This is a genomic window from Bacillus sp. iso_77 (assembly GCF_056173625.1).
Genome location: NZ_CM149683.1, coordinates 1265606 through 1323276, shown reverse-complemented (window position 1 = coordinate 1323276; position 57671 = coordinate 1265606). Strand labels below are relative to the sequence as shown.

General features: G+C 40.5%; 55 protein-coding genes, 2 pseudogenes and 3 riboswitches (2 of these 60 running past the window's edge). Of the genes and pseudogenes, 13 read left to right on the top strand and 44 right to left on the bottom strand.

The genetic code is table 11. The features are described 5' to 3' along the window. A protein-coding gene (locus AC0VYC_RS06690; RefSeq protein WP_007498694.1) for an aminotransferase A crosses the window boundary here: on the top strand, window positions 1-329 show its 3' portion. It extends 844 nt beyond the left edge of the window; 329 of the gene's 1173 nt are visible here — the last part of the coding sequence; the start codon falls outside the window, past its left edge; the stop codon is at window positions 327-329. 25 nt (window positions 330-354) lie between these two features. On the opposite strand, the pseudogene AC0VYC_RS06685 reads toward AC0VYC_RS06690, so the two are convergent. Both AC0VYC_RS06685 and AC0VYC_RS06680 read right to left on the bottom strand, forming a co-directional pair. Then, window positions 355-2180, bottom strand: a pseudogene (locus AC0VYC_RS06685) (PAS domain-containing protein). 156 nt (window positions 2181-2336) lie between these two features. Further along, a complete protein-coding gene (locus AC0VYC_RS06680) occupies window positions 2337-4460 on the bottom strand; it encodes a peptidoglycan D,D-transpeptidase FtsI family protein (RefSeq protein ID WP_475389757.1) in 2124 nt (707 codons plus the stop codon). Between the two features lie 336 nt (window positions 4461-4796). Between AC0VYC_RS06680 and AC0VYC_RS06675 the strand changes: the two genes are divergently transcribed. Next, window positions 4797-5594: a CAP domain-containing protein gene (locus AC0VYC_RS06675; RefSeq protein WP_007498701.1), complete on the top strand. Its 798-nt coding sequence runs from the start codon at window positions 4797-4799 to the stop codon at window positions 5592-5594. Window positions 5595-5708: 114 nt separating this feature from the next. Here AC0VYC_RS06675 and AC0VYC_RS06670 read toward each other — a convergent pair whose 3' ends face one another. From AC0VYC_RS06670 to AC0VYC_RS06590, 17 genes and pseudogenes are all read right to left on the bottom strand, one after another. Continuing rightward, a complete protein-coding gene (locus tag AC0VYC_RS06670; RefSeq protein ID WP_047946011.1) occupies window positions 5709-6581 on the bottom strand; it encodes an NAD(P)-dependent oxidoreductase in 873 nt (290 codons plus the stop codon). 13 nt (window positions 6582-6594) lie between these two features. Further along, on the bottom strand, window positions 6595-7380 hold the full coding sequence (locus tag AC0VYC_RS06665) for an SDR family oxidoreductase (protein WP_017367137.1): 786 nt from the start codon (window positions 7378-7380) through the stop codon (window positions 6595-6597). 76 nt (window positions 7381-7456) lie between these two features. Next, window positions 7457-8404, bottom strand: a complete 948-nt coding sequence (locus AC0VYC_RS06660; protein ID WP_370529227.1) for a methyl-accepting chemotaxis protein — start codon at window positions 8402-8404, stop codon at window positions 7457-7459. Continuing rightward, window positions 8396-9418 (bottom strand): annotated as a pseudogene (locus tag AC0VYC_RS06655) (cache domain-containing protein); the annotation flags it as partial. The pseudogene AC0VYC_RS06655 and the gene AC0VYC_RS06660, both read right to left, overlap by 9 nt. A gap of 115 nt (window positions 9419-9533) precedes the next feature. Further along, window positions 9534-10562 carry a spore photoproduct lyase gene (gene splB / locus AC0VYC_RS06650; RefSeq protein ID WP_007498710.1) on the bottom strand — a complete coding sequence of 343 codons (1029 nt, stop codon included), beginning with the start codon at window positions 10560-10562 and terminating at the stop codon, window positions 9534-9536. Window positions 10563-10642: 80 nt separating this feature from the next. Next, complete coding sequence (locus AC0VYC_RS06645; RefSeq protein WP_034646394.1) at window positions 10643-10885, bottom strand: transcriptional regulator SplA domain-containing protein; 243 nt, start codon at window positions 10883-10885, stop codon at window positions 10643-10645. Window positions 10886-10983: 98 nt separating this feature from the next. Beyond that, a complete protein-coding gene (ptsP, locus tag AC0VYC_RS06640; RefSeq protein WP_008348058.1) occupies window positions 10984-12702 on the bottom strand; it encodes a phosphoenolpyruvate--protein phosphotransferase in 1719 nt (572 codons plus the stop codon). After that, window positions 12702-12968, bottom strand: coding sequence for a phosphocarrier protein HPr (locus tag AC0VYC_RS06635; protein ID WP_003211078.1), 267 nt, complete (start codon window positions 12966-12968; stop codon window positions 12702-12704). The genes ptsP and AC0VYC_RS06635 overlap by 1 nt, the downstream gene beginning before the upstream one ends. Before the next feature lie 93 nt (window positions 12969-13061). After that, window positions 13062-15161: a glucose-specific PTS transporter subunit IIBC gene (gene ptsG, locus AC0VYC_RS06630; RefSeq protein WP_475389754.1), complete on the bottom strand. Its 2100-nt coding sequence runs from the start codon at window positions 15159-15161 to the stop codon at window positions 13062-13064. A gap of 202 nt (window positions 15162-15363) precedes the next feature. After that, window positions 15364-16218 carry a glucose PTS transporter transcription antiterminator GlcT gene (gene glcT, locus AC0VYC_RS06625; protein WP_017359435.1) on the bottom strand — a complete coding sequence of 285 codons (855 nt, stop codon included), beginning with the start codon at window positions 16216-16218 and terminating at the stop codon, window positions 15364-15366. A gap of 55 nt (window positions 16219-16273) precedes the next feature. Continuing rightward, on the bottom strand, window positions 16274-17263 hold the full coding sequence (locus AC0VYC_RS06620; RefSeq protein WP_285527703.1) for a LacI family DNA-binding transcriptional regulator: 990 nt from the start codon (window positions 17261-17263) through the stop codon (window positions 16274-16276). A 292-nt stretch (window positions 17264-17555) separates the two neighbouring features. Then, a complete protein-coding gene (locus AC0VYC_RS06615; protein ID WP_135008964.1) occupies window positions 17556-18650 on the bottom strand; it encodes a M24 family metallopeptidase in 1095 nt (364 codons plus the stop codon). Window positions 18651-18754: 104 nt separating this feature from the next. Then, complete coding sequence (locus tag AC0VYC_RS06610; protein ID WP_475389751.1) at window positions 18755-20674, bottom strand: heavy metal translocating P-type ATPase; 1920 nt, start codon at window positions 20672-20674, stop codon at window positions 18755-18757. A 295-nt stretch (window positions 20675-20969) separates the two neighbouring features. After that, window positions 20970-21458: an endospore biogenesis thiol-disulfide oxidoreductase StoA gene (gene stoA / locus AC0VYC_RS06605; RefSeq protein ID WP_047946017.1), complete on the bottom strand. Its 489-nt coding sequence runs from the start codon at window positions 21456-21458 to the stop codon at window positions 20970-20972. Window positions 21459-21512: 54 nt separating this feature from the next. Next, a complete protein-coding gene (locus AC0VYC_RS06600; RefSeq protein WP_041507392.1) occupies window positions 21513-22829 on the bottom strand; it encodes a polysaccharide biosynthesis protein in 1317 nt (438 codons plus the stop codon). Between the two features lie 114 nt (window positions 22830-22943). Further along, window positions 22944-23597 (bottom strand): cell wall hydrolase, encoded by a 654-nt coding sequence (locus AC0VYC_RS06595; RefSeq protein ID WP_045035134.1) that lies wholly within the window; start codon window positions 23595-23597, stop codon window positions 22944-22946. Window positions 23598-23903: 306 nt separating this feature from the next. Continuing rightward, window positions 23904-24098 (bottom strand): hypothetical protein, encoded by a 195-nt coding sequence (locus AC0VYC_RS06590; protein WP_008348081.1) that lies wholly within the window; start codon window positions 24096-24098, stop codon window positions 23904-23906. Window positions 24099-24265: 167 nt separating this feature from the next. On the opposite strand from AC0VYC_RS06590, the gene AC0VYC_RS06585 reads away from it, so the two are divergent. Continuing rightward, window positions 24266-24454 carry a YkvS family protein gene (locus AC0VYC_RS06585; protein WP_003211747.1) on the top strand — a complete coding sequence of 63 codons (189 nt, stop codon included), beginning with the start codon at window positions 24266-24268 and terminating at the stop codon, window positions 24452-24454. A gap of 124 nt (window positions 24455-24578) precedes the next feature. Here the strand turns inward: AC0VYC_RS06585 and AC0VYC_RS06580 are convergent, their stop codons facing one another. The 6 genes from AC0VYC_RS06580 to AC0VYC_RS06555 all read right to left on the bottom strand — a co-directional run bounded on the left by AC0VYC_RS06580 (window position 24579) and on the right by AC0VYC_RS06555 (window position 28709). Further along, window positions 24579-24797: a hypothetical protein gene (locus AC0VYC_RS06580; RefSeq protein WP_017367128.1), complete on the bottom strand. Its 219-nt coding sequence runs from the start codon at window positions 24795-24797 to the stop codon at window positions 24579-24581. Window positions 24798-25055: 258 nt separating this feature from the next. Continuing rightward, window positions 25056-25553 (bottom strand): preQ(1) synthase, encoded by a 498-nt coding sequence (gene queF / locus AC0VYC_RS06575; RefSeq protein ID WP_003211403.1) that lies wholly within the window; start codon window positions 25551-25553, stop codon window positions 25056-25058. A 15-nt stretch (window positions 25554-25568) separates the two neighbouring features. Beyond that, on the bottom strand, window positions 25569-26300 hold the full coding sequence (gene queE / locus AC0VYC_RS06570; protein WP_047946004.1) for a 7-carboxy-7-deazaguanine synthase QueE: 732 nt from the start codon (window positions 26298-26300) through the stop codon (window positions 25569-25571). Then, window positions 26293-26733 (bottom strand): 6-carboxytetrahydropterin synthase QueD, encoded by a 441-nt coding sequence (gene queD / locus AC0VYC_RS06565; protein WP_039169139.1) that lies wholly within the window; start codon window positions 26731-26733, stop codon window positions 26293-26295. The genes queE and queD overlap by 8 nt, the downstream gene beginning before the upstream one ends. Then, window positions 26734-27390 (bottom strand): 7-cyano-7-deazaguanine synthase QueC, encoded by a 657-nt coding sequence (gene queC, locus AC0VYC_RS06560; RefSeq protein ID WP_008348090.1) that lies wholly within the window; start codon window positions 27388-27390, stop codon window positions 26734-26736. 159 nt (window positions 27391-27549) lie between these two features. After that, a riboswitch (PreQ1 riboswitch) is annotated at window positions 27550-27594 on the bottom strand. Between the two features lie 71 nt (window positions 27595-27665). Next, window positions 27666-28709, bottom strand: coding sequence for a YkvI family membrane protein (locus AC0VYC_RS06555; protein ID WP_268356697.1), 1044 nt, complete (start codon window positions 28707-28709; stop codon window positions 27666-27668). Window positions 28710-28954: 245 nt separating this feature from the next. Between AC0VYC_RS06555 and AC0VYC_RS06550 the strand changes: the two genes are divergently transcribed. From AC0VYC_RS06550 to motB, 3 genes are all read left to right on the top strand, one after another. After that, window positions 28955-31060: an ATP-dependent Clp protease ATP-binding subunit gene (locus AC0VYC_RS06550; protein ID WP_475389745.1), complete on the top strand. Its 2106-nt coding sequence runs from the start codon at window positions 28955-28957 to the stop codon at window positions 31058-31060. 561 nt (window positions 31061-31621) lie between these two features. Beyond that, window positions 31622-32416, top strand: coding sequence for a flagellar motor stator protein MotA (motA, locus tag AC0VYC_RS06545; protein ID WP_008346088.1), 795 nt, complete (start codon window positions 31622-31624; stop codon window positions 32414-32416). Beyond that, the gene (motB, locus tag AC0VYC_RS06540) at window positions 32409-33176 is read left to right on the top strand and encodes a flagellar motor protein MotB (RefSeq protein WP_024719648.1); all 768 of its coding nucleotides are present in this window, start codon (window positions 32409-32411) and stop codon (window positions 33174-33176) included. Before motA ends, motB begins: the two co-directional genes overlap by 8 nt. Window positions 33177-33362: 186 nt before the next feature. On the opposite strand, the gene mhqR is transcribed toward motB, so the two are convergent. Next, entirely contained in the window at window positions 33363-33818 is a 456-nt protein-coding gene (mhqR, locus tag AC0VYC_RS06535) for a MarR family transcriptional regulator MhqR (protein ID WP_003211701.1), read from the bottom strand. 204 nt (window positions 33819-34022) lie between these two features. Here mhqR and AC0VYC_RS06530 point away from each other — a divergent pair, with 204 nt between their 5' ends. Then, window positions 34023-35522: an ATP-binding protein gene (locus tag AC0VYC_RS06530; protein ID WP_007498739.1), complete on the top strand. Its 1500-nt coding sequence runs from the start codon at window positions 34023-34025 to the stop codon at window positions 35520-35522. Window positions 35523-35573: 51 nt separating this feature from the next. Here the strand turns inward: AC0VYC_RS06530 and AC0VYC_RS06525 are convergent, their stop codons facing one another. The 6 genes from AC0VYC_RS06525 to AC0VYC_RS06500 form a co-directional block, all read right to left on the bottom strand. Then, window positions 35574-35816 (bottom strand): aspartyl-phosphate phosphatase Spo0E family protein, encoded by a 243-nt coding sequence (locus AC0VYC_RS06525; protein ID WP_008346101.1) that lies wholly within the window; start codon window positions 35814-35816, stop codon window positions 35574-35576. A 301-nt stretch (window positions 35817-36117) separates the two neighbouring features. Then, the gene (locus AC0VYC_RS06520; protein ID WP_024719646.1) at window positions 36118-36648 is read right to left on the bottom strand and encodes a 1,2-dihydroxy-3-keto-5-methylthiopentene dioxygenase; all 531 of its coding nucleotides are present in this window, start codon (window positions 36646-36648) and stop codon (window positions 36118-36120) included. 16 nt (window positions 36649-36664) lie between these two features. Further along, window positions 36665-37297, bottom strand: coding sequence for a methylthioribulose 1-phosphate dehydratase (locus tag AC0VYC_RS06515; protein WP_160757956.1), 633 nt, complete (start codon window positions 37295-37297; stop codon window positions 36665-36667). After that, entirely contained in the window at window positions 37261-37956 is a 696-nt protein-coding gene (locus AC0VYC_RS06510) for a 2-hydroxy-3-keto-5-methylthiopentenyl-1-phosphate phosphatase (RefSeq protein WP_135008969.1), read from the bottom strand. The genes AC0VYC_RS06515 and AC0VYC_RS06510 overlap by 37 nt, the downstream gene beginning before the upstream one ends. Further along, window positions 37957-39174 (bottom strand): 2,3-diketo-5-methylthiopentyl-1-phosphate enolase, encoded by a 1218-nt coding sequence (mtnW, locus tag AC0VYC_RS06505; RefSeq protein ID WP_475389742.1) that lies wholly within the window; start codon window positions 39172-39174, stop codon window positions 37957-37959. 99 nt (window positions 39175-39273) lie between these two features. After that, window positions 39274-39375, bottom strand: a riboswitch (SAM riboswitch). A 44-nt stretch (window positions 39376-39419) separates the two neighbouring features. Beyond that, entirely contained in the window at window positions 39420-40610 is a 1191-nt protein-coding gene (locus AC0VYC_RS06500) for a pyridoxal phosphate-dependent aminotransferase (protein WP_203144282.1), read from the bottom strand. Between the two features lie 406 nt (window positions 40611-41016). On the opposite strand from AC0VYC_RS06500, the gene mtnK reads away from it, so the two are divergent. Together mtnK and mtnA are read left to right on the top strand one after the other, a co-directional pair. Then, entirely contained in the window at window positions 41017-42210 is a 1194-nt protein-coding gene (gene mtnK / locus AC0VYC_RS06495; protein ID WP_017359452.1) for an S-methyl-5-thioribose kinase, read from the top strand. A 6-nt stretch (window positions 42211-42216) separates the two neighbouring features. Then, window positions 42217-43278, top strand: a complete 1062-nt coding sequence (gene mtnA, locus AC0VYC_RS06490) for an S-methyl-5-thioribose-1-phosphate isomerase (protein ID WP_017367119.1) — start codon at window positions 42217-42219, stop codon at window positions 43276-43278. A gap of 24 nt (window positions 43279-43302) precedes the next feature. Here the strand turns inward: mtnA and AC0VYC_RS06485 are convergent, their stop codons facing one another. From AC0VYC_RS06485 to AC0VYC_RS06475, 3 genes are all read right to left on the bottom strand, one after another. Then, complete coding sequence (locus AC0VYC_RS06485; RefSeq protein WP_017359454.1) at window positions 43303-43437, bottom strand: hypothetical protein; 135 nt, start codon at window positions 43435-43437, stop codon at window positions 43303-43305. 89 nt (window positions 43438-43526) lie between these two features. Continuing rightward, window positions 43527-44018: a methylated-DNA--[protein]-cysteine S-methyltransferase gene (locus AC0VYC_RS06480; RefSeq protein ID WP_058337424.1), complete on the bottom strand. Its 492-nt coding sequence runs from the start codon at window positions 44016-44018 to the stop codon at window positions 43527-43529. 1 nt (window position 44019) lies between these two features. Then, window positions 44020-46215, bottom strand: a complete 2196-nt coding sequence (locus tag AC0VYC_RS06475; protein WP_475389738.1) for a PAS domain S-box protein — start codon at window positions 46213-46215, stop codon at window positions 44020-44022. 293 nt (window positions 46216-46508) lie between these two features. Here AC0VYC_RS06475 and AC0VYC_RS06470 point away from each other — a divergent pair, with 293 nt between their 5' ends. Then, window positions 46509-47528, top strand: a complete 1020-nt coding sequence (locus AC0VYC_RS06470) for an acyltransferase family protein (RefSeq protein WP_178897129.1) — start codon at window positions 46509-46511, stop codon at window positions 47526-47528. 29 nt (window positions 47529-47557) lie between these two features. On the opposite strand, the gene AC0VYC_RS06465 is transcribed toward AC0VYC_RS06470, so the two are convergent. The 5 genes from AC0VYC_RS06465 to htpX all read right to left on the bottom strand — a co-directional run bounded on the left by AC0VYC_RS06465 (window position 47558) and on the right by htpX (window position 50911). Continuing rightward, window positions 47558-47743: a hypothetical protein gene (locus tag AC0VYC_RS06465; RefSeq protein ID WP_039169158.1), complete on the bottom strand. Its 186-nt coding sequence runs from the start codon at window positions 47741-47743 to the stop codon at window positions 47558-47560. After that, a complete protein-coding gene (locus AC0VYC_RS06460; protein WP_178897130.1) occupies window positions 47736-47900 on the bottom strand; it encodes a hypothetical protein in 165 nt (54 codons plus the stop codon). Before AC0VYC_RS06460 ends, AC0VYC_RS06465 begins: the two co-directional genes overlap by 8 nt. After that, window positions 47897-48424, bottom strand: a complete 528-nt coding sequence (locus AC0VYC_RS06455; protein WP_178897131.1) for a DUF421 domain-containing protein — start codon at window positions 48422-48424, stop codon at window positions 47897-47899. Before AC0VYC_RS06455 ends, AC0VYC_RS06460 begins: the two co-directional genes overlap by 4 nt. A gap of 97 nt (window positions 48425-48521) precedes the next feature. After that, window positions 48522-49868, bottom strand: a complete 1347-nt coding sequence (locus AC0VYC_RS06450) for a TrkH family potassium uptake protein (RefSeq protein WP_007498761.1) — start codon at window positions 49866-49868, stop codon at window positions 48522-48524. A gap of 143 nt (window positions 49869-50011) precedes the next feature. Beyond that, window positions 50012-50911, bottom strand: a complete 900-nt coding sequence (htpX, locus tag AC0VYC_RS06445) for a protease HtpX (protein WP_475389734.1) — start codon at window positions 50909-50911, stop codon at window positions 50012-50014. A gap of 281 nt (window positions 50912-51192) precedes the next feature. On the opposite strand from htpX, the gene AC0VYC_RS06440 reads away from it, so the two are divergent. Both AC0VYC_RS06440 and AC0VYC_RS06435 read left to right on the top strand, forming a co-directional pair. Beyond that, the gene (locus AC0VYC_RS06440; protein WP_056407826.1) at window positions 51193-51909 is read left to right on the top strand and encodes a DUF1836 domain-containing protein; all 717 of its coding nucleotides are present in this window, start codon (window positions 51193-51195) and stop codon (window positions 51907-51909) included. Between the two features lie 124 nt (window positions 51910-52033). Continuing rightward, window positions 52034-52228, top strand: a complete 195-nt coding sequence (locus tag AC0VYC_RS06435; protein WP_008346135.1) for an alpha/beta-type small acid-soluble spore protein — start codon at window positions 52034-52036, stop codon at window positions 52226-52228. Window positions 52229-52267: 39 nt separating this feature from the next. Here AC0VYC_RS06435 and AC0VYC_RS06430 read toward each other — a convergent pair whose 3' ends face one another. From AC0VYC_RS06430 to AC0VYC_RS06415, 4 genes are all read right to left on the bottom strand, one after another. Next, a complete protein-coding gene (locus AC0VYC_RS06430) occupies window positions 52268-53461 on the bottom strand; it encodes an anti-sigma factor domain-containing protein (protein ID WP_475389731.1) in 1194 nt (397 codons plus the stop codon). Continuing rightward, window positions 53458-54213, bottom strand: a complete 756-nt coding sequence (sigI, locus tag AC0VYC_RS06425) for an RNA polymerase sigma factor SigI (RefSeq protein ID WP_008346139.1) — start codon at window positions 54211-54213, stop codon at window positions 53458-53460. The genes AC0VYC_RS06430 and sigI overlap by 4 nt, the downstream gene beginning before the upstream one ends. A 214-nt stretch (window positions 54214-54427) precedes the next feature. Continuing rightward, window positions 54428-55219 (bottom strand): TerC family protein, encoded by a 792-nt coding sequence (locus AC0VYC_RS06420; RefSeq protein ID WP_138278446.1) that lies wholly within the window; start codon window positions 55217-55219, stop codon window positions 54428-54430. Window positions 55220-55251: 32 nt separating this feature from the next. Continuing rightward, a riboswitch (yybP-ykoY riboswitch) is annotated at window positions 55252-55422 on the bottom strand. Window positions 55423-55500: 78 nt separating this feature from the next. Beyond that, entirely contained in the window at window positions 55501-56115 is a 615-nt protein-coding gene (locus AC0VYC_RS06415; protein WP_039169164.1) for a DedA family protein, read from the bottom strand. 248 nt (window positions 56116-56363) lie between these two features. Here AC0VYC_RS06415 and AC0VYC_RS06410 point away from each other — a divergent pair, with 248 nt between their 5' ends. Next, a protein-coding gene (locus AC0VYC_RS06410) for an EAL domain-containing protein (protein WP_475389728.1) crosses the window boundary here: on the top strand, window positions 56364-57671 show its 5' portion. The gene runs 1116 nt beyond the window's last position; the window shows 1308 of its 2424 coding nt (coding positions 1-1308); it begins with the start codon at window positions 56364-56366; the stop codon falls past the right edge of the window.

Below are 57671 nucleotides of genomic sequence, written 5' to 3'. Positions count from 1 at the left end.
ATGCACTGATCATGAGAGAGCAATATAAGAAAAGACTCGACTATGTATATGATCGACTCATTTCTATGGGGCTTCCGGTCATTAAGCCTTCCGGCGCTTTTTATATTTTCCCTTCCATTGAATCGTTTGGGATGAGTTCATTTGATTTTTGCATGGAGTTGTTAGAAAGTACAAGACTTGCGGTCGTACCTGGTTCTGCTTTCTCTTCACTCGGAGAAGGATATGTGCGCCTTTCCTATGCATATTCACTTGAAACGTTAAAAGAAGGACTTGACCGTCTCGAACAATTTGTTCTTGAAAAGCGTTCCATACAATCAATAGACGGATGAAACAACGGCTCTCTTGCCGTTGTTTTTATTTTGCGGGAAACATGATGTGAAACACAGTCCCTTTCTCTGGGTCGCTATCTACCCGGATGGTTCCGTTGTGATTTTCTAAAATATTAAATGTCACCATGAGCCCAAGTCCTGTTCCCTTTTCTTTTGTCGTTAAAAAAGGTTCGCCGATCCGCTTCATGACCGATTCAGGAATACCAATTCCTTCATCTCTAATCGTGACAAGTATCCCTTCTTTTTCGGATTTGGCGGTAATGTCTACCTTCCCTCCGTCCGGCATGGATTCGACGGCATTTTTGATTAAATTGATAAACACCTGCTTCAGCTGGTTTTGATCCCCATTCATCAGAGATCCTCCTCGATATCACTTGTGTTCATCAAAATTCCATTTAAGTTGGCCTGTGTCTCTAACAGAGCGGTGACTTCGCTAATGATTTTTTTCAAATCAAGCGTCTGCATGGATGCCGTTTGCTGCGGCTTCGCAAGCATTAGTAGCTCACTTAAGATGATTTCAATCCGGCTCAGCTCAGAGAAGACAATTTCAAAATATTGATCACGGTCTTTTGTTTTTGGTTTAATGAGCTGTAAAAAGCCCTTAATCGCCGTCAGTGGATTCCTTATTTCATGTGCAATGCCTGCTGCCAATTGACCTGCGATTGATAATTTTTCAGAGCGCAGCATGAGTTCCTCTGTCTGTTTTCGTTCAGATATATCTCTTAAAATAATTTGAACGGCTGTTTCACCAAAAAATGTGGTAGGGATACACACCATTTCTGTATAAATCAACCGGTGTTTAAACGTATGGCAGCTCATCGTCACAATCTCAGAATCTGATGCTCTTTCGATTATACGTGATAAGCTCTTTTTGACTTTTTGCTGATCACATGAATGGATTTGATGAAAGATATCTTTTCCGATTAATTTATCGTAATGTTCGGCTTCAAATAATTTAATACCTGATTCATTCATAAATACCCATTTATGATCGTGGATGACGGCGATGGTATCAATAGAATTTTGGATAAGCAGCTGATACCGCTCTCTGCTTTTCTGAAGAACGGTTTGAAATTTTTTACGGGAAGAGATATCCACTAATAGTAAAAGTTCTGCCCGTTGATTTTGATAAATTGCCGGAGATGACTTCACTTCAATATGAATCATGCTCCCGTCTTTCCTTTTCCATATTTGTTCAATCATTCCGACTGGAAGGCCTTGCTGTAGTCTTTTGATTCGGCTTCTCACAATGTCATGGTACTCCTCGGCAATAAAATCAAACGCAGACTTGCCGATCATTTCATCTTTTGTACATACACCCATTAATTGCAGCATCGCATCGTTGGCATACACTATTTTCCCAAGCGCCGTAATACATAACGGATTTGGCAGCATGGCAATCAGATTTTCAGCTTCACTGACATCTTGGAAAGCCGGTAGACTGCCTAACGACTGTTCTGACACTTCTGTTGGTTGAAATGCTGCTTTTTGAGGCTCTGTATTCATTACCCTCATTTTCAGGATCATTTCTCTACTTAATTCGTTGTCTAACCCATCACAAGCAACAAAATCAATGCTTGCTTCTACCCATACAGCTGTAAGATCACTTCTAAGCAGTCTAAAGTGGCAAATCTCTAGCATGTGCTGATTATAGAAATAACTTTCGACGAGAAATTGATCTTCGGTATGAACAAAGTCTTTCAAAAAACACCCTAGTAAATCCTTTTGTTCATAGAGCAAAAGCTGCTTACAATTGGAAGAAATGTAGAGAAAGCGGCCATTAGAAGAAAGAACGGCATGTAAATCAATATTCGAGTACAGCTGATTCGAATCTTTCATTTTTTGTTCCATCGTCGTCCGACCCTCCTTTAATTTTTTTAGGGTTGTCCTTAGTTTGATGTATAAAAAGGATTCGCTAGAAAAACCGTATTTTCCTCCCAATCTCGTGTGAAACGTCCATATTTTCAGCAAAAAGGGAGCACTTTCTCTTGCTGTGCTCCCTGCTGTTTATTGCTTTTCATATTTCTTTTGTAATTCAACGTACTTATCAACAATTTTACTTGGAATGGTTTTAATGACAGGATCTTTATCTGATACATACGGTGTGACGACACTAAATGCTACTTTCGGATTGGAAGAAGGATAATATCCTCCAAAGGTTAAATTGTACGTGGCATTCCCCCACCAGCTCCGGTTGGCACCATAGTAGAAGGTTTGGGCTGTACCCGTTTTCCCTGCGACATCATGCTGACCGAACCGGCCAGCGGCAGTCCCGCCTGTTGATGTGACCATTTTTAGTCCCATTTTGACGCGGTCGATATCTGCTTTCGAGTTGTTAATGGTGTTCAGCACCTTCGGCTCATATTTCTTCACAACAGGACCTACTTCTTCCTTATTCGTTGGAAAGTGAACACTTTTCACCACTCTTGGCTGAATACGGTTACCTCCATTTGCGATGGTCGACATGTATTGTGCGACTTGAAGTGGTGTATATGTGTCATACTGACCAATCGCTTCATCAAGCAAGAGTCCGCCGACTGTCTTAGGATGCGTCTGCATCCCGCTTGATTCCTGCGGCAAGTCGATCCCTGTTTTTACGCCAAGTCCGAATTGCGCATAATAGTTTCTCATTTTTTGTAAGTGTTCAGGTCTTGCCGGTAACGGGCCATTCTTTTGGTAGGTGATCCCTGCCATTCTCATCGCTACATGAAACATATAGACGTTTGAACTTTTTTGTAGCGCTCGAAGATCATTAACCCAGCCAAGATTGGTATATGATTTCTTCGGTTTTCCATTTCCCGCAAAATACAGCGGTGTATCCGTATAGGATTGGTTGTGTGACATGCCATCTTGATAACCAGAGAGGACAGTAGCTCCTTTGACAACAGAGCCCATTTCATACTGAGTCGTAAATGTTCCGATCGCATAATCTGTGACGTCTCTTCCGTCCATTTTCTTACCTGACATTGCGAGAACATCACCTGTGTTAGGGTCCATCATCACAACAAAGGCACGGTCCATCATATAGTTTCTTGCACTAGCGGATCTTAGCTCTGATTCAACGATTTTGTCGACTTCCTTTTGCAGCTCCATATCAAATGTGAGTGCAAGGTCAAGTCCTCTTCGTCCTTCTGTCCGCTTGATTTCATCAAGCAGTTTGCCGCCGACCTGTGTATATTGAACAGTTGCTTTTTCTGGATTGAGAAAATCTTCATATTGATATTCTAAATAACTTTTTCCTACTCGGTCATTTCTCGAGTAACCTCTTGCCATATAGTAATCTTCACGCTCTTTTATAATACCTTGCTCTGGGGTGGTGACACCGCCAAGGACATTATAGAGGGTTTTTTCATACGGATATTTCCTTGTCCAGTCATTGATGACATTTACACCAGGCAGTTCATCAAGATGCTCTGATACAATTGAGATCTCTTCGTATGTCAAACTTACGGATGATGTCTGTTTTGATTCTTTTGTTTCATCGAGTAAAGCAACTTTTTCGTCCCCTTTTTTCTCTTCGTTCGGGTCCATTGCTTTCACGATTTGAGGTTCAAAGGCATATCCGCCTGTAAACCTGCGATAGATCGCTGCAACTGCTTTTTCCTCTGCATCTTTTTCGATCGCCTTGACTTCTTTCTTAGGCACACGCTCTACTTGAAGAGGATAGACATCTTTTGCTTTAAGATTCTTTTGCTCTGCTTTTGAAATGAGCTTATCCGCTTCTTTCGGATGGCTGGCCAGCCAAAAATCTCGAATGTCACGCTCTCTCAAAAAATCTGTATCCATTTTTATATAAGTCGCAAGTTTTCTTGCTACTTTAATCTTATCCTCCGCTTTCACACCGCTTTCTGATGTATAAACGATGGCAGGTACACTTTCGTTATCAACAACGACTCTTCCTCTCGCGTCATACATTTTTCCTCTTGGAGACGGGTATGATGCTGTTTTGACCTCAGTTCGGTTGGCTTGCTTTTTATAATCCTCACCATTGACGATTTGCAGCACACCGAGCTTGATGACAAGTCCAGCAAATAAACTAAATACAGCGAAGAAAAAGAGATTAATTCTCCAGGCGTTCCGGCGCTTCATTTTTTTCTGCTCGGCAGCACCTTGATGCTGTTTCTCTCCCACTTATGTAGCTCCTCTCATCCTTTCAATCTTTTACAATTACCACTCATTATTGTAACACTTTTGTAATAGTTGTTACAGCGAAACAAGTGAAAAAAAGCTGTCAATCCCTATTCTGCAAAAAAATATACTAACACTTTAAAATATTGGTATGTTTATGTCGTTTTCTTTAAATAGAAAGATTCTCCATTCATTGATATGAGGAGATTCTTTCTATGACTTTAACAAAAATGACAAATAGGCGTTGTCAATGGAGGATGCTGGTACGTTTATAACAAAAAGTCCATGTTATGATTTTCTGTGAGAAAACAAAACAAAGATTTTAGGAGGAGTTACAAAATGAAAAAGAAATCATTCATTTTTTCAGCGCTAACAGCTGCTGCATTGATCACGTTCACTGGAGGGCATTCAGCTGATGCGAAAGAGCTTAACCTGAAACAAGTCATAAACGTACAGCATCAAGCCATTGATCTTCATACATTAGCTGCAAAATTACATATCTCTTCAGATGTAAACAAGCTAAGCACTTCAAATCAAAAAGAGATCGAAGCTCTATTAAACAAGCTGATCAAAAGTGGTCAACCTGTTACTGGAACAAAAGTGGTGAAAGAAGTAAACAAAGCAAAAAATGAACAAAAACAAGAATCAGTGAAAAAACCAGCTGCTTCTAAACCAAGCACACCAGCAAAAGAAAACACAACGAACAACAGTTCAAAATCTGATCAAAAAGACACAACTGCAACAAAAGCAGACAGCAGCTTAAATGCATTTGAACAAGAAGTGGTTGAGCTGACAAATAAAGAGCGTGCAAAACAAGGCTTAAAAGCTCTTTCTGTTGATTCTAAATTAAGCAAATCTGCTCGCGCTAAATCACAAGATATGAAAGATAAAAACTATTTCTCTCATACAAGCCCAACTTACGGATCTCCATTTGATCAAATGAAGCAATTTGGTATCACGTACAAAACAGCAGGTGAAAACATTGCTCAAGGTCAAAGATCACCTCAAGAAGTAGTAACAGCTTGGATGAACAGTGAAGGTCACAGAGCGAACATTTTAAACAAAAACTATACTCATATCGGTGTAGGTTATGTGAAATCTGGTAACTACTGGACGCAGCAATTCATCGGAAAATAAGATCAAAAAAACCTGTCTCTATTTGGGACAGGTTTTTAGTTTGTCTTCTTTTTTCAGCAATGTGAGGGCTTGTTTACACGCTACAAACTGTTCCACGTAGGCGGGGCAGTTTTTTTATTTCACCCATAATTTATAGATGCTTTGTGTTCCGCTGTTTTCTTCGCCCTGTTCGCTGAGCTTTTCATATAATGACTTCGCTAGTGACAGGCCTGGCATCTCTTCTCCCATCAGCTCTGCTTCTTCAAGTGCAATGCCCATATCCTTAATAAAATGCTTCACATAAAATCCTGGCTCGAAATCACCTTTCAGCATTCTTGGTGCAAGGTTTGACAAAGACCAGCTGCCGGCTGCTCCTGTTGTGATGCTTTTAAGTACCTGCTCTGGATCAAGTCCTGATTTTTCCGCATAAGCCATTGCCTCTGCCACACCTACCATCCCTGCTGCGATAGCAATTTGGTTACACATTTTTGTATGCTGACCACTTCCTGCAGGTCCTTGATATTGAATATTTTCTCCCATTTGCTGAAATAGCGGCAGGCACGCTTCATAGGCTGCTTTTTCTCCGCCAATCATAATGGCCAGCGTGCCGTTTTTGGCTCCTACGTCTCCGCCAGAGACCGGCGCATCTAATGCAAATAGTCCTTTTTCCTTCGCTTTCGCTTCAATTTCTTTTGCCAGCTGAGGTTTCGATGTGGTCATATCAATGAGGTATGTACCAGGCGCAGCATGTTCCAAGAGTCCATCTTCTCCTAAATAGACTTCTTCTACATCTGATGGATACCCGACCATTGTGATGACGGCATCTGCCTCCTTTGCGATCTCCTTTACGGTCGATTTCCATAGAGCACCTTTTTGAACCAATGTGTCTGCCTTTGCTTTTGTTCTTGTATAAACGAGAACTTCGTAGCCAGCATCCATTAAATGCCCTGCCATACTACGTCCCATTACACCGATTCCAATAAAACCAACTGTTTTGATTTGTGCCATCAAGAATTCCTCCTTATAGAGACTTTGTCAATCCACCATCAATGATGAGGGTTTGACCTGTCATATATGTATTGGCTTCAGATAAAAGAAAAGCCGCATATGCTGCAAATTCCTCTGGCTGTCCGTAACGGCCCAGCGGAATCATACGTTCAGCTTGTGCTTTGATCTCTTCAACCGATTGTTGCTCCTCTTGTGCACGGTGTTTGTCCAACTGTTTCACGCGCTCTGTTTCAATTTTCCCCGGGGCTAAGGTATTGATCAAAATGCCATCTTTGGCAAGCTCCTGGGCAGCTGTTTTTGTCCAGCCGGTAATGGCCGGTCTAAATGTATTCGACAGCATCAAGCCTGGGATCGGTTCTTTGACCGACATAGATGCAATATTTAACACTCGTGCACCTTGTTTTTTTAAATACGGCAAGGCTTCTTTTAATAACCGAATATAGCTGAGTAAATGAAGCTGAAAGGATTCCATCCAATCTTCATCTGTTAAGGTTTCAAGTGTTCCTGTTTGAGGACCGCCTGTATTGTTCACTAGTATATCAAGACGTTTTTCATCACCTGCTGCTGCGACGACAAGTGCTTTAATTTGCTCGGCATCAGATACATCACATACTTGATACGTCAGCTTCCCTTTTACAAGCGGGGATAATTCTTTGACCGCTTCTTGCAGCGTGTGCTCATGTCTTCCCGAGAGCATCACATCTGCTCCCTCTTTTGCAAGATGAAAGGCAATGGCTTTACCGATACCTTGACTGCTTGCTGCGACCAATGCTTTTTTTCCAGATAGATTAACATGCATGTTGGCACCCTCCTCTGTTCATATTTTATCATACAAAAAGAACCTTGCTCACATGGCAAGGTTCTTTTCTACAAGATTATAGTTTAAACCGATTGACTGCCTGACGCAGTGCCTGACTTGATTCGTTCAACATTTCTGTTGATGTTTTCGTTCTTTCTAAAGCTTGTACTTGTTCGTCTGTGGAAGCATGTACTTCCTCAGCTGAAGCGGCGGATTCTTGTGAAATGGCCGCAATACTTTGAATGGAATCATTCATTTTCTGCTGTTCTTCAGTCATTTCATTGATTTGTGTATGAATGCTGTCAATGGAGCCGACAAGTGCCTGCATTTCCATTGTGATACTGCTGAGTGCCTCACCTGTTGAATTGATGGCATCACCTTGTTCTTCATTCATTTTGCTTGCTGCTGTCATCGCTTCAGCTGCCTTTTTCGATTCATCTTGAATGAGTTTTACGGTTTCACTAATATGTTTCGTTGATTCTGCAGATTGTTCAGCCAGCTTTCTGACTTCTTCTGCAACAACAGCAAATCCTCTTCCGCTTTCTCCTGCTCTCGCTGCTTCAATACTTGCATTCAGTGCGAGTAAATTCGTTTGATCTGAGATTTCAGAGATCGCTGTTACGACGTTTTCAATATTTTTTGTTTTATGCTCAAGGTCAAGCAGCATTTGCTCTACCTTCTTCGATTCTTCATTCGCTTGTGTTGATTTTTGGACGAGCAGACCAAGAGCATCAAGTCCTCTATAGCTTGCATCTTCCGATGATTTTGAGTTGGTTTGCATTTGCGTGGCAAGCTCACCCATATGACGAACTTTTTCATACAAATGCTCTGATTTTTCATTAATGGTTTCCGCTTCTGATGCTTGTTTCGTCGCTCCTACAGCGACCTCTTGAATAGCCGTTGCAATCTGTTCACTAGACAGCAAGGTCTCGTTTGAAATTTGGGTCACTTCATCCGTTGATTTCACAACCTGATCTGAAGACTCTTTCACTTTTTCAATTAAATCCCTGATGCCTTCAGTCATTTGATTAAAGCTTTTCGTCAGGAACCCTATCTCATCCTGAGACTTCGACTCAAGCGAGCTGGTTAAATCGCCTTCAGACACTTTACGAACATGCTCGATGAGGCGTTTAATTGGTGTTGTAATGCTTCTAGCCAATAAGTAGCTTAGAATCATGGCAAGTATAATGGCAATGACAGAAATAATGATACTTGTCTGATTCATTTGTTCAGTGATCCAAAGAAGTTTCTTTTTCTCGAAGCTCACACCGATCGTCCAGTTTGCCTCTTTAATTTTTGAGATGACGGTCAGCTGTTTGTCATCATCAATACCCGAGTTGTCGATCGCTTTTTTCACAGAAGCGACTTTTGAGATATTTTTTCCTTGCTCTGTTGGATGTGCCAAAATGGTCCCTGTGCCGTCAACTAAGAAAGCCGTTCCCATATAAGGAATCTTTTGTTCTTTTATATAAGACTGAATGGAAGCCAGTTTCAAGTCAAGTCCAGCGACACCGACTACTTTCCCGTTTCGTACGATCGCCTTTGTGGCTGAAACGACCATTTCATTTGTTGCTTTATCAATGTACGGATCTGTCCATAGGACGTCGTCAGGCTTTTCAGCCGCTTGAATATACCAGTCTCGTTTAGACGGATCATACCCTTCACCAAAATCGGACTCCGGGAAAGCGAACATTTTACCATCACTTGTTCCTATATAGGCAAGCGAGATGAGTTCATCCTGCTCCTGCAATCCTTTTAATTCATCGTTTTCAAATGCCAATGTCTGCTTTGTTTGTTTCTGTGCAAAATCTTCAGTAAGTGTACTTGTTGCCAATTTGTTAATCGTATCACCGTAATTCTCAAGCTTTAGTGCTATGATGTCTCTCATGCTTTCTGCCGTTGCTGCTGTCGTTGTTTTCGCATCTCGTTCAATCAGTGGTCTTAATACTAAATTGGAACCCACTTGAACTGCGACAACGGTTAAAATTAAAATAACTGAGATGAAAACAGCTATTCTCACTTGAAGTTTCTTAAACATCTCATCACCCCTACATCCTACTTTCGCATCTTAATGTGTATATCGGCAAAATTGGTACCGCATTCAATAGTTGTAAGAAAATTTAAATAGAAAAAACAAGCCATAATGACTTGTTTTAAGTAAAATATTCAATTTTTGCAGACGGAAAGTACTGTTCGATATATGATTCTAATGTCTGTCTAAGTTCTTGTTCTTCATCTTTTTGATAGATATATTTTCCAATTCCGTATCTACCCCACTTATATCTTCTCTTTTCTTCATCTAGTTCTAGTTTTGTTTTTGGATAGTTTTTTTGGATGACACGCTTCGCCGGTTTTGTAAAACGGTGCTGAATCATTTCAAAGGTGATATCTTGTCTCACTTCTTCAGGAAGAGCTGCATCGAGTTTTTCAAATAGAACTTTATAGCCCTCTTGCCACCCTTCATGAATGTAAATAGGGGCAATAATAAAGCCCAGTGGATAGCCTGCTTTCGCTACCTTTACAGCCGCTTCAATCCGCTGATCGAGTGGTGATGTGCCAGGTTCGAAATATTTAATGACATAATCGGCATTGATACTAAAACGGAATCTTGTTCGTCCATTGTGTTTTGCATCTAACAAATGGTCTACATGATGAAATTTCGTAACAAAGCGTAGTTTGCCAAGATCGGTTTGACCAAAGTATTCAATCGCTCGTTTGAGTGTGTGAGTCAAATGGTCAATTCCGACGATATCAGATGTACACGAGGCTTCAAATCGCGTGATATCAGGCGCACGCTCGTTCATGTACTGTTCAGCCTGATCTAAGATCTCTTCTACATTGACATATGTGCGAATGTACGGCTTACTCCCCATAGTCGTTTGCAGGTAGCAATAATGGCAATGCCCCATGCATCCTGTCGCAAACGGAATGGCATACTCTGCAGATGGTTTAGATGTATCAAATTTTAAGGTTTTTCTCACGCCGATAACGAGCGTCGACTTTGCATTACGGTACTTTTGCAAATCATTTTTCCCCGGAATATTTCTCACTTGGTTGTGTGAGGTTGTTTCTCTAATTTCAATTCCCATGCCTTCAAACTTTTCTTTCAGCTCTTGTCCTAATGGGTACTCTAGCGCCCGAGGTTCAATATACACAAGCTGGGGAACGAACGGTTTGATCATAATTAGCACATCCTTACCTTATAGGTTCATATCGTTACTTTAACCTCTCAGGATGGCTTCTATCCTTTCTAAAATCTCCCTTATTCAAACAGATCTTGATAAAGGGCTTCTGCTTCTTCGTATGTTGGAAATACGGCATCATCAGGGGCTAATGGGTGATATGTTTCAAGTAGAAATAGCGCAAGCTCTTGCTCATTGTAAGGGTGTGAAACGATTTCCGCTTCTTTAATTTGTGCGACATTGGCTGCATGTGGATTTCGATAAATGACATATACTTGATCACCCGGCTTATAGTTAGAGAAAGACAAACTGGTCACCTCCATTTTTTATTTTAGGATGCCCTTCTCTGCAAGCGATATGACTGATTATGATAAAATTCGACAAAAAAACCAGACAGTTTGACCTGTCTGGTTTACATCACCTAGTTATGTTGAAACGTTTTTTTCACGAAATCAACCACTTCTTCAGTTGTACTCAGTGATAAGATATGCTCTTTAAATGATGCAGCTTCTTCCTTAGAAAGCTTGCTTAACTGCGTTCTTGCTGGAAGAATCGATGTTGCGCTCATTGAAAATTCATCTAATCCTAATCCAAGTAGGAGCGGGATTGCGATTTCATCTCCTGCCATCTCACCGCACATGCCAACCCATTTACCTTCTTTATGCGCTGCTTCAATCACAAGCGTTATGAGGCGTAAAATAGCTGGATTGTATGGCTGGTAAAGATAAGACACTCGTTCGTTCATTCGATCAGCAGCCATTGTGTATTGAATCAAATCATTTGTTCCAATACTGAAGAAATCTACTTCTTTTGCAAATTGATCTGCGATAACAGCTGTTGATGGAATTTCTACCATCATTCCGATTTCAATGGAATCAGATACTTCTGTACCAGCAGCAACCAATGCTTCTTTTTCTTCAAGTAAAATAGCTTTTGCTTCTCTAAATTCTGATAACGTCGCGATCATAGGGAACATGATTTTCAAGTTTCCATATGTACTTGCACGAAGTAACGCGCGTAGCTGTGTTCTGAAAATCTCCTGCTCTTCAAGGCAAAGGCGGATCGCTCTATAGCCAAGGAACGGGTTCATTTCTTTTGGAAGCTGCAAGTAAGGAAGTTCTTTATCGCCACCAATATCTAGTGTGCGGACAACCACAGCTTTGCCTTCCATCTTCTCTAAAACGGTTTTATACGCATCGAACTGCTCTTCTTCTGTTGGGAGCTGATCTCTGCCCATGTATAAAAATTCTGTACGGTACAATCCAACTGCTTCGCCGCCATTTTCAAGTACACCTTTTACATCTTCAGGTGTTCCAATATTCGCAGCTAACTCTACGTGAACGCCGTCTTTTGTGACCGTTGGCTGGTCAACAAGTTTCGCCCATTCCGCTTTTTGAGCTAAGTAGTCTTCATGCTTTTTTTGATACGCTTTCACTTCATCTTCAGAAGGCTGAATGATGACGTCTCCACTAATACCATCAACAATGATCAGATCATTGTTTTTCACCGTTTTTGTTGCTTCTTTTGTCCCAACAACTGCTGGAATTTCCATTGATCTAGCCATAATCGCTGAGTGAGAAGTACGACCACCGATATCTGTCGCAAAACCTTTGACGAATTGTCTGTTCAACTGAGCTGTATCAGAAGGTGTTAAATCTTCAGCAATGATAATGACTTCTTCAGAAATCATACTTGGGTTTGGAATGTCAACGCCTAGCAAATGTCCAGTGACACGTTTTGTTACGTCGCGAATATCCGCTGCACGTTCTTTCATGTATTCATTGTCCATTGCTTCAAACATTGTAACAAACATTGTTGCTGTTTCTTTTAAAGCAAATTCAGCATTTACTTTATCCGATGTGATTTTATCCTTCACTGGGTTGAGCAGCTCTGGATCACTTAACACAAGAAGGTGTGCAGAAAAAATATCCGCTTTATCTTGGCCAAGTTCTTTTAGCGCATGTTCTTTAATTGCTTCAAGTTCTTGCTTTGAAACATGAATTGCTTCTTCAAAGCGTTTCACTTCTGTCTCTGGATCATTGATGTCTTTTTGGTGAACTGTTAAATCTGGTTCTTCTAGACGATATGCTTTTGCAATCGCAACGCCTGCTGAAGCACCGATTCCTTTCAGTTGTTGCATTACTCGCCTAGGCCTTCACTTTTCATTGTGTCTTTTAGCGCAGCAAGTGCATCATTTTCATCAGAACCAGAAGCAGAGATAGTGATTGTAGCACCTTTCGCAATTCCTAGAGACATTACACCCATAATAGATTTCAGGTTCACTGTTTTACCATTATATTCTAAGTTGATATCAGCATCATATTTACTAGCAGTTTGTACAAGAACTGTTGCAGGACGTGCGTGAATTCCAGAATCTGCAGTTACTTTGAATGTTTGTTGAGCCATTTTTATCAATCTCCTTTTTATACATTTCATACATCCACAATATTATATCATACTGCCGAGCTTGTCATCTAACAAGAACGGCAGTTATGAAAATTATTTTGAAATTTTCATGATGTTTTCTTGGCCAGCTTTGATTTCACCGGATTCTTGAAGGTCAATAAATTGTCCTTCACTTAAGTTTGTAAATACAATTGGTGTCATTAAAGATGGTACTTCTGACTTAATTTTATCAATATCAACCTCTAAAAGTTTTTGACCGATTTCTACTTGGTCTCCCTCTTGTACAAATGCTTCAAATCCTTCTCCTTTGAGGCTGACTGTATCAATCCCGAAGTGAATCAAGATTTCAAGTCCACCATCAGACTGGAGGCCGATGGCGTGTTTTGTTGGGAACACATTTAAGATTTTTCCTCTTACTGGTGAAACCACTGTTCCCTCTTTTGGCAAGATAGCAAAACCGTCACCCATCATTTTCCCTGAGAATACTTGATCTGGCACATCTGTAATTGGATGCAGCTCCCCTGTAATTGGTGAAGCAAACGTTTCTTCCCCTTGTTCGTTTTGAAGCGGTTTTGCAATGACTTCTTCAACCTGCTGGCTGACTTCTTCTTTTGCAGAAGGGTCTTTCGCTGGTCGAGGTGTGCGCCCTGCAATAATGTCTTGCATTTGTGTTTTTAAATTATCAGAGCGTGGTCCAAAGATGGCCTGGATGTTATTCCCTACTTCAAGGACACCTGAAGCGCCAAGCTTTTTCAAGCGGTCTTTATCCACTTTTTTCTGATCATTTACAGTGACACGTAAACGCGTAATACAAGCATCTAGGTGTTTAATGTTTTCTTGGTCACCCATTGCTTCAAGAATTTCATAAGGTAAGTCATCGCCTTTTCCAGATTGAGCGCTGCTTGCACCGTCAGCTGCTTCATCTTCTCGTCCTGGCGTTTTCAGATTAAACTTGCGAATCGCAAATCTGAATCCGAAGTAGTAAATGACAGCCAGTACGAGACCGACTGGAATAACAAGCCACCAAGCGGTTCTATTCGGCAGGATACCAAATAGGAAGAAGTCGATTAACCCTCCTGAGAAGGTCATCCCGATTTTCACGTTTAGAATATCCATTATCATAAAGGATAATCCAGCGAATACACAGTGAATCGCAAATAATATCGGTGCAACAAACAAGAATGAGAATTCAAGCGGTTCAGTGATCCCTGTTAGGAAAGAAGTAAGGGCCGCTGATCCCATAATTCCTGCTACAAGTTTTTTATTCTTAGGTTTTGCTTCATGGTAAATCGCAAGTGCTGCTGCTGGAAGTCCAAACATCATGAACGGATATTTCCCTGACATGAATGTCCCAGCTGTCAGCTGAACACCATCTTTGATTTGCGCCATGAAAATACGCTGGTCACCACGGATAATATCTCCTGATAAGCTCTTATAGCTAAAAAATTCATACCAGAATGGTGCGTAGAATATGTGGTGCAGACCAAACGGAATTAATGAGCGTTCAATGACACCGAATACAAAGGCAGCTAGCGGCTCATTCGCTGCAAGCAGTCCAGTTGAAAATGAGTTCAATGCACCTTGGATTGGCGGCCAAATGACGAGCATCAAAAGCCCTAAAATAAGTGCTGAAATCGACGTAACGATTGGAACAAAACGCTTACCAGCAAAGAAGCCAAGATATTGCGGGAGCTCAATTTTGTAAAATTTATTAAACATATAAGCGGCTAATACCCCGACAATAATCCCGCCAAACACGCCGGTAGACAAGGTCGGTATGCCGAGCATATTCACATACGCTGGATGACTTTCCTTAAAGAACTTAGCCAATTTGATTGAATCGGATGGAATGGAACCGTTGGCCATTAATACGGCACTCATCGTTACGTTCATGACAAGGTAACCGATGATAGCGGCAATCCCTGCCACACCGTCTCCATTGGCAAGACCGATGGCAACCCCTACAGCAAATAGGAGTGGAAGATTCGAGAAGACAATATTCCCCGCATTCTCCATAACACTAGCAACAAGCTGAATTGTATCATTGCTTAAAAATTGAGCGACATCAATCAGCTGCGGATTTTGCATCGCATTTCCGAGTGCTAGTAAAATACCAGCAGCAGGAAGGATCGCAACTGGAAGCATAAGTGCTCGTCCAATTTTTTGCAACACACCAAAAAGTGATTTAAACACTGGTTGAACCTCCTTTTGTTTTCGCTTACAACATGCATTTCAATTACACACTGACGTACATTTCATAATTAACCGTTTACATTTCACTTTCAGAACACAAAAAAGGCATGGTGATATAAGGTTGCGCAAATAACAGGATCTTATCCTGTATTTACCTTAAGTCACTCATGCCTGATCGAATCAGTTACACGTTTCAAGGAAACTATGAAATTTTATTCGTCAATCTGTACAGGTGAAGTGTCAAATAGACAGCTTCGGCATCTTGTACAGGCTTTTTCAATGCATGTTGCAAAATTTTGATCATTTTCCAAGCAGTATTGTAGCATAAAGGATATTCATTTTTCAATAGATGAAGCAACTTTTCTGGCTCCTCTAATGATTCTTCCCGTTTAATACGCTCAATCGAAAACGTAATATGGCGCAGTAAGCGTAAATAATGAATACTTTCTCTATCTACTTTCATATGAAATGCATCTTCTATGACTTGGACCATTTGTGTCATGAGCTGCGAATGACGGTTGACCTCGGATAAAGGCCGGTTCGTTAAAGCAGAGTGAATGTGGAGCGCAATAAAGCCAATCTCTCCTTCGGGCAGCTTTGTTTCAACATCTGGCCGCGCATTTATCAGTTCCACGACTTCCTTTGCGACCTCGTATTCTTTCGGGTATAAGGATTTCGTTTCAAGCATAAAAGGATTGGTGATATCATAGCCTTGCTTAACTCGCTTAAAACTAAAGGCAATATGATCTGTCAGTGCAATATGAATATGCTCATTTAAACGATGCCCCATTTTTTCTCGTATATGATAAATGACGTCATTGGCAAGCTCAATCATGTCCTCATTAATGTGGTGCAGCAATTGTTTGTATTCTGTTTGCTCTTTTGTATTCTTTAACACAAACATTTTCTCAAATGCCGCTTGATCGAGAACGTCACCCGATTTTTTCCCAAAGCCGATCCCTTTATCAATCAGGACCACTTCGCCTAAAGAAGGGTGTTTTGCGATGATGACATTATTATTTAACGCTTTATCAACGGTGAAGGATTCCATGAACATCCCCACCTCCTTCTTATTCAATCCTTCTTATCGTACAAAACAGATGAAACGTGCGTCAACGATTGTTTTTCAAAATAGTCGTTGTGCGCTCAACGAGTCGATATGAAAGCACCCTTTTTTCTGGTGCCTCACCTTGTAACACTCGATTAAACAAGTCAAATGCTTCCTGTCCCATTTGTTTGAGGGGAATATCTATACTAGAAATCCCCAATGCTTCACTCAATTGATCGTTTTGAAAGCCAAGTATGGCTGGTGATTCTCCAACGTTTATTTGGTGACGCTGTGCTTCTAGTAAAAAACCTGCTGAGACATCATCGTTCGTAATCAGTAAGGCTGTCGGACGATTTTTCATCTCTTTCCATTCTGTAAATAATTGCTTGCCATCAAAAATGGTCAGTTTTCCTTCAATGACCCAGTCCTCATCAATGTCCTGCCCAAGCGACTGCATCATTTCTTGATAAGTCTGAATGCGAACTTGGCTATTCTCCCCTTCTGTTCTAGCAAGAACGATTGCGATTCGCTCATGACCGCATGCCGCTAAGTGTTCAAGCCCTTCCTTAAAAGCCTGATCATGCGCAATCGATACCGATGAACATGTATCATGCGGAGTAGGATGACAAAAGATAATAGGACCAGATTCCTGCCACTTTAAAATTTCTCGATCACTTAACGCATTTGAGCAAAAGATTAAACCATCCACACGCTGCTCTTTTAAGCTCATTAATGCTTCTTTTTCCTTTAATGGGTCATATCCTGTTTGAAACAAGGCAAAATGCATTCCGCACTCCTGTGCTTTCTCTGCAATCCCTGTGACAATTCCGCTGAAATAGGAGTGATCAATTGTCGGAAGTACAATTCCAAGCATATTGGAATAGCCCTTTGCTAAATGAACTGCCTGAATATTCCGTGTATATTTGAGCTCTTTCATCGCACTAAGTACGCGCTCTCGCTTTTCTTCTTTGACATAAGGATGATCATTCATCACTCGTGATACGGTGGTAACCGATACACCCGCTCTTTTCGCAATATCCCTTATGTTAGGCATTTTTTCTCCTACTTTCTCTTGATATGGTAAGCGTTTCATACTTTAAGATGTATGTGAGCTGAACAAATCACTGGGTGGAAAGGGGAATTCAAGATGGGTATTATCATATGGATCATATTATGTTTGACTATTTTGTTTTCTGCTCGATTCGCACTACATCCTTTAGGAAAAGAACATAAAATCAAGCCGTTTCAATCAATTGATGATTTTTTTGTTGATAAGGATCGCAAAGAGTGACAAAAAAATCACGATGACGCTCCCAATACTTGGACGTTCATCGTGATTTTTTTCATTACTTGATGATCGTCAACTCTTTTGGATAATTGGTTAAGGTGACTGGGCCATCTTTTGTAATGAGAACATCGTCTTCAATTCTAACCCCGCCGACTCCTGGTACATAAATACCCGGCTCGATCGTATAGACCATCCCTTCTTTTAGAAGGTCATCATTTGCTTGACTCATAGAAGGGAACTCATGAACAGAAACCCCGAGTCCATGCCCTAGACGGTGCGGGAAGTATTCGCCATATCCTGCTTCTGCGATCAGCCCTCTTGCTTTTAAGTCAAGGTCACCAATTCTCACACCCGGCTGGCTCATATCAAGTGCTGCCAATTCGGCTTTCAAGACGGTGTTGTAAATATCTTTTTGTTGTTCAGACGCTTCTTGATAGATGAAGGTTCTTGTAATATCTGAACAATAGCCATCCACAATCACGCCGAGGTCAAATAAAACAAAATCACCTTTTTTCAAGGCTGCCTGCCCCGGATTTCCATGAGGTTCTCCTGATTTTTCTCCGAATAGTACCATGGTTGAAAAGGACATGCCCTGAATGCCTTTTTTCTTCAGTTCATATTCGATGACAGCAAGAACTTCGGTTTCCGTCACCCCTTCTTTTAGGGCATGAACCCCAATTTTGACGCCTTCGTCTGCCAATTGAGCAGCTTTTTTCAATGTTTCAATTTCAGCTTCGTCTTTAATTAGTCTTAGCTGATTGAGCACATCTTCTGCCCGGACAAATGTTTCTGCCCCAGTGACAGCTTGAAGCTGCTCTGCTCTTTGCAAAGGAATGGATTCTTTTTCAATCGCTAGGCGAGTCGCTTTTACTCCTCGTTTTTCTAGTGCCTTTTGTATGAAATCAAAGGGGTTTTCATGGTCTTCATATCCAATGAGATCTCCAGTCCATCCCGCATTTTTTGCTTGCTCAACTTCCATCTTAGGCAAAATGAAAAATGGATCTGCTTCCTGAAAAACAAACAGCCCCATCACTCTTTCATGCGGCTCTGTGAAGTATCCAGATAGATAGAATACATTCTCCTTTGTATGTATAAATGCACCTTGAATGTCTTTTTTCTTAAGCCAAGAAGACAAGTTTTTCATTCGATTCATCGTGATCCTCCTCACACGTTTGACTACTGATCTATTGTATCAGTTTTCACTGTATTTCGCACAAAAGCGCACTGACCTAAAGCCAGTGCGCTTTTGTGATTTGCTTAAGAAGCACGAAGCAAACGAAGTCCGTTTAAAATAACCAAAATCGTACTGCCTTCATGCCCAATGACACCAAAAGGTAAATCAAGAACTTGTAAGAAATTCGCACAGATTAACAAACAAATAACTGTTAATGAAAAGATGATGTTTTGTTTAATGATTCGGTTCATCTTTCTTGAAAGACGGATCATCTTTGTTAGATTGTTTAAGTTATTTTTCATTAAAATGAGATCTGCTGTTTCTAAAGCAACATCTGTGCCTCCGCCCATTGCGACGCCAACATCTGCTGTGGCGAGTGCCGGTGCATCATTGATTCCATCTCCGACCATAATGATCGAATCACCTTGTTTTTTCAGTTGATTGACTTCATGTACCTTTTCATCTGGAAGACATTCAGCGACAACGGTTTGGATGCCTGCTTCCTCTGCAATCGCTTCAGCTGTTTTTTGCTGATCCCCTGTGAGCATGACGGTTTGGATGCCTAAATCATTCAGCTCCTGAATCATTTTTTTGGCCTCAGGTCTGATTTGATCCTTCAAACCGAGACAGCCGACGACTTCTTGATTTTTTTGAACATAGACAACTGTATATCCTTTGGATGAAAGAACATCACCATTCTCTTCAATGTCACGATCCATTGAAGCTTTTCCGGCAAAATCTTTCTTCCCAATCCGCCATGTGTCCTCATTTAATTGTGCTTCCACACCAAAACCTGATGTTTCTTCAATCGTTACGTGGGCTGCCCGCTCTGTATAATGCTCTTTTGCCATATCAGTAATGGCTTTAGCTAATGGATGGTTTGACTGACTTTCAATTTGATAGAGTGCATGATAAAAGGTCGATTCATCTTGCCCTTTTGCCAAGACCACTTTTTCAACAGCTGGTTTTCCACTTGTAATCGTACCCGTTTTATCAAATGCAATCATCGTACTTGTGCCCAGTTTTTCTAAAAAGACACTTCCTTTTACAAGCATACCGTTTCTTGCACCGTTTGAGATGAGTGAAAGAGCTGCTGGCATAATTGAGGCAACAAGTGCACAAGGCGAGGCAACTACCATAAACACCATCGCGCGGTAAAACGTTTCACTCATGCTCCAGCCAAGTACAAAATGAGGTAGGAACATTAAAATCGCTACAGTGATGAGCACACCTTTTACATAGGCACCTTCAAATTTTTCAATAAACGCTTGGCTTGGCGATACACTTTCTTGTGCAGATTCCACCAGCTTAATGATTTTATGAAAAAGTGTTTCTTCATTATGTTTTGTTACTTCTACTGTTAATGAACCATTTAAATTCACTGTTCCTGCAAACACATCTTCCCCTTGCCCTTTTTCCTGAGGCACCGATTCACCCGTTAAGGCAGATTCGTCTACACTTGTTCTTCCGCTCATGATCACACCATCTGCTGCAATTCGTTCGCCCGCTTTGATTAAAATACGGTCGCCTGGCGTAAGTGAAGAAGCAGCGATTTGGATGGTGGTGCCATCTTCTTCAATTAAAGTGGCTTCATCTGGAGCGATACTCATTAAGGCCGTTAAGTCTTTTTTACTTTTATTTGACGTATACGTTTCTAGCGCACCGCTAAGCGAAAAAATAAAAATTAAAATGGCGCCCTCTGCCCAGTAGCCAATGATCGCTGAGCCTATCGCAGCAAATATCATTAAAAGTTCTACATTTAATGTCTTGGATGAAATGGTTTCTTCAATTCCTTCCTTTGCCTTTGCAAAACCACCAATAACAAAAGCAAGAATGAAAAGAGGAATACTCCACATCGTTTCATCCTTTAGAAACCATCCAATCAAGATGAGAATCCCCGAAATGCCTGCTGCGATTAATTCTCCGTGCTGTGCCCATTTTTGAAAGAGCGAGTTGGATCCCTTTTGATCTGTCGTTTGATAAAGTGCTGTATTCTCATTCATGATTACTTTCTCCTCTCTAATTGATAATGATTTTCACATTATCAATCGTTGCCCGTTCCGTTTATCATCTATATTTTCTGCTATTTCAAGCTTTTTATAGGTCTGTAACTCATTATAACAGGTTCTGATCAATTTTCAATTAATAATTATTATAATTTCTTTTTGATAATAATTATCATTATTAGTGTCCGACATTTCTTCCTCTTTCTGAGCACATTTTATTCATGTGAAAGGTAATTGAACACAAAAAAGAACCAATGGATCGCCCATTGGTTCTTTACAGAAAGCTTGTGTTCTACGAATTTGTCCACTCTTTGATTTGTTTTTTCGTCAGCGGACCTACATGGTTTTTGACCACTTCACCCTTTTCATTGATGAAAAAGGTCGTCGGGATCGTAATGATTTGGTATTTCTTCATCATTTCGCCGTGCTCATCGAGAACGATCGGAAATGTAAACTTTCTGTCTTTCACAAATTGGGCAACTGCATGCTTGCTTTGCTCAGCACCAAGTAAATTCACAGTCAGTATGTCTACATCACTTTGATTTTCTTTCACGATCTGTTCAAAAGCTGGCAGCTCCATTTTGCAGGACGGGCACCACGTTGTCCAAAAATGCAGAATGGTCCGCTTCCCTTTCACCGGGATCACCTGTGTTTCACCTGTTAATGTAGGAGCTTCTATCCTCGGCGCCATTACAGGCTCTTTTGCTTCAGCCTCTATGCTCATCAGAAATAAAAGAAGGGTCATCATGAGAAGACTGGCGGGTAGATATTTACGATTCATCAGCATCTTCCTTCCTGATTTTCCTATAGCTTGCCCGCTAGCTGCACATGACATTCAAGCTTTTTTCAATGTAAGAAACATGGAGACGCCGAGTTCCTTGCAAATCGTCGCATAATGCAAAGCCGTTAATAGCAGCATCCCCGTGTTCATTCCTAAGATAACGCCCATCATATTTAAGGATTCGATGGATCCTAGGAAATACACCATAGAGAACGACACCACGTGCACCCATATATTATGTAGGAACACATCTTTAATGAGACCCATACCAATTAAACACGCTTGAAACGGCATCACGAACAGGTGGCATAAGAAATAAGGCCATAGCAGCTGCAAGTAGACGGCTGCTTGAGGTGAGTCAAAAAAGAGCTGCGTGAGCGGATAAGCGAAATAATACATGATCATCACCGCTGGCACCCCATAGCCAAACGTAATGAGAATCGCTTGTCTGACACGTTTTTTCACGAGATCATACTGCCCCAAGGCATAGGCTTCTGATACATTCGGAATCATCACAATCATAATGGAATGAGCGATAAACGCCGGAAAAAAACCAATCGACATCGCTACGCCAGCAAGCATTCCGTAATGATCAACCGCAAGCGTACCAGAAATGCCCGCTGCAACGAGGGCTCCTTTGATTAAAAACGGTTCAACTGCATTGGCAATGGCATGAAAGATACGCATACCTGTTGTCGGAATGGAGACTGCTAACAAACGTTTTCTGACGTCAATTCCTCTTAACTCAACCGATCTGACATTCACAGCATTTTTCGCCATGACGTATTGGGAATATAAATAGATAAAGACGACGAGATCACTTGCAACAATCACACCAATCGCGATAAGCACCGCTGTTTCAATATCAAACGAATACCAATGAAAAAACAAAAACAAACAGATAAGCTGGATCGTTTTTTTCAGCATATTGGCTAGAGCAATTCTGCCCATTTGCTGCTTGCCCATAAAATAGCCTCGTGCAATGGACGTAAATGCGATGATTGGAATGAGTGACAGAACCAAGCCCTTCATCAGCGGATGATACGATTGAAATACAGGAATGAAAGGCAGTACAATGGCTGCTATTGTCGTTGTTGTGCATGTCACCACAAGCGTCATTTTAAATGCATGGCGAAGCATACTTTTATGAAGCCGCTCATGCGATTCTGCAATGAATTTAGAAATGGAGACTGGAAGCTCCAAGCTGGCGATCACAAGCACAAGCATGATGATGGGAAGGATGCTCATATATAAACCCATTCCATGTTCTCCAAGCTCTCTCGCTAAAATCATATTGACTAAAAACTCGATACACTCAGCAATGAAAGCTGCGACAGATAGCAGAATGACCCCTTTTACAAATCGATTCATGTAGCCTCCCCTTGTCTAAAAGCAAATTCTTTTCACATTCTATGAGACAAGTCCTGAAAATATTTTAATAATTGAAGACAAAAAAAACAGCGACTGATTGATCGCTGCTTTTCTTTACACTGCAAACACGTGACGGCCAATGCGTTCTACAATTTTACGAGAACGAATCCAGTTATCTGTCGCCGTTTTTGGATTATAAAAATAAATCGCCTTTGTTGTTCTGTCATCTTCTTTGACAACCTGCTTCACAGCTTTTACGGAATCCTGGTCTGCCTTATCATTGATACTTCCATTTGATACGGGCTGGAAGGCATTTCGCTGATAAATCACGCCTCTGACACTGTCAGGAAAAGAGCGGTGTTCCACGCGGTTTAAGACGACGCTTGCTACAGCTTTTTTCCCGGCGTAAGATTCACCTTTTGCTTCGGCATGTACCAACCGAGAAAGCAAGTCCATTTCTTCATTAGAATAGTGTGATTGATTTCTTGAGCTTGCTGGCTTTGCCGTTTCCTTTTTCTTCGGCTTCGGTTTTGATGCCTTTTCCTCTGTTGATGTGCTTAGCATTTTCACTTTCGGCTGATGTTTCTCCTCTGAAAACGCAGGAATCACGGTATGCTTATTATCTTGATCTATATATGAAAGCTGATGCTTTTCAGGTGCTTGTTCAAGTTTCTGACTTAATGTGCCCTCTTGCTCTTGTATATTGTCCATCTTGATCGCTGAGATGAGCATAAGGATGGCAAAAAGAGCTGTATGAATTTTGATCATTCGCCTCATTCCTCCCTTAATTAATGTAGGCCGTAAGATACTTGTCCACTCTAACAAGAGCTTCTTCTATTTTCACGCACAAAGATTTTCATGCCTGTCCAAATTCCGTCATTAAATGGCATGTCCTAGTTGAAATACGCATGAACTGGTAATGTAAGCGTTTAATATAGTCTCTTTTTAGCCTATAATCATCCTTATGCTCCTGATTATGGGTTATTACATTTTCTTTTCATATGTATCAAGCTGGTTTGAAGTGTGACAAAAGAACCAAAATAAAAAGCTTTTTCTCATGAATGAGAAAAAGCTTTAGCTTCTTGCTTCTTTAAGATATTCAAAAATAACATCTCCACCATGCTTGGCGATTCCGCGAAAATGTTTAAAATCATCTTGATTGACCAATACAGAACGAAATGTTAAAAAATCATCCTTTTGAATGGTCACTTGTTTTTCAGTACCATTCCGTAATGATTCTAGTATTGTGTTGATGTGTTCTTCAGTCAAAAAAATCGCTCCTTTTCAGCCTTGATCAAATATTAAATATACCATTCGTTTTCAAAGCGTACAACGAAAACGAAAGAAAAACGTCTTTATCCTTTACATTGGTATGAAAATATTGCAAAATACTTTTTAATAGGGAATGAAATCTGTTTTTAAAGGAGAGGGATCGGTTGAAGATTGCAAAAATTGGGAATGTGATCGAATTTAGAAATGGTTTAACAGGTGTAGTTGAAAAAGTGAATGAAAACTCTGTTATTGTGGATGTCACCATTATGGACAACTATAGAGATTTAGAACTGGATTCACTAACAGTCGTTAATCATAAAAACTATAAAATCATCAAAGACTCCGTACATTAATTTGCAATCCTCAATTCAGACTACCGTTACATAAAGATATACACAGCAAAGCTGACTCGTGTAACAGCTCTGTTCTCTTTTGACAATCACATATGAAAAAGGCTGACAACCATATAAAGTGGCGTCAGTCTTTTTGCGCGTGAAAGGTTTGCATTTCCGCTTTTGTTTTGTACATATCAACTTCTTCAGGTGTTATCACGCCTTTATCAATTAAAAGGGCGATCACTCCAAGTAATGTGGAGGCACTCCATTTATATCGTTCTTTGTTTTGATGTTCAAGCATCTGAAGCTCTTCCCTTAATTCCATTAGCAGCTTCTCTGTTTTGTCTTCTTTGTTTGCCAACACAAACGCCTCCATTTTCATTCGCTCGTTTCAATTTTATCTTAAAGTAAATATATGAAGAATAAAAGCATGATACACCTTTACAAACATACGTTCTGTCGTGTATACTATACATACGAGCTGGTAGCCCCCAGCCGTCCTAGCAAGTTCTATTCCTATTGGTATGAGAAGAGTGACATGACTCTTCTCTTTTTTTATGTGCCATCATAATCTATTCCATAAAAAAAGACATGTCATCCACATGTCTTTTCTTATTTATTAGCGATTATCAATCGTTTCTGGATACATATCGTGATTCATCATACGATACGATGCCATCTCTTCATACTTTGTCCCAGGTTTTCCGTAGTTCGTATACGGATCAATTGAAATACCGCCTCTTGGTGTAAATTTGCCCCATACTTCGATATATCTTGGGTCCATTAATTCAATGAGGTCGTTCATGATAATATTCATACAATCCTCATGGAAGTCACCGTGATTACGGAAGCTGAACAAATATAATTTTAATGATTTACTTTCGACCATGATTTCATTTGGGATGTAGCTGATATACACGGTCGCAAAATCTGGCTGCCCTGTTTGCGGGCAAAGGGATGTGAATTCTGGGCAGTTGAATTTCACAAAATAATCTCTATTCGTATGTTTATTCGGGAACGTTTCAAGCACTTGTGGTGCATAGTCAAACAAGTAATTGGTCCCCTGATTTCCTAGTAAAGTGACACCTTCTAATTCTTCTGGTTTTCTTGTCGTCATTTTGTCTCTTCCTTTCTATACGCCTCGTTTATTTCCCCACAATAGCGTGTGCAGTTGTGGTAAGACTCTCACACGATTCAAATCAGGATCTTGCGCTACTTGATCTACAAGCATTTCGTATTTCTTTAATAAGTGCGTTAATAAGTACGCATCATCAGCTGTTGTTGTATCATCATTTCCCACCTGCAAATAAAAGGGGAGTTCTGGGTATTTCGCATGGACATCCTTTGCATAGGCTAGATCAAGATCATCAAAGATTACGACCTTCAGGCTTGCATGTTGCAACCTGTTTCCCTTTTTCAATTCATCTATGATACGCGTAAGTTTCGTAAAATCTGTTTTCATATTTGAACTTGGTGGTTTTGGAGAAATGGTTAAATCATCTATCTTCAAAAACCAATCTTGATACATCGTTCCCTGCGTTTCAAGCGCCGTATCAATTCCTTCTTCATGCAATAAATCAATAAGTGATTCCATTTGTTTCAAGAGCGCAGGATTCCCACCTGAAATGGTGACATGAGAAAATGCCTTTCCACCTATTCTCTTCAGCTCTTTTACAATGTCCTCTGCCTGAAGCCACTGAATATCATGCTTAGCTGATCCATCCCATGTAAAAGCTGAATCACACCAGCTGCAAGAGTAGTCACAGCCAGCCGTTCTGACAAACATGGTTTTTTGACCAATGACCATGCCTTCTCCTTGAATGGTTGGACCAAAGATTTCTAAGACAGGAATCGCTTTAGTCATTGAGCTCAACTCGTTTCGGACGGTAAATGCAGTAGCTTGTTGGTGTCTCTCTGACAAAAACTTGAACACATACTGGTTTGTTCGCTAAAGTCGATAAATATGCTGCGACTTTATCATACACAGTCTTTGCGACAACCTCAGTGGTTGGCATCGCGTATGGATCATTTGATGAGAATTCTTCATGGTCATTGAGCAGTGTATGGTCGTACTGTCCATGAATGAGTTTTTTTAGCGTGCTAAAATTCACAAGGAAACCTGAATCATCTAGATGATCTCCTGCAATCGTAATGTTAATCGTATACGTATGACCATGTACGCGGCTACAAGCGCCAGCATCTTCTCTCGGGATAAAATGGGCTGCCGATACATGCATATCTTTATTTAATTCAAACGAAAATGGATGATTCGTCTGTGGATAGATTTGAGAAAGCATTTAGTTCGCCTCCTTCATGTCCATATAAGTGTCATAGCCATTTTTCCGAAGCTTACATGCAGGACATTCCCCGCAGCCATCAGAAATGATGCCATTATAGCAAGTGAGTGTTTCATTTTTCACAAAATCTAGCGCATTCAGTTCATCAGCCAGCTTCCACGTTTCAGCTTTATTCAGCCACATGAGCGGCGTATGGATGACAAATGGTTTTTCCATTGCCAAATTCACCGTGACGTTACAAGATTTCACAAACTCATCTCGGCAATCTGGGTAGCCGCTAAAGTCTGTCTCGCACACACCCGTGATAATATGACGTGCTCCAATTTGATACGCAAGAATAGATGCAAAGGATAAGAAAACTAAGTTTCTCCCCGGAACAAATGTGGAAGGCAGTTCTCCTTCTTTTTCTTCAATATCAATGTCATCTCTTGTTAAGGCATTGGGTGCAAGCTGATTTAAAAGAGACATATCTAATAGATGATTTTTCACACCTAGCTTGTCAGCAATTCTTTTGGCGACATCAATTTCTTCTTGATGACGCTGATTATAATGAAAGGTTACCGTTTCAACCTCTTTAAATTGTTGAAGTGCCCATAGTAAACATGTCGTACTGTCCTGTCCCCCGCTAAAGACAACGACCGCTTTTTCATTTTTCATTTTTCCTTTTCCTCCTTTTGCAGACCCGTACCACCGCACAAAGCTGCATCTGAAAGGTTCATGAAAACCCCTATTTTTCTCAAAAGAAAAGACACCTTTACATGTGTATGAGGTGTCCCAGCCATAAAAAATAAAAAATGCCACATCCAAGGATACGGCAAGTCCTTAGTTTTTTATAGAGGGTTTTGCTAGAACCTCTCCCGTTTTCACGGATTTTTGTTCAATTTTCACAGAGGATAGTGTACCACATAATTGGTGTACAAGCTATCCCTTCTTTACTTATCACCTGATGCAGGCACTTTTTTCAGACAAAGAAAGAGGATAAAAAAGATACTGACATAGCCAAAAACAGGGTAAACCGTTGAAATGAGTGTGCCGTATCCAATTTTACTGATGACATAACAGCAAAGCAGAATAAAGGATATCGTATACATACTGTTCAATCGGATATACGCCCTCACCTGTCTTTCGAGACCGTATAAATTCCCTATAACGGATGTAAAGACTTCACCAAAGATCACGAATAAATAGATGAGATGAATAGAGTTTGCGACTTGATACACCACTTGGGCCATCGGAATATCATACGCCTCCAGCATATCTAATGAAGAAAGGGATAAAAAGCAGGCGAGCAGAATGAGTGTCAGCATCAGACCTCCAAGCACCGCTCCCCTTTTTATGACGGCTTCGGATGTCATTTCGTTTGCAACCGGCACTAATACGGCTTGAGACAGCGCTAAATTAAATGCACCATACGAAATCGCAGACAACATCCATTCGCCCTCTCCCATTTGCAGCCCCAGAACGTGGCTTTCACCGCTACTAAACACAAATGAGTCTAGAAACACAATCAGCGAAAAGAAAATCAGCATTGGAACGACAAGTACATTGACACCAAATAACCCTTTTGAACCTTTAAAAAGGACAATGACACTTAAAATAATCGTTAAAAAAATACCATATTCTTTTGAGATGCCAAGTTGTTCTTCAAAAATAGCGCCTGCGCCAGAAATCATCACTGACGTCACACCTAGTAATATAAAAAACATGACGATGTTAATATATCGACTCGCAGCAGCTCCAAATAAAAACCGATTCATATCTTGATAAGACTCCGCTTCAATTCGTTTGGAAATAAGCATCATTTTTGCGCCAAGGCCGGTAAAAATAACACCGCTAATCAAAATCCCGATCAATCCAATCCAGCCAAAACGAACAAAAAATTCTACGATTTCTTTTCCTGTCGCAAACCCAGCTCCAACCACTGTTCCTACATATACAAAGGCAAGCTGAAAAGCGGATTCATTTGAACGTTTCATATGACCCCTCCGCACCCATCACTTTCGATTGTCTCTTTTTTATCCTATGAGACAAGTTCCTTGAAAAGAAGGACAAACCATGATTAAATGCAAAAAAGGATTTTTCATTCAGCTATGAGCAAAACAGTTGAAAGTCAAAATAGGTCAGAGTATACTATAGTCAAAGATGGTCAAACAACAGACCATTTTATTTAACATTCATTGGTCAAATAAAGTCAAACTTTATTTTAAGGAGGTCATGGCTCATGCGTTGTCAACATTGTCAAGTAAATGAAGCAACTATTCGCCTGAATATGCAAGTAAATTCGTCCCGTAGCCAAATGGTTTTATGTGAAGACTGCTATACCTCTTTGATGGAACAGTCAAAAATGAAAATGGGTCCTAACCTTTTCGGAGGCAGCTCATTCTTCTCTGAGCAAGCAGGACATGCGACGAGCCAAGAGCTGCCTAAACAAAAAGGCTTACTCGATGAGCTTGGCCGGAACTTAACGGATGGCGCACATGCTGGTTTAATCGATCCTGTCATTGGCCGTGATGAAGAAGTCACAAGAGTCATTGAAATTTTAAATAGAAGAAATAAAAACAATCCTGTCCTCATTGGTGAACCTGGTGTTGGTAAAACGGCCATAGCCGAAGGACTAGCACTAAAAATTGCAAATGGAGATGTACCAAATAAATTAAAGAACAAACAAGTTTATTTATTAGATGTCTCTTCACTTGTGGCAAACACAGGTGTACGTGGTCAATTTGAGGAACGGATGAAGCAATTAATCAAAGAATTGCAAAGCCGTAAAAATATCATCTTATTCGTTGATGAAATTCATCTTCTTGTAGGCGCAGGCTCTGCCGAAGGGTCAATGGATGCCGGAAACATTTTGAAACCAGCTCTAGCTCGAGGGGAACTGCAGCTAGTAGGTGCGACAACATTAAAAGAGTATCGTCAGATTGAAAAAGATGCTGCCCTTGAACGCAGGTTCCAGCCTGTCATCGTTGATGAGCCAACACAGGATGAAGCATTCGAGATCTTAAAAGGCATTCAGGATAAGTATGAAGCCTATCATGGCGTCACCTATTCTGACGAAGCCATTAAAGCGTGTGTTCAATTATCTTCGCGGTATATTCAAGACCGCCACTTGCCGGATAAGGCCATTGATTTAATGGATGAAGCAGGTTCAAAAGCGAATCTCTCCATTGATGCAGCAAGTGAAGATGAATTAACAAACCGTCTTGCGCAAATTGCCGCTGAAAAACAAGCTGCTTTAAATGAAGAACGATATGAAAAAGCAGCGAAGCTTCGAGACGAAGAAGAAGCGATTGAAGCGAGATTGCAAAACAAAACAAATGACAAAGAACATGTCGTCACAGCTGAGGACATTCAGTCGATTGTAGAACAAAAAACAGGTATCCCTGTCGGCAAACTACAAGCAGACGAACAAACAAAAATGAAAGAAATTGATGTCCGCTTAAAAGCCCGCGTCATTGGTCAGGAACATGCGGTTGAAAAAGTGGCGAAAGCCGTAAAAAGAAGCAGAGCCGGCTTAAAATCAAAACACAGACCAACTGGCTCCTTCCTATTCGTTGGGCCAACAGGCGTCGGGAAAACCGAATTGTCTAAAACATTAGCGGAAGAATTATTTGGCTCAAAAGAAGCGATCATTCGTTTAGATATGAGTGAGTACATGGAGAAACACTCCGTGTCCAAAATCATCGGTTCTCCTCCTGGTTACGTTGGACATGATGAAGCCGGACAGCTCACGGAAAAGGTTCGCAGAAAACCATACAGCATCATTTTGCTCGATGAAATCGAAAAAGCGCACCCTGATGTCCAGCATATGTTCCTTCAAATCATGGAAGATGGCCGTCTAACAGACAGCCAAGGCAGAACCGTCAGCTTTAAAGACACAGTCATCATTATGACAAGTAACGCTGGCAGCACAGATAAAAAAGCAGTCAAAGTCGGATTCCAGTCTGAACAAGAAGAAGCCATCGAAGAACAATCATTGATTGATTCACTGAGCGCTTATTTCAAACCGGAATTCTTGAACCGTTTTGACAGCATCATTCAGTTTGATTCATTAGATAAAGACGATTTAGTCAAAATTGTGGATCTTCTGCTCAAAGATTTGTCAGAGCAGTTAAAAGAACAAAATCTAACTGTTCACATCACAAACGAAGCGAAAGAAAAAATCGCTGAACTTGGTTACCATCCAGCATTTGGAGCTCGTCCGTTACGAAGAACGATTCAAGAGCATGTTGAGGATCAAATGACGGACATCTTGCTTGATGAAGAACAACTTACTGGATTTACAGTCGATGTTGAACATGACGAAATTGTTGTGAAAAAGAGCTAAGTACATCCTAAGGAGGATCTTCAGCTCCATCATGTTGCAGTGTCTAAATTCCATCTGAGCGCCGACGCTCCCCCGCCTCTTTTCCTTTACGATAAAAGAAAAAGAGGTGGATCACATGGATCACATGATCAATTGGAACTACGATTTGATCAAAATCATACATGAAGAAAAATTAAAAGAATTGCTCTTAGATGAAACAGCTCAAAAAAGATGAAGTTTCCAGATTGTTGACAAAGGGCTAAAATGAACTTGATTTTAGCCCTTTGTCTTCTTTTCAGCGTGATAGAAAACCTTTGCAGTCTAGGAAGGACAGCTACTTGTGCGGAGCGAATTTGGCATTCGTGAGCACCAGAGCGCAGGACTGACAAAGAATGCGAGGGTTTGTCTACACGCTGAAAACTCCCTTTTATATGAGGGAGTTTCTTTTTTACGGCTTTCAGAAAGCGCTTTCGTCAAAATTTCTTCACATAAACTGTCTTAATTTTATATTCTGACTAAAACCCTTCTAGAAGACACCGATATTAACTATAGAAAAAGATAGTTAAAGGATTTGGTGAGATAATGGACAAAACATCGTTAATTGGTATTATTTTAGCATTTATTGCACTGAGTGTCGGTATGGTTTTGAAAGGTGTGAGTCTAACCGCTCTTATCAACCCGGCGGCTATATTGATCATTGTGGTTGGGACAATTTCAGCTGTTGTCATTGCCTTCCCATCTAGTGAAATTAAGAAAACACCAAAATTATTCGGCAAAATTTTCAAAGATAGCAAGCTTCCAACGATACAAGAAATGATTCCTCTATTTTCAAACTGGGCACAAATTGCTCGTCGTGAAGGTCTTTTGGCATTAGAGGCAAATCTTGAGGAAGTCGATGACGATTTTCTAAAGAACGGCTTAAGCATGGCAGTTGACGGTCAAAGTGCTGAATTTATTCGCGACGTCTTAACTGAAGAAGTCGATGCCATGTCGGAGAGACATCAGTCAGGCGCATTAATCTTTACACAAGCTGGTACATACGCTCCGACTCTAGGAGTACTTGGTGCCGTTGTCGGACTTATTGCCGCACTTGCAAACATGGGAGACATTGAAGCACTTGGACATGCGATTAGTGCTGCCTTCGTCGCCACACTGCTTGGGATTTTTACAGGGTATGTGTTGTGGCATCCATTTGCTAACAAGCTGAAGCGTAAATCAAAGGAAGAAGTAAAGCTTCGTCTCATTATGATTGAAGGGATTCTTTCTGTCCTTGAAGGCCAGTCTCCAAAGGTCATTGAGCAAAAACTTCTGATGTACTTACCAGCAAAAGAACGTGCAAATCTTGTCATTGAAGAAGGAGAAAAACAGAATGGCTAGGAAACGTAAAAAACATGATCATGAAGACCATGTAGATGAGTCTTGGCTGATCCCTTACGCCGATCTTCTTACGCTTCTTCTCGCCCTCTTCATTGTGCTGTTTGCATCTAGCTCCATTGATGCGGCAAAATATGAACAGATGGCTAAATCGTTTAATGTTGTCTTTACTGGCGGCACTGGCGTAATGGACCAATCAAGCATGCAGAGCACCGAAGAAACAGAAAACAGCAATCAAACCAAAAAATCAGCAGAAGATGAAGAAGAAGAAGCAAAAGCGAAAGCTCGTGACCAAGCGGTATTAACAAAGGTTAAAAAGCAAGTAGATTCATTCATTGCGGATAAAAAACTTGGTTCGAAGCTTGAAACAAAGCTGACGGATGAAGGTCTGCTTATTACAATTGAAGACAGCATCTTCTTTGATTCTGGGCGAGCGGTGATCCGCTCGCAGGATGTTCCGTTAGCCAAAGAAATATCCAAGCTGCTCGTCATTAACCCTGCTCGTGACATCGTCATTAGCGGACATACAGATAACGTTCCGATTCGGAATTCTGAATTTGAATCCAACTGGTATTTAAGCGCCATTCGTGCGGTCAACTTTTTAAATATTCTCCTTGAAAACAGCAACCTAGACCAAGAGAACTTTAGCACAAAAGGTTACGGTGAATTTAAACCGATTGCCTCTAACGATACCGCAGAAGGCAGAAGTAAAAACAGACGCGTCGAAGTTCTTATTTTGCCAATTGAGAAAAAAGCTAAATAAATAGGAAGCCAGCAGCTTCCTTTCAGATCATGACAAAGGGCTAAAATGATGTTTATTTTAGCCCTTTGTCTTTCTTATGAGCGCGATTGAAAGCGCTTGTCGTTTATCGGTGCGCAGGACTGACACCATATGCGAGGATTAGTCTACATACTAAAAAGGAAGCCAACGGCTTCCTTTTTTATGTGTTTATTCTTTATGATCATATAAATGCTTGGCACGCAGTCCTACATGTTTGAGCATATCGATGCAGGCATCCTTTTCCTCTTCACTAAGCACACTGATCATCTCGTGAATCTCTTTTGCATGATCTGGGAAGATGTCATCAAGTAAAGCTCTTCCCTGCTCCGTAATATGTGCAAATGTCACCCTGCGGTCTTCTGCACAAGCTTTCCGGCTAAGGAGTTCTTTTTTCTCCAATTTATCAACCACATACGTGATGCTTCCGCTTGCGAGTAAGATCTTATCACCTATTTGCTGAAGCGGCTGATCACCTTTATGATACAGCAATTCTAATACAGCAAATTCAGTCGGATTCAGACCGTGCTTCACAATATGTTTGTTCATGTGGTGATTAATGGAGCGATAGGCACGTGATAGTACAATAAATAATTTCAAAGATTTCTCAACATTATGATTTTCCATTTTTTATCATCCTTTATGAAATGCAACCCACTAATGTGACATTAATAAACAATAAGTAAAATGTCAACATGTTGAACCATTTTTAGCATGAAAAAGAGACCAGAACGAATCACCTAATTTTTTAAAAATCTCACAAGTCATCGTAATAAAGATAGGTTCAATGCTATAATAAGTCTATTAGGTAATACGTTGGAGCGATGAATCATGAGTATACTGAAAGGGTTTTGGAAGAAGATCAAGCTTTACCTTATTTTGGTCGTAATTCCAACCCTCATCATTAGTTATTTTATCTACGAAAAAGAAACTGAGAAAATTGATGTAAAAAACAAACAAACCGCTACACTTATGTTAAATATTCACAAAAACCAAATGAATTATTTAATCAGTGAAACAGAAGCAAGATTAACTTCCCTTGCCATGGGATTTGACCAGCCGCTTGAAGCGAAAAGAGTACAAAACATCCTAGAGAAAATCTATAAACAAGAACCTCGTTTTTCAGGCCTGTATCTCCTAGACCAAAAAGGAAATGTCACAGCCAGCACCACACCATTAAAGGAAAAAATCAACCTGTCATTTAGAGATTACTTTAAACGTATTCAAGTCACAAAACAGACCGTCATTACAGATAACTATGTAAGCCGCATTACTAAGCAGCGGATTCTCTCCATTTGTGTCCCTGTTTTGAATGAGAACGACGAAGTCACGGATGTGCTAGTCGCTGCGATTCAAATTGATTATTTAAGAAATATTATGAATGTATTAAACCCAGAGCTTCATTTTAAGATGCTGAATCAAAATGGAGACGTTGTGTTTACAAGTGGTCCACAGCCAGCATCTGAAAGTGATAGCACCGTGTCTACATATTTAGATGAAAACAGCTGGAAGCTGGAGGTTTTTCCGCAGCGTGCGACAACAAGTGAAGTACTGTCTGTGATGCTGTTTCCTTTATCCAGTGCATTTATTCTCTTAAATATCTTATTCACACTCGTCCAATATATCATTTTAAGACGACAAACCCAGCAGGAACGCCACCAAAATGAAGCACAAAAGCTTGAACTCATTGGAACACTTGCGGCAAGTACAGCGCATGAAATTCGCAATCCATTAACAGGCATTAGCGGGTTTATTCAACTTTTGCAAAAGAAGTATCGTTCAGAAGAGGATCAGCTTTATTTTTCTGTCATCGAGGAAGAAATTAAACGGATTAACCAAATCGTCAGTGAGTTTCTTGTGCTAGGAAAACCAACGGCTGAAAAGTGGCAAAATAATTCTGTGAAGGAAATTGTGAGTGAGATCATGCCAATTGTATTTTCTGAGGCGAACCTTTATAATGTCGAGGTTGATTTGCAAATCAATACCATTCAAGATGTTGGCGTGTATTGCACGAAGGATCACATTAAACAAGTGGTATTGAATGTAGCGAAAAACTCGTTAGAAGCGATGCCAAATGGCGGTCATTTGAAGATTGTCATTGAGGCTGAAAAAGAACAGGTCATCATAAAAGTGAAAGATACAGGTGAAGGTATACCAGAAGAGATGCTGAAACATATCTTCCTCCCTTTTATTACGTCGAAGGAAAAAGGAACAGGTCTTGGGCTTGTTGTGTGTAAACGAATCATTTCGATGTATGGGGGGACAATCGATATCGAGAGCGAAGTGAACAAAGGAACAACCGTAATCATCATGCTCCCTTCTGCACACTAATAGCTGAAGCATTCATCCGGTTTTGCTAATGGCAAGACCGGTTTTTTGATGTCAATAAGAAGGACGATTGACAGAAAGGAGACTCATTTGTGATACAAGATCATGAAAGGAAGCAACAGATTGTTGTTCATGAAAAAGAAGATACTGATACTCATTCATCAGGTTGTCCAGTTCTTGACTATATTTAATTGTCGTCTCACCTGTATAGCCTTCTACTTGAGCAGCTTCTACCATTTGTCTTCTCTTTTCATCAATTGACATTAATAACTGTTCTTTCCGTACATAAATATTCATGATCTCAGCTCCCGCTATGAATTCGTCTGTCTACGCTCTAAATGATCCGACACCAAAATTATACTTTATTTGTAAATTAAATTAAATATGCTTATTTTATTTAATTTTTTACAGCCTAAAGACCTTTTACCCAATGAATTCTGGGGGTAAACTTCAAAATTGGACAGGACTGACACATTGATTAAACAGAATTTTATCCTATGCAGAAGACCAAAATCAACTATTTTCTCTCTCATTTTATGTCTATTTTCCTAAAAAAAAGCTGATCTTCCGCCTCATGCGAAATGATCAGCTCCCACTATTAAACCGTTTCTTCTTCGTAAATTGGCACCCAGCCCTCAGTTGTGACAAATATGCGAACTGCGACGACTTGACGATCTTCTTGAAGTGTAAAGTAGTGACGAATATTCGGGGGCACAGAAATTAAATCACCTGGATTCAGTCTCACATCAAAAAAGACGCCGTCTTTGCCTTGAATGGCAAAGATTCCATGACCGCTCACGATAAATCTGACTTCATCATCCGTATGATGATGCTCACGTTTAAAGTTTTGAAGCAGTTCATCCAGGTTAGGGGTCGCATCTGATAATGAAATCACATCCTGCGCTTTGTATCCTCTTCGCTCGGAAATACTCTTTATTTCCTCTTGAAACACAGTTAAAATTTCTTCCTTTTCATCATCTGTTAAATCGTACTTTTCTGATAACTGTTTTGGTAGTTTTTCAATATCCCAATGTTCATAAATGACCCCTTGCTGTTCTAAATACGCCTGGACCTCTTGTTCGTTCTCAAGTAACGTGTTCTCTTCATTATGAATGTAAATGGTCGCCATGTGTTTTTCCTCCTTTTTATTTAACAAGCTGCTTTTGATAAAGCGCTACTTTCAAATGATAGGTAAATAAAAATTCATAAGCCTCTAAGACTCGTTTGGCTTCAAATGCGGTTTTCCCCCAAACGGTGATGCCATGATTACGAATGAGTACAGCACCAGCATCGTCCGTCAGGTGCACTGCAAATTGCTCTGCAAGGTGCGGAATATGGGCTGGGTTTTCAATAATAGGAACAGCAACTTCTGCATCCTCTTCCCAATAACCAAGCGCTTTAATGATTTCGTTGCCTTTAAAACGAACTTCTCCTTTATCGCCATACAGCTCAGAAATGACATTGTTATCGATCGTGTGGACGTGAAGACAACATCCTGCTTTCGTCCGCTCATAAACGTATGTGTGAAGCAGTGTTTCAGCTGATGGCCTGAGCGGCTGATTCGGATGAACCGGCTGACCTGCTGCATCAACAAGAACAAAATCTTCATCGGTTTCTTTTCGTTTATCTTTGCCGCTTGCCGTCACCAAAAACGTGATGGGATCATCCGACACTTTTATCGATAAATTGCCGCTTGTTCCGTAAAACCAGTCTCTTTGTGCCAATTCACGTTTGACGTCTGCTAGTTCCTTCCAGTGTTTACTCTTCTCGTCTGCCATTCCTTCACTTCCTTTATTTGATCAAATTGCGCTTTTAGATCAACAAATGTTTCATACTCTTTATGTACGAGCCCTAGCTCTTTACATTCGTTCAGTAAATAATCACGCGCAAACGTGAGATCCGCATGTTTCGCTGCCTCAATATCAGTCACTGAATCACCTATCATGATAATAAAATCATCTTCCTGCGTCAGTTCTCGAATAATGGAAGGCTTGCAGCAGCCACAGCCATTTTGGCATTCTGAATCACAGGCATGCGGCCATTCAATTTGAATATGGTCTTCTTTAAATGATGCATGGTTACAATAAATATTCTCTTGTTCGACAATCCCTTCAAGGATAGGATAGACAAAAAAGTCCATACCGCCGCTGAGTACATAGAAAGGAATGTCTGCTTTTTTGACATCATCGACAAACTGTTCAAATCCTTCACGAATCTCTGTATCCTCTAAAATAAATGACCGAATGGCTTCTTTCTGATCACTCGTCAGTAACTGAAACATCTGCCCGACGCCTTCTTGGATCGTGATCTCTTTTGCTAGAACACCATCCTTCCATTTCGTCCATTCTTTCGGAGCAAACTGTTTCATGATGCGAATGATATTATCATTTTTCGTAATCGTACCATCAAAATCACAACATACAATTGGTTTTTTCATTTATTCTGCTACCCTTCCCCAAAGATCAAGTGCTGCTTGTAAGTCTTGACAAGTTGATGCTTTTTCTTCGATAGACTCTTTTTTGACCACCGCATCAATGATCGAACGAAAGGCTTTCCCTCCTCCAATTGCTCCCCGCGGATGTCCGTGAATTCCCCCGCCTGCATTAATGACATGATCAAGTCCAAAATCTTTGATTAAGATCGGCACCATTCCCGGGTGAATGCCTGCTGAAGGGACAGGAAATGTTTGTTGAACTGTATCCTCTTTCACACATGCTTCGAAAATGCCAATGGCATCTTTTTTCGGAAGGGCGACTGATCCATAAGGAGAGGGAAAAAGACTTAAATCAGCACCAGCATATCGATTTAATTTGCCTAAAAGAAGAGAATGCGAGAATCCATAGTCTGGAGATGATGTCATTGCACCGCTCACTGCCGGATGTGCCATGATCGGCAATGGGATCTCTGGATCTTCAGCCAAGCTTTGCATGACATCAAGTCCATACGCAAAAACGTTGAATAAAAGCGCATCAGCCCCGAGTTCGGCTGCCTTTCTTGCTCGATCTTTCAAATCAAAAGTTCTACCAGTTAAATTAACAGCATAAAGCGTGCGATGTCCTGTCTCTTCATATGTTTCTTTTAATATCTTTTTTCCTTCCTTGATTCGATCTTCAAAAGGGGCTAATGGGCTTTCAAATAAAATCTCATCATCTTTGATGAAGTCTACTCCACCTAAAGCCTGTAAGCGGAGCTGTTCTTTTAAATCCTCCATATCACGACCGATCACGCCTTTAAATATACTCATCAATAGCGGCCGATCAAACACGCCTACTTTCTTTCGTATCCCCTCAATGCCAAATACCGGTCCTGGCAGACAGCTTTTAAACCTTTCCGAAAATTCGATATCGACGAGCTTTACTTTCCCATCCAGTGAAAGCTTTCCAAAAATCGTCGTCAACACCGCTGGTATATCAGCTGAAAAGTTCGCCTCAGGATAAGCAATGGTCACCTCTGTTTGATACAGACTACCATTTGCGGGAGACTGTTCTTTTACGCTCACCACACGGCCTTTATGTTTTTTCAGCTGCTCCTTTTTGAGCTGCGGCAAGTCCGTCCATGACCCGACCGTTAACCCAAGTGCGATCTGCTCTGCTTTTCGGTCTATTTGTTCATCCTCTAGATGTGTTAGTACGTATGTTGCCAGTAGTTCACTCACTAGGAATCCCCTTTCGATTGCGTCCTGTATATGGTCAATAAAAAAACCTCTTTAAGTGCTTGATCAGCGCGTTAAAGAGGTTTCGTCTCATTCATCCGAATCTTATCTCTCAGCGCTTGCTGCAAGAATTAGCACCGTGCTTCATGGAAGTCGGTTGCCGGGCTTCATTGGGCTAGTCCCTCTGCCTACTCTTGATAAGAATATTCAATTTTCTTAAATATTGCCTGAATTATCGCACCATTTTTTTACGTTGTCAATGGCTTTTTTTCAAATAACTGCAAGGCAGCGATACGATCAGCGGCTTCCTTTAGCCGCTCCTCACTTGTTAAAAGTCCGACTCTGACGTAGCCTTCACCGTGAGCACCAAAGCCATTCCCGGGTGCAACAACAACATGTGCTTTTTCTAATAATACATCAGAAAAAGTTTCCGATGTATACCCTTCAGGCACCTTTAACCAAGCAAAAAACGAGCCCTTTGGCGCACTGACGTCCCAGCCAATCTCTTTGCATGCAGCAATCCAAGTGTTTCGTCTTTTTTCGTACCGATCATTTTGTACTTGTACGCACGTTTGATCGCTTAAAAGTGCTTCTGCTGCTGCATCTTGAGTTGCTTTAAACAGTGACACAAACAGGTGATCCTGATAAAGCTCAATGGCTTCGATAACAGAGGCATTCCCTGCTGCAAAACCGACTCTCCAACCAGCCATATTATACGTTTTGGACAATGTATAGATTTCAATACCTGTCTCTTTTGCTCCGTCTATTTGCAGGAAACTAAGGGGCTTTTCGCCGTCAAATCCTATGCCGCCATATGCAAAATCATGGACTACACACATCTTATTTTCATTCGCAAACGCAACAGTATCTTCAAAAAATGTCCGGGTTGCAGTCGCACCAGTCGGATTATTTGGGTAATTTAAGTACATCAATTTTGCTTGATTCTTATCCTGCTCTGACAATTTGTGGTAGTCAGGTAAAAAATCATTTTGTTCAAGAAGAGGCATTGTGACCATGCGAGCTCCGGCAAGCACAGCGCCTGACCAGTAATCAGGATAGCCCGGATCTGGAACAAGCAGCGTATCACCTGGATTCAGTAAACATTGCGGCAATTCGACTAGTCCCGCTTTCCCTCCAAATAAGATGGCAATCTCTGTCTTTGGGTCAAGCGTGACGCCATATTCTCTTTCATAAAAAGCAGCTGCAGCTTTTTTTAGTTTCGCTGTCCCGCGGAATGAGGAGTATTGATGATTTTCAGGTTTTGCTACCGCTTCCTGCATCGCTTTCACAATATGTGGAGGAGTGGGCTGATCAGGATTTCCTTGACCTAAATTAATCACATCTGCCCCTTCCTGCACTTTTTTCTGTACTTTTTGTACAAGCGACGCAAAAAATTGTTTCGGTAAATGTTTCAATACATCCGATTGCTGGAATTCCATTTTTTCACCTTCTATTCAAGTTACGTGACAATACAATCACTGTAATGGATTGTTTTATGAATTGTAAAGCAATTTTGAAAAAAGATTGACATGTGAACTGCAGCTCTGATAATATCTAGAATTAAGAAATGCAAGCAGACATGAAACAATTACATATTGATTTCTCTTATCGAGAGTTGGGCGAGGGATTTGGCCTTTTGACCCCAACAGCAACCGACCGTTAATACCACTGTGAAGTGGGGCGCAGCAAGTACAGCGCCAAGACAATTCATTGTCTTATAGGGCACGGTGCTAATTCCATCAGACGTATGTGCTGAGAGATAAGAGAGGCTTCGAGCATACACGCCATCAAGCCTCTTTCTCTCAGGAGAAAGAGGCTTTTTTATATGATTTGGAGGGGAAACAATTGGTTACACTTACGGCATCATATGAAGAATTAACAGAAAGTTCGGCAGTTGCACTTGCCATTAGACTTGGCTTGATTCAGGAGAGCAGTCATTTGACATGTACTGAAATCGGTGACGGAAATTTAAATTACGTCTTTCATATTTATGATCACAAACAAGCAAAAGGACTGATTATCAAGCAGGCCCTTCCTTACGCAAAGGTCGTTGGAGAAAGCTGGCCGCTGACATTAGATCGTGCAAGAATTGAAAGTGCAGCACTCATCAAGCAGTCAGAGTATGCACCTCATCTTGTACCAGCCGTCTATTATTCGGATACAGCTCTTGCAGTGACGGCAATGGAGGATCTATCACACCTTGAAATCGTCAGAAAAGGGCTAATTGCCGGAAAACATTATCCGTATTTATCAGATCATGTCGGAGAATTTTTAGGCAAAACACTATTTTACACGTCTGACTTTGCCACAAATCCCAAAATCAAAAAACAATTCGTGAAGCAGTTTACGAACCCTGATCTTTGTGACATTACAGAAAAACTCGTTTTCACAGATCCTTTCTTTGACAGCGAAACGAATGACTTCGAAGAGGAATTAAGAGAAGAGGCACAAGCACTATGGGCTGATCTTGAACTGCAAGCAAAAGCAGCCGAATTGAAACGGATCTTCTTAACCTCTGCTGAAACACTGGTACATGGAGATCTTCATACAGGCAGTATTTTTGCAAACGAAACGGAAACGAAAATCATTGATCCAGAGTTCGCTTTTTACGGTCCTTTCGGATTCGATATCGGTCACTTTATTGCCAATCTGTTCATAAATGCTTTATCTCATGAGAATGAGCAGGATCAGCAGCACCTGTTTGATCATGTCGTCAATGTGTGGGCAACATTCAAAGAAGTGTTCACAAAAGCATGGAAAGAAGACAGTATTGAAGCGTTTAGTGTATCGGACAGCTTTTTAGAAACAACCTTTGACCGTATTTTAAAAGAAGCCACCGGCTTTGCTGGCTGTGAGCTTGTTCGCCGAACCATCGGTCTTGCGCATGCGGCTGATCTCGATGCGATTCCATCACATTCTAGAAGGCTTCAGCAGAAAAAAGCAGCACTTACACTAGGAAAAACATTCATCAAACAATATCAAGCAGTGGAAACAGCGTCTGACCTCGTCGCATTATTCCAGCAAACTGTAAAGGAGTGACGAGTTTTGTCTAAAGAATTTGAAGTTCCCCGTTCCGTCGAATGGGAAGAAAACCGTATCAACATTTTGAATCAGCAAAAATTACCCGCTGAAACCGTGTTTGAGCATTTATATACAAAAGAAGATGTGTATGATGCCATTGTGACACTAAAAGTACGCGGAGCACCTGCTATTGGCATTACAGCGGCTTTTGGGCTCGCACTCAGTGCACAAGAGATTGATACAGAAGACATTGATCTCTTTAAGCGAGAAGTCGCTCGCCTGAAAGAATACTTAAACAGTGCTCGTCCAACCGCTGTGAATCTTGCCTGGGCATTAGACCGGCTTTATCAGCGCATTGAGCGTGCTGCTTCGGTGAATGCAGCCAAAACTGATCTTGTCCATGAAGCCATTCAAATTCAAATCGAAGATGAAGAAACATGCCGGCAAATCGGTCAAAATGCTCTTCAGCTCTTTAAATCTGGTGATCGAATTATGACCATTTGCAACGCAGGCTCCATTGCCACAAGCCGGTACGGAACAGCGCTTGCACCCTTTTATTTAGCGAAAAAGAAAAACCTCGATCTTCACATTTACGCATGTGAAACACGTCCTGTCCTTCAAGGCGCTCGTCTGACGACATGGGAATTGATGCAGGGTGGCGTAGATGTGACGCTTATCACGGATAATATGGCAGCCCATACGATGAAAGAAAAACAAATTTCTGCCGTTATTGTTGGTGCAGATCGAATCGCTAGAAACGGTGATACAGCAAATAAAATTGGAACGTTAAGTCTGGCTATTTTAGCTAAACACTTTCAAATTCCATTTTTTGTGGCTGCGCCTCTTTCGACCTTTGATGTGTCAACTCAGGATGGGTCAGATATTCCGATTGAAGAACGCGATCCGCAGGAAGTAAAGGAATTAAACGGCATCCAAATTGCGCCTCCTGACGTGCAGGTATTTAACCCTGCCTTTGATGTCACTCCTCATCATCTCATTTCCGGGATCATTACAGAAAAAGGCATTATCACTTCCAACTATACAGAAGAGATTGATGCACTATTCACCGAAAGCGTGTCACTTTAATCAAACAAAAGCGCGGGGTTCTTATCATTTAAGAGCACCGCGCTTTTTTGTTTCGTTCGTTTTTGCTAATATTTCTTTTTTCTGTTCTTCTGTCAACACGTTCATTTTGACGCATAGTGATGTGACGGCATACATTTTATCTTTTTTGCCCCATAACATGTTAGCAGCCTCCTTTTTCCCTAGACCAACTTTTTTAGCTTAATAAAAGGATATGTCGCTCACTAAACATTTGGAACAGGTCAATTCATTTATTTTTGAACAAATGGGATGCCTTCTAATTCTAACAGGATCGCTTTCATCCCTGTCTTCGTCCCTGCATAACCAGTCAGAGTCCTGTCTTTTCCAATGACCCGGTGACACGGGATAAAAATAGGCAATGCATTGCGTCTATTAGCTTGTCCAATGGCTCTGACAGCCTTTGGATTGCCGATCGCTTCTGCAATATCAGCATAGCTTTTTGATTCACCATACGGAATAGTAGAAAGTGCCTCCCACACTTGCTCTTGAAACGGAGAGCCTGCTTGCTTGAGCGGGAGATCGAACACTTTCCGATCGCCCTTAAAATATTCATCCAGCTGTTTTTTCGCTTCTTTTAATACAGGCGTGTCTTCTTGTTTAAAACGGTCTCTCTGCTCTTTGACCAAAAACGATTCATCATCAAACTTCACTTCAATGATGGCGCCATCTTTCTCTAGTATGTATAATGCCCCGATTGGTGCGGTATAGACTGTATAATACACATTAAAGCTCCCCTTCTTGTTTCTGCTGCCGGAGTGGAAGCGTGAGATGGAACACTGTTCCGACCCCTTCTTCACTCTCTACCTCAATGGTTCCTTGATGCTCTTCAATAATTTTATAACTAACCATTAACCCAAGTCCAGTGCCTCTTTCTTTTGTTGTATAAAATGGTTCTCCGAGACGCTTTAGTTTATCCTCTGTCATGCCGCAGCCTTCATCACGAAGAGAAATCACAATGTGCTCCTCCCCCTTCCTTTGAATGCTCACGTATACATTTCCTTTCTGAGGCATTACTTCAATCGCATTTTTTAAAATGTTAATAAAGACTTGCTTCAATTGATTTTGTTCACAGTAGATGAGCGGAATATCATCGAGCACATCTAAATGCATTTGTACATTGCCAAGATTGGCCTGTGCGTGAAGAAGGTCCATCGTGTCTTTGACAATTTGCACGACATTTTTTTCTTCATAGATGATGGCCTGCGGTTTCGCTAAAATCAAAAATTCTGTAATGATGGATTCGATTCTTTTTAGCTCTGATGTGATGACATTAAAATAGAGCGAATACTCCCCTTCAATGTTTCCTTTGAGCAGCTGAATGAAACCTTTTAAAGCCGTCATTGGATTTCTAATTTCATGGGCAATTCCAGCGGCAAGCTCTCCGACAACATGAAGCGTATCCGATTTTCTTACCCGCTCCTCTAATTCCTTGCGCTCAGTCACATCTCTAAAGATGGCCAAATTCATGTTATGAATAATATTTCGTTTAAAAGAAAACTCCAAAATACGTTGATCTGGATGGTTCAGCACAAATGGAACTTCATTGTCCATCTCGTCTAATGACATCGCCTGAGCTGGCTGTGCCAAATTTTCAATTTGATATGGCGCAAGGATATGAAAAAGGTTCATTTCCGTTAAGTGATCATCTTTGAGGCCAAGCAGTTCACTTGCGGATGGATTCACATCAATAATCCGGTATTGATTATCGAAAAGAACAATGCCATCCATAGAACCATTAAATACTTTACGGAATTTGAGCTCACTTTCTCGCAGCTCCTCTTCCATTCGCTTTCTGTCACTGACATTCCGTAGAATGGTTAAGTGCTGCCCTTCTAATACCGCATGCTTAGAGGTGAACTCAAGCTCTTTGAATTGGCCATTCGCCATTCTAAAGAGGAGTTCTTCTCTGATTTCAAGATTCCTTATATACCGCCTTCTTGTCGGTCGGTATCTGTGATCAGATTTGACTAGAAAATCCATGAGTTTCTTGCCAATCAGCTGATGCATCGGTAATTCAAAAATTCGGCAGGCGGATTCATTTGCCCTGACAATTTCTCCATCATCCGCCCAAATGATGATGGCATCCATCGCATTTTCGAATATTTCTCTAAAACGTTCTTCACTTTTTAGCAGCTTTTCTTCCATTAATCTTTTTTCTGTAATATCACGCATGATGGACATGTAAAAACCACTCATCACATTGGATGTGATGGTCAGTTCGAATAATTTGTGCTGCCCAGATTGAAGGGTAACAGGAAGTTCTCCCTTTGCTTTCCCTGTTTCTTTCAATGAAGTTAAGAGCTGCTGGAGCGCTGGAAGATTTTCTTCTTCAACAAATTCATTTAAGTAGCGGTCTGTTAAATCTGTTTTTTGAAGTTCAAAGCTCTGGCAAAAAGAGTGATTGGCGTCAATCATACAACCATCCTGATCAAAAATGACCATACCGTCAATCGCTCGATCAAATAAATCTTTAAACAGCTGCTCATTCATCGAACGTTCTCGCTCTAATATTTTCTTTGAAGAAATATCACGCATGACGACAATATATTGTTGATTCACCACGTCGTGCTCCGCCACAAATTCAATATATTTTGTCTCTCCATTTTCAAGTTGAATGGAGATCTCTCTTTTTAACGTTCCTTTTCGAAAAAAAATCTCAAGCGAGCAGTCAATTTTGTTTTTCGGGATGCCGTATAGGAAATCTAGAACGGATTTATTGAGGAGGTCTTCTTTCGGTGTTTGCACAAGCCGGCATGTCGCTTCATTGGCTTGGATAATGTTGAGGTGCTGATCAAATATAAAAATCGCATCTAACGTCTTATTTAACAGCATTTTGTGCTGTATCAATTCATTTCGCAAATATTCGTTCTCTTTTTCTAATTTTCTGATATTTTTCGCACCATCGAGCGTTTCAGTCATTCTCTTACACTCCTTTTCCAGCCTCATTCCTCTACAATATTTCTACAAGATTTTCATTGTTCCTTCATTCGACTCATAAAAAAAGAGAACTTTTTACACGAGGCTTGCTTCATTTGTTTCATTTGGATGACACGATTGTATAACGATTCTCTTTTCTTACGCTTCTTTTACAACCGTTCTACAATTTCACATCAAATAGCGAAATGAGCCAATTTGTATTTTAAAATGGGGCAAATGAGGGAACAGTGCACTTAGAACGTTTATGTTCGAAAAGAAGCAGGAAAGGTGATGTTATGACGTCAACGAGAGACAGTTATTTTGATAATGCAAAATTTCTTCTGATTTTTCTAGTTGTTTTTGGTCATTTGTTACGGTCATTCATACATGATAATGACTGGATACTCTACTTATATAAATTTATTTATACATTCCATATGCCCGCTTTTATATTGGTGTCTGGCTTCTTTGCCAAAGGTTTTAGAAAACCAGGTTTTATGAAAAAAGTCGCAGTTAAACTGATCATCCCATATTTGATTTTTCAGGTCATCTATTCTGTGTATTATTATTTCTTACAGGATCAAAGCATCTCTAACTTAAATCCGATTGATCCGCAATGGTCTTTATGGTTTTTAATCAGTTTATTCTTTTGGAACTTACTACTCATTCCTTTTTCAAAACTGCCATTCCACTGGGCAATGATCGTCAGTTTATCGATGGCGTTACTTGTCGGTTACGTGGACAGCATTAGCGATACGCTCAGCCTATCTCGTACGTTTGTCTTTTTGCCGATGTTTTTAGCTGGCTTTTATTTAAAAAAGCAGCACTTTGAATTTATCCGAACAAGTAAAGGGAAAGTGACTGCACTTCTTGTACTGATGGCCGTGTTCATGTTTTGCTATTTTTATGAATTCGATTATTCCTTTTTATTTGGGTCACAATCGTACGCTTCTCTTGGAGATGAAGGACTCATTGCAGCGATGAAACGAATGGCATGGTATTTACTTGCATTTGCTGCTACCTTTAGTTTCTTTGCATTAGTCCCAACACGCCGGTTCTTCTTTACCAAATGGGGCACAAGAACGTTATATGTTTATTTACTTCATGGCTTTGTGATTAAGCTTTTAAGAACGACTTGGTTTGATGATTGGGCTCTAAATACGGCAAGTGTATTGATTCTATTGCTGCTTACGGTCCTCTTAACCTTTACCCTATCTAGCACATTTGTTAAAACTGTTGCACAACCAGTCATCGAGCTCAAAATGACCAGTCTGATGCGAACCATCACTGGCAGACAAAACAGTTATATTAAATAGAAAAAACGATCTCTCAGGATCGTTTTTTTCTATTTATTTTTGTTTTTCTGTTCAGTGTGACATTCATCATTTTTTTTAGGCTTCATTAAGGTATCAATCCATTTACTGCTGTTTATATCTCCTAGCTCGCTGCCAAATTCCTCTTCCAAGATATCGGGGTTCATCGGTTTTTTATGGTCTTTCATATCTTTACTTTTCACATGTTTTTTAGTCACGAGATGTTCCCCCCTGTTTACCTTGATGAGAATTTCGGTTCGCTTGGCGGTCTTCTGATTGCTCGTCAAATTGTGTTTGTCCTTGATCGTGTGCCATGCTTTCTGTAGGCGTCATATTATTCGTGAGTGCTTCATTTTTTGCTGTTTTTCTTTTCATTTGTCATCATTCCTTTTTAACATGTTTATTTCTTCGCTCAATTGATCAAACAGCTCTTTCATTTGTTTGACTGTCACTGGTTTTTCCTCAGGCTTTAACTCATATCCAATTTGCCCATTCGCTTCTAGTGTTGCTTTTTTGAGACTGCAAATGTCTGTGATGCCCTGCTGCTTTAAGCGCATTTTGAATTGGTCCCTTGTCAGCCGCGTTTTTTTTAGCTTGTGATCAAGCATTTCTCCATCCTCTAAAATCACCACAGACTTCCCTGAAACCAATTTTTCAAAAAAATCAAATTGGATCGACAGCTTTTCCATAATCACAAGCGCCACAATAAAAATGGCGGCCGCATAAATGGTTTCAAGTAAATTATGCTCAATAAAGGGTTGGATAATAATCGATCCAATCGAAATCATGATGACTGTCTGTTGAACCGTTAATTGACTAATGGATTTAGGCCCTGCTATTCTCAGCAGCAAAGTACCAACGAGCAGCATTACAATTGCTTTCCATAACACATCCAGCACGTCTCTTTCACCTCTTACCTATAGATTGCGAACATCCTTTGTGATTTAGCCAGTTATATAATGGAAATAAAAAACCAGCATTCAGTAGGAATGCTGGTTAGCCGATGATCACACGCTCTTTCGGATAATGATAATTCGCTTCACTTTCCCGGCGGCCAATTAAATACAAGAAGCTTGGAATTCCAATCCGTCCTATAAACATGACGACCATAATAATACACTTACCAAATACGGACAAGTCAGACGTAATTCCGAGCGACAGTCCCGTTGTTCCGAAGGCAGAACAAACTTCAAATAAAGTTTCAAGAAGTGTATGATGGTCTGATAAAGTTAACAGAAACGTAGCACCAAACACTAAAATAAAGGCCATCATCGTCACCATGAGGGATTTATTAATATCCGCTTGATGAAGCTCTCTTTTAAAGATTTTAATGGACTTATTCCCTCTCGCAAAATGAAACAAAGCAAGTAAATTAAGGGCAAACGTGGTTGTCCGTATTCCGCCCCCTACCGAGCTTGGAGATGCCCCGATAAACATCAACAAACATAAAAATAACAGTGTCGGCTCTGTCAATTGCGTAATATCTAATGTCGATAGCCCGCCACTTCTGGTAGCTGTTGATTGAAACAAAGAATAAAACAAGATTTCATGCCAGCTCTTCCCTAGAAAAGTGAACCGGGCTTCAAGTGCATAAATCCCAATTGCCCCAACGACAACAAGGAGGCCAAACGTGATTGTTGTAATTTTCGTAAACAATGAAAACGATGCATGTTTTCGGTCTTGATTGAATAAATAATCCTTTACTTCGACAAGTACCGGAAAGCCAATAGCGCCAAAAATGATGAGCAGCATCGTGATAAATTGGACGAAATAGTCATCTTTATAAGGAATTAACGAATTCCCAGTAATATCAAAGCCTCCATTGGTTGTGGCACTGATACTAGAGAAAAATCCGTGTAAAAAAGCGCCTTGCACATCGTAATACTTTAGAAAATACATACTTAAAATCAGACCACCTACAAACTCAATCAGCAAGATTAAATATAAGACCTGCTTCATGAGTTTTACAATACCTGATAAGTTGCTCTGGTTTTGGTCTGCCATAATTAATTTTCTTTCTTTAATGCCGATCCTTTTTCGCATAACCAGCCAGACGAATGTACCAAGGGTCATAATGCCGATACCCCCGATTTGCAAAACAAATGCAAGGATCCACATCCCGGTCACACTAAATGTTTGTGACGTATCGACAACAGTCAGACCCGTGACACTGACAGCACTCACAGCTGTAAACAGCGCATCAATAAATGTCCATTTGACTCCTTCTTGGTGAGCCACTGGTAGACTGAGTAGAATGAACGACACGGTCACAGCAAGAAAATAATAAAGGGCAATCAACTGAAAAGCCGACAGCCGGTCGATTAGTTTTTTCATTGGATTCATGGTTATTCCTTCTTTTATCTTTCTTTTCGAATACTATATCATTTTAATGAAAAGAAAAAAGATTTTAAAGGTATTTTGTGCTTTATTTACTTTTTCATCAAAAAGAAAAAGACATCCTTACGCAGAATGTCTTTTGATCTTTCTTATTTTGCTTCTAGTCTTCTAATTCTTTCGTTTAAATCAGGGTGTGTTGAGAAAAGAGAAGCTTTTCTTTTACCACTGATTTTCAGTGTAGCAACAGCTGCTTGATCATCATCTTTGGTTCTTGATGTATACGCCTCTAGTGAACGAAGCGCATGAATCATTTTATCTTTTCCTGCAAGGTCCGCACCGCCGCGGTCTGCATGGAATTCGCGATGTCTAGAGTAAGCAAATACGACAAGGCTTCCTAAGATAGAGAAAATAATTTGGAAGACGATCACAGCGATAAAGTGAACAATCGGCACAAGCTCTTCACGTGGAACGAAACGGCTTGCGATCCATGCCGCAATTCTTGAAAGGAAGACAACAAACGTGTTGACGATCCCTTGAAGTAACGTCATTGTAACCATGTCACCGTTCGCTACGTGAGCGACTTCGTGAGCGATAACCCCTTCAACTGCTGCATCATCCATTTCATGAAGCAATCCAGTTGATACGGCAACAAGCGATCTTCTTTTAGAAGGACCTGTCGCAAATGCATTTACTTCAGATGATTGGTAAATACCGACCTCAGGCATTTTAGAAAGGCCTGCTGCTCTTGATAGTCTGTGAACGCGGTCAACAAGCTGCTGCTCATCATATGTTAAAGAATCCTTTTCTGGATTTAACACACGCACACCCATCATCATTTTTGCCATCCAGCGAGACATCGCTAGTGACATAAACGAGCCTACAAAACCAACAACTGCACTGAATACAAGAAGATAAAGGATATTAAGTCTTCCGTCTGCTCCTATATAAGAACCAACACCAGTTGCTGCACTAATAACCGATAGGACAATACCAATCGTAGTGATAACAAGAATGTTCGTTAATATAAACAGAAATATTCTTTTACCCATACATAACCTCCGCTGTCATATTAAGTTCATTTGAACTTATTAATAAAATTATAAAAATAAACGTCTCAAATTGCAAGGAAAAAGGAATCGTTTTACTATGTTATATCATACTGGCTAAAACCTCGTCATTTCAATGATTACGCTACTTGCATCCGCAAATAAGTGAACAAATTGTGACGCAGCGGTCCTATTTTAGTTTATTTTGCATTTTCATTAAAAAGAGATTATGATGTTGAATTAGATCAATAATCACGTTTTTGACGTACAAAATGAGGTGGAACATGGTGACTTTTAAATTAACGAGAATTGACATGACGAGACTTCTGTATTCTCTAAAAGGCGAGGGAGATCTGACTCCGCTTCAGCTTTTGAATTTATCTGTAAAAAGCGATAAGGAACATGAATATGATGAATTAAAAATCCCTTCGTTTTTTGAAAAACTCGAACGGCGGAAGCAAAAATCAGAGCACGGGCTTTCAACGAACGAAATCGTTGAGCTTGGCAACTTGTGTGAACTGACTTCTCTTAAATCAACAGCCATTCAAAACTGGATCAAGCGCGATATTAAAGATATGATCGGCCATCCAGAGCTTGGCAAGAAGTACTCCATTGATCAAGTCGTTATTTTATTAATTGTCCGGGATTTAAAATCAGTATTTGATTTTGACTCTATTCGTACGATCTTATCTGCCTTATTTAATACGATCACAGATCGAACGGATGATATTATCAGCCCCATCCGTTTTTATGAAGCATATGCGCACGTCCTTGATTTTATTTATCACCATACACATTTTCCATTAAAGGAAACGAATTTACGAGAAATGACAGAAGAGCAGACGGACAAGCTCCACGAAGAGTTTACAGAATTGACGAAGCCGCAATGGCATTTGATTAAAGGCATTATCAGTTCTACCGTTTTCTCCGTTTTCACTTCTCACTTGCAAAGCACAGCGCAAGAAATGATGTTTAATACGCTTCAGCTGAAAAAGGCTTAAAACTGAGCCCGAGGTGACCTTCATCACCTCGGCTTTTTTGTGCAGCAATTGCCAGCATAATTGCAGGCTGTTTTTTTCAAAATAAGAAGGCGCAACAAACATGAGGTGAAAGGAGGAATATGTGATGGCAAATCGAAATCAACTTCTTGTTCCTGGAGTAGAACAAGCTTTAGATCAATTTAAATACGAGATCGCTCAAGAATTTGGCGTGAATCTCGGTTCAGATACAGTCGCACGTTCAAACGGTTCTGTTGGCGGCGAGATGACAAAAAGACTCGTACAGCAGGCGCAATCTCAAATGGGCCATTCAACTAAATAAAGACATGGTGAAATACGCCGGATCTATTCTGGCGTTTTTTTACTGTTCATATATAGGCTCATCCCGGTATTCACGGTATGAGGGCGGTGTGTTTTTTCCTTTTTGTTTGACGCCATCTCTGTTACGTTCGCCGTGCGGACGATTCTGACCACTGGCGTTTTTTTTTACATGCTTTTCAGTATCACCACGTGATGTGCCGTTTGGATGTTTTTTTTCATGTGGAACAGTCGAGTGATTTTTTTTTTGCTCTTTGTCTTTTTCAAAAGAGTGATCCTTTTCTTCTTTTCCCTTTTTCTCTTTGTTGTCAAGATTAGGGCTTGTTTGGTGAGGCTTTTGAACAGCTCCTTGCTCTTCCCTCTCAACTTCCTTCTGCTCTTTGTCTTCGCCTTCAGGAGCTTCTTTATCCGGCTGCATCTCATCGCTACCGTCTGTCTTTATGTCTTCTTTTTTGTCTTCGTCTTTTTGATCTTCATCAGCATTTTTCGGCTCTTCTTCTTTGACAGCCTCGTCATCTGCTGGATCTTCATCATCTTTTTTAACGTCCTCTTGTTCGTTGTCTTGCATTTCTTGATTTCTAATATAAGTTCCTGTTGAAATGCCTGCTTTTTGTGCCTTTTCTCTTGTTTCCAGGTCACCTTCCACAGTTTCCAGCTTATAATTGCGCTTTTGATATTCCCCCGAGATGGTGCTGATTTTACTTTTTACGTTTGTTTTGTATGTATGATCCTGCTTGTTTTCATAAACAGTTGAAATATAAATGCTTTTAGAGTGGTTCACGTATCCTTTTTTATCACAATCATCGATGATTTCCTGCACGACTTTGGTCATGTCGTTTTTTTCTAAATCTTTCATACTGGCCAGTACTTGCTTCGCATCTTTATTCAGCGGAGTGACACCGATCACTTGATAGTTGTGATCGAGTTTCAGCTCAAAGCTTGGGTTAATGTCAATCGTCATATATGCATATGCTTTTTGACTTGAGAAAGATGGCATCATAGTGAAAATCACGACAATAATTGCTGCAATTGATAGAATTCCTGCATTTAACGGACGTAAACGAAGCAGGTCAAAAAAACCGGCTCTTTTTCTTTCGAGACGTGATTCATTCGGAAACGTCACTTCTTGACCGATTTCATAGTCTTGCTGTTCATACTTTGTCCGCAGAAATTGTCCATCAGGGGTCAGCAGTGTGACATATTTTTTGTTTTTCTCTACTATAATGCCTCTTCTCATGAATTAAGCACCCCTTTAAGGTAATCTTTCAAATACACATAATCACCTGTCATAATGATCGCCATCGCAATAATATATTTTCTATTTCTCTCAATCGTTTTGCGGCTGACTTCCACTAGCTTTTCCAGCTGTTTGACTGGCAATTGTTTTTTCTGAAATAAAATGGTTCTCAGTTCATCGTGCTTAACGAGTGTATGGGCCACTTTAATGGCATTTTGTCTCGCATCCGCATGCTTTGGTGAATGCTCAAGCAGCTCTTGAAACGTAAGACCATATACTTTCAATCGTTCTTTAAAATGTTCAATCTCTTCTCTTCTATGTTCTTGTTCAATTAAACGCCTATATTCATTTGCAGAAAGCTCTGCTTCAATCATGCTTTGTGAGTATTCGCCATTCTCACTTTCTTGAAGGTCCATTTGAACCGTTGGCGCGTTTCTTGCTTCTTTTCGAATATAGTCGATTACTTTTCTTTTAATAATTAACTCCGCAAATGCAAGGAGTGAGTTGCCTTTTTCGGCAGAGTATTTTTCTATCGCTTCATTAAAGGCAATTAAGCCTACGCTAAATTCATCATCTTTTTCATCTATATATCGTTTACAAACGGATGAAACCGTCTTAGCGACAAATGGTTTGTATTGCTCTATTAATGCATTTTGCAGCTCGGTATCACCCTGTTGGATGTTGATTGCCGACTGCTCTAATGTTTGCTTTTTCTTTCCCTTTTTAAACAAAAGGCTAAGCAATGGTTTCACCTCAGTTCTCCCTATATTACTCATTTATGATAGCTAATTTATGAGGGAAGCGCAAAGGAAGAAATGAGGAATTCATTTCCTGTTACTCAATTGTGACATGTATTTCTTTATCTACTTTACAACGTTTCGTTTAAAAGCAAAGAAATAAGGGGGTATCCCCCCTTTTTTGTAATATACGTGTTATGAAAATGAAATGATATTTCTTTCAAAAAACCTACTCTTCCAGCCGCTTCTCTTGTTTTGCCTCGTTTTGTTGGCCGCCTTTTCTTGATGGACTTGATAAAAACCACCCAAATGCTGCAATCGCGAGAAGGACCGTCCAGAAAATGATTTTCCATAATGTTGAATGAATGAAATGAGAGGACACGACCCCAATAGCTGGATGAGAAAGTGTATAGAGCGTCAGCTTCACGCCAACCCATCCGACAATGACAAATGCTGCTGTTTCTAGGCTTGGTCTCGTTTTAAGCAGTTTCACAAATACAGTCGCCGCAAACCTCATGATCACTAGACCAATGATACCGCCTAATAGAATGACAATAAATTGACCGCCATCAAGCCCGCCAATTTGTGGAAGGTTTGTTGCTGGCAGAGTCACAGCTAATGCAACAGCTGCTAAAATAGAATCTACTGCAAATGCAATGTCAGCAAGCTCAACTTTTACGACGGTTGCCCAAAAGCCGCTTTGTTTCATGTTTGTGTCTGCTTCCTTTTTCTTAAATACGTGCGATTTTAAAATATGGTGAATCGAAATATAGAGAAGATAAATTGCGCCAATGGCTTGAACTTGCCACACATCTACTAAAAACGAAATAAGAAAAAGAGAACCGAATCGCATGACAAATGCTCCCGCAAGTCCGTAAAACAATGCCTTTTTTCTTTGTTTTTCAGGAAGGTGTTTGACCATCACAGCCATAACCAGCGCATTATCAGCTGCTAAAATCCCTTCTAATCCAATCAATACGAGAAGAACCCACCCGTACTCTAAAATAATTGCTGCATCCATCATCATTCCTCCTTATTTTTTATCTATTGTCCCACAACAGACAAAGGCTTATGAATGCAAAAAAGACCTTTGCCTATAATGGCAAAGGTCTTGCTAGACATGTGATATGTAAATCATGCCAACAAAGCCGATGGAATGAGATTCCATGTAATGACGACTTTGTTTCCGGTGATAACCGGACGCTACTCCCCTTTGGTGGGATTAAGAATATTTAGATTACTTATATCATAATCAACAGACCCCGGATTGTCAACAGGTGACTTTTCATCTTCACCCGCTGATTAAGCCGTTGGTGTTTCTGTTTTTCTTTTTCTTCGTTTGAGCCACACGTAGACAACAAACAACAAGAGCACACCAATTCCAATCGGCAATACATATGGTTCTAAAATGGTTCCAACCTCTTGCCAGTTCTCTCCAAGGACAAATCCTAAATACACGTACACAAATGTAATCGGCGTAATCGCCAAAAACGTATACAGGCAAAAAACCCACACATTCATCTTCGCAATCCCACACGGAATGGAAATAAGGGTTCTGACCCCTGGAATAAACCGGCCGCTAAACGCAACAAATCCGCCATGCTTTTCAAAAAAGGCATCCGACTTATCAAGTGACTCAGGTTTAACAAAGAAATACTTCCCATATTTATTTAAAAAGGGTCTCCCTCCATAACGCCCTAACCAGTACAAGGTCAAGGGGCCTGCCACACCGCCAATAGAACCGGCAGCCACAACACCAATGAAGGCCATGTCCCCTTTTGAAACCCAGTAACCTGCAAGAGGCAACACCACTTCAGCAGGAACAAATTCAATGCATAATGCAAGAAAGATGCCGAAGTACGACAAATTCTTAAAGGCATCAGCTAATGAAATAATAAAATCTTCGATGTTTATCAATCCCTTTCACACATAATCAGTTTGACAGGCTATGCTTGCAAATCGTACCGTGCCACCTATTAAACGAATAAAAAACCAAAAATGATTCACTTTTCTTCGTTTTTTTACATTAAATTTGATTTTACTATAAAAAATGTTCAAAAAAAATGCTGAATGCCCTTTTTAAGTAAAGGAAAAGTGAACACAGGCGCCACTTGATCCGATATATTAAGTATATGTCTGTTTTTAGATACAGGAGGTTTTCTTACATGACACATTTAACAGGAAGCTACAACGGATGGCTTGTCTTTCTGTCAGTCGCTGTCGCCGCTGTCGCCTCCTACTCAGCTCTTCAATTAGCCAGCCGGGTGATCCAGTCGAGCGGCGCAAAGAAAAGAGTATGGTTGATCATTGGTGCGATGATCATGGGGATGGGAATATGGTCAATGCATTTTATTGGCATGATGGCGTTTCATCTACGCTCTGGTATCACATATGAAACACCCTTACTCATTTTATCGATTTTGACCTCTTTTATCGGTTCTTTCATTGCTTTTTCAATATGTATTCAGCAGCAACTTTCCACAAGACGACTTTTGATTAGTTCGATCACGATGGGCTCAGCTATTTGCAGCATGCACTACCTCGGATTGGAATCAATGGCGAATGTCACCATCAGCTATGACCCTGTTCTCTTTTTTCTTTCTTTTTTTATTGGTGCGCTCGCTTCATTCTTTTCATTACACCTTTTTTTCCGGCTTCATCACTCTGAGAAAAGGCGGGAGGATCAGCTGTTAAAAATAGCGGGTGCACTGATGATGGGCGGTGCTGTTGCGGGCATGCATTACACTGGCATGGCGTCTTCGACGATGTTTTTTCATTCAGATGGTCAGGTCGCTGCGGGTGGTTCTCTTGAAATGTCACCATTTAGCCTGTCCATTTTCATCGGTCTGATGACGCTTATCGTCCAATCACTCATGATTTTCGGCGCCTATATTGATCAACGGATTATGTCACAATCAGATCAGCTAAAAGAAAATGAACAGCGGTTCCAATCACTGATCAAACATAATATAGATGGTATTATCGTGTTATCTGTTGATCGAAAAGTGATATCGGCGAATGACCCAGGCAAACACATTTTGAAAATGTGCAATTCCTGGATTGGTGATGATGTGAGTCAATACGTCATGCCGACTGAGATGTGGGAAGACTTTATTTATCAATCAAAAAAAGCAATTACGCGTGAAGCAGAACTGAAAGCAGCAGATCGTTTTTATTATTATCATGTTACATACATACCCGTACACGTCAACCATACACTTGACAGCATTTATCTCGTTTTAAAGGATTTAACACAGCAGAAGATTGCTGAAAAAGAAATTCATGTGATGGCACATTATGATGCATTAACTGAACTTCCGAACCGTCGTCACGGAATTAATCATTTAAATGATGTATTATCCGCTCAAGAAGAGACAAAAACGTCAACGGCAGTTCTTTTTCTTGATTTAAATCGGTTTAAAATTATTAATGATGCCCTTGGTCATAACATAGGCGATCTGCTGTTGAAAGCC

Coding starts and splice junctions, on each gene's coding strand:
- AC0VYC_RS06675 (WP_007498701.1), top strand. CDS start 4,797: ATGAAAAAGAAATCATTCATTTTTTCAGCGCTAACAGCTGCTGCATTG.
- AC0VYC_RS06670 (WP_047946011.1), bottom strand. CDS start 6,581: ATGGCACAAATCAAAACAGTTGGTTTTATTGGAATCGGTGTAATGGGA.
- AC0VYC_RS06665 (WP_017367137.1), bottom strand. CDS start 7,380: ATGCATGTTAATCTATCTGGAAAAAAAGCATTGGTCGCAGCAAGCAGT.
- AC0VYC_RS06660 (WP_370529227.1), bottom strand. CDS start 8,404: ATGACTGAAGGCATCAGGGATTTAATTGAAAAAGTGAAAGAGTCTTCA.
- splB (WP_007498710.1), bottom strand. CDS start 10,562: ATGATCAAACCGTTCGTTCCCCAGCTTGTGTATATTGAACCTCGGGCG.
- AC0VYC_RS06645 (WP_034646394.1), bottom strand. CDS start 10,885: ATGGAGGTGACCAGTTTGTCTTTCTCTAACTATAAGCCGGGTGATCAA.
- ptsP (WP_008348058.1), bottom strand. CDS start 12,702: ATGCAACAACTGAAAGGAATCGGTGCTTCAGCAGGCGTTGCGATTGCA.
- AC0VYC_RS06635 (WP_003211078.1), bottom strand. CDS start 12,968: ATGGCTCAACAAACATTCAAAGTAACTGCAGATTCTGGAATTCACGCA.
- glcT (WP_017359435.1), bottom strand. CDS start 16,218: ATGTTCATGGAATCCTTCACCGTTGATAAAGCGTTAAATAATAATGTC.
- AC0VYC_RS06620 (WP_285527703.1), bottom strand. CDS start 17,263: ATGCCTAACATAAGGGATATTGCGAAAAGAGCGGGTGTATCGGTTACC.
- AC0VYC_RS06615 (WP_135008964.1), bottom strand. CDS start 18,650: ATGAATCGAATGAAAAACTTGTCTTCTTGGCTTAAGAAAAAAGACATT.
- AC0VYC_RS06610 (WP_475389751.1), bottom strand. CDS start 20,674: ATGAATGAGAATACAGCACTTTATCAAACGACAGATCAAAAGGGATCC.
- stoA (WP_047946017.1), bottom strand. CDS start 21,458: ATGAATCGTAAATATCTACCCGCCAGTCTTCTCATGATGACCCTTCTT.
- AC0VYC_RS06600 (WP_041507392.1), bottom strand. CDS start 22,829: ATGAATCGATTTGTAAAAGGGGTCATTCTGCTATCTGTCGCAGCTTTC.
- AC0VYC_RS06595 (WP_045035134.1), bottom strand. CDS start 23,597: ATGATCAAAATTCATACAGCTCTTTTTGCCATCCTTATGCTCATCTCA.
- queF (WP_003211403.1), bottom strand. CDS start 25,553: ATGACGACAAGAAAACCAGAAGAATTAGAAGGTGTCACTTTACTAGGA.
- queE (WP_047946004.1), bottom strand. CDS start 26,300: ATGACTAAAGCGATTCCTGTCTTAGAAATCTTTGGTCCAACCATTCAA.
- queD (WP_039169139.1), bottom strand. CDS start 26,733: ATGCTTTCTCAAATCTATCCACAGACGAATCATCCATTTTCGTTTGAA.
- queC (WP_008348090.1), bottom strand. CDS start 27,390: ATGAAAAATGAAAAAGCGGTCGTTGTCTTTAGCGGGGGACAGGACAGT.
- AC0VYC_RS06555 (WP_268356697.1), bottom strand. CDS start 28,709: ATGAAACGTTCAAATGAATCCGCTTTTCAGCTTGCCTTTGTATATGTA.
- AC0VYC_RS06550 (WP_475389745.1), top strand. CDS start 28,955: ATGCGTTGTCAACATTGTCAAGTAAATGAAGCAACTATTCGCCTGAAT.
- motA (WP_008346088.1), top strand. CDS start 31,622: ATGGACAAAACATCGTTAATTGGTATTATTTTAGCATTTATTGCACTG.
- motB (WP_024719648.1), top strand. CDS start 32,409: ATGGCTAGGAAACGTAAAAAACATGATCATGAAGACCATGTAGATGAG.
- mhqR (WP_003211701.1), bottom strand. CDS start 33,818: ATGGAAAATCATAATGTTGAGAAATCTTTGAAATTATTTATTGTACTA.
- AC0VYC_RS06530 (WP_007498739.1), top strand. CDS start 34,023: ATGAGTATACTGAAAGGGTTTTGGAAGAAGATCAAGCTTTACCTTATT.
- AC0VYC_RS06525 (WP_008346101.1), bottom strand. CDS start 35,816: ATGAATATTTATGTACGGAAAGAACAGTTATTAATGTCAATTGATGAA.
- AC0VYC_RS06520 (WP_024719646.1), bottom strand. CDS start 36,648: ATGGCGACCATTTACATTCATAATGAAGAGAACACGTTACTTGAGAAC.
- AC0VYC_RS06515 (WP_160757956.1), bottom strand. CDS start 37,297: ATGGCAGACGAGAAGAGTAAACACTGGAAGGAACTAGCAGACGTCAAA.
- AC0VYC_RS06510 (WP_135008969.1), bottom strand. CDS start 37,956: ATGAAAAAACCAATTGTATGTTGTGATTTTGATGGTACGATTACGAAA.
- AC0VYC_RS06500 (WP_203144282.1), bottom strand. CDS start 40,610: ATGGAATTCCAGCAATCGGATGTATTGAAACATTTACCGAAACAATTT.
- AC0VYC_RS06485 (WP_017359454.1), bottom strand. CDS start 43,437: ATGTTATGGGGCAAAAAAGATAAAATGTATGCCGTCACATCACTATGC.
- AC0VYC_RS06475 (WP_475389738.1), bottom strand. CDS start 46,215: ATGACTGAAACGCTCGATGGTGCGAAAAATATCAGAAAATTAGAAAAA.
- AC0VYC_RS06470 (WP_178897129.1), top strand. CDS start 46,509: ATGACGTCAACGAGAGACAGTTATTTTGATAATGCAAAATTTCTTCTG.
- AC0VYC_RS06460 (WP_178897130.1), bottom strand. CDS start 47,900: ATGAAAAGAAAAACAGCAAAAAATGAAGCACTCACGAATAATATGACG.
- AC0VYC_RS06450 (WP_007498761.1), bottom strand. CDS start 49,868: ATGAATCCAATGAAAAAACTAATCGACCGGCTGTCGGCTTTTCAGTTG.
- htpX (WP_475389734.1), bottom strand. CDS start 50,911: ATGGGTAAAAGAATATTTCTGTTTATATTAACGAACATTCTTGTTATC.
- AC0VYC_RS06440 (WP_056407826.1), top strand. CDS start 51,193: ATGGTGACTTTTAAATTAACGAGAATTGACATGACGAGACTTCTGTAT.
- AC0VYC_RS06435 (WP_008346135.1), top strand. CDS start 52,034: ATGGCAAATCGAAATCAACTTCTTGTTCCTGGAGTAGAACAAGCTTTA.
- AC0VYC_RS06430 (WP_475389731.1), bottom strand. CDS start 53,461: ATGAGAAGAGGCATTATAGTAGAGAAAAACAAAAAATATGTCACACTG.
- AC0VYC_RS06420 (WP_138278446.1), bottom strand. CDS start 55,219: ATGGATGCAGCAATTATTTTAGAGTACGGGTGGGTTCTTCTCGTATTG.